This window comes from Mucilaginibacter sp. 3215, from assembly GCF_050433785.1.
Taxonomy (GTDB): domain Bacteria; phylum Bacteroidota; class Bacteroidia; order Sphingobacteriales; family Sphingobacteriaceae; genus Mucilaginibacter.
This window is the reverse complement of record NZ_JBNPWO010000005.1, coordinates 345,453-403,123: the sequence shown is the minus strand read 5'-3', so window position 1 is coordinate 403,123 and position 57,671 is coordinate 345,453. Positions and strand designations below refer to the sequence as shown.

Annotated in this window: 54 protein-coding genes (2 of these 54 cut by a window edge); 28 read left to right on the top strand and 26 right to left on the bottom strand. The window is 42.1% G+C overall.

All coding sequences use genetic code 11. The features are described 5' to 3' along the window. The 11 genes from ABIC84_RS12545 to ABIC84_RS12495 all read left to right on the top strand — a co-directional run. On the top strand, nt 1-46 hold the end of the coding sequence (locus ABIC84_RS12545) for an Lrp/AsnC ligand binding domain-containing protein (RefSeq protein ID WP_090532141.1). The gene continues 431 nt to the left of window position 1, outside the view; only the last 46 of its 477 coding nucleotides appear in the window; its start codon lies beyond the left edge, outside the window; it ends in the stop codon at nt 44-46. A gap of 508 nt (nt 47-554) precedes the next feature. After that, a complete protein-coding gene (locus tag ABIC84_RS12540; protein WP_429263756.1) occupies nt 555-1,493 on the top strand; it encodes an FAD:protein FMN transferase in 939 nt (312 codons plus the stop codon). 186 nt (nt 1,494-1,679) lie between these two features. Further along, nucleotides 1,680-2,021, top strand: coding sequence for a hypothetical protein (locus tag ABIC84_RS12535; protein ID WP_090532147.1), 342 nt, complete (start codon nt 1,680-1,682; stop codon nt 2,019-2,021). After that, complete coding sequence (locus ABIC84_RS12530) at nt 2,011-2,919, top strand: hypothetical protein (protein ID WP_139160022.1); 909 nt, start codon at nt 2,011-2,013, stop codon at nt 2,917-2,919. Before ABIC84_RS12535 ends, ABIC84_RS12530 begins: the two co-directional genes overlap by 11 nt. Nucleotides 2,920-2,928: 9 nt before the next feature. Then, nucleotides 2,929-3,612 (top strand): response regulator transcription factor, encoded by a 684-nt coding sequence (locus ABIC84_RS12525; protein ID WP_090532151.1) that lies wholly within the window; start codon nt 2,929-2,931, stop codon nt 3,610-3,612. 4 nt (nt 3,613-3,616) lie between these two features. After that, a complete protein-coding gene (locus ABIC84_RS12520; protein ID WP_429263755.1) occupies nt 3,617-4,951 on the top strand; it encodes a sensor histidine kinase in 1,335 nt (444 codons plus the stop codon). A 257-nt stretch (nt 4,952-5,208) separates the two neighbouring features. Next, nucleotides 5,209-5,889 carry an OmpA family protein gene (locus ABIC84_RS12515; protein ID WP_090532155.1) on the top strand — a complete coding sequence of 227 codons (681 nt, stop codon included), beginning with the start codon at nt 5,209-5,211 and terminating at the stop codon, nt 5,887-5,889. Between the two features lie 173 nt (nt 5,890-6,062). Next, the gene (locus ABIC84_RS12510; RefSeq protein WP_091167255.1) at nt 6,063-6,452 is read left to right on the top strand and encodes an HYC_CC_PP family protein; all 390 of its coding nucleotides are present in this window, start codon (nt 6,063-6,065) and stop codon (nt 6,450-6,452) included. A gap of 69 nt (nt 6,453-6,521) precedes the next feature. Further along, nucleotides 6,522-7,022, top strand: coding sequence for a heavy-metal-associated domain-containing protein (locus ABIC84_RS12505; RefSeq protein WP_090532159.1), 501 nt, complete (start codon nt 6,522-6,524; stop codon nt 7,020-7,022). Between the two features lie 24 nt (nt 7,023-7,046). Continuing rightward, complete coding sequence (locus ABIC84_RS12500) at nt 7,047-7,847, top strand: hypothetical protein (RefSeq protein WP_426583735.1); 801 nt, start codon at nt 7,047-7,049, stop codon at nt 7,845-7,847. A gap of 11 nt (nt 7,848-7,858) precedes the next feature. Further along, nucleotides 7,859-9,241, top strand: a complete 1,383-nt coding sequence (locus tag ABIC84_RS12495) for a hypothetical protein (protein WP_429263754.1) — start codon at nt 7,859-7,861, stop codon at nt 9,239-9,241. 182 nt (nt 9,242-9,423) lie between these two features. On the opposite strand, the gene ABIC84_RS12490 is transcribed toward ABIC84_RS12495, so the two are convergent. Beyond that, on the bottom strand, nt 9,424-10,341 hold the full coding sequence (locus tag ABIC84_RS12490; protein ID WP_091167247.1) for a hypothetical protein: 918 nt from the start codon (nt 10,339-10,341) through the stop codon (nt 9,424-9,426). Nucleotides 10,342-10,678: 337 nt separating this feature from the next. On the opposite strand from ABIC84_RS12490, the gene ABIC84_RS12485 reads away from it, so the two are divergent. Beyond that, a complete protein-coding gene (locus ABIC84_RS12485; protein ID WP_426583729.1) occupies nt 10,679-12,241 on the top strand; it encodes a glycoside hydrolase family 10 protein in 1,563 nt (520 codons plus the stop codon). A gap of 158 nt (nt 12,242-12,399) precedes the next feature. On the opposite strand, the gene ABIC84_RS12480 is transcribed toward ABIC84_RS12485, so the two are convergent. The 3 genes from ABIC84_RS12480 to ABIC84_RS12470 all read right to left on the bottom strand — a co-directional run bounded on the left by ABIC84_RS12480 (nt 12,400) and on the right by ABIC84_RS12470 (nt 15,235). After that, nucleotides 12,400-13,188, bottom strand: coding sequence for a hypothetical protein (locus ABIC84_RS12480; RefSeq protein ID WP_426583727.1), 789 nt, complete (start codon nt 13,186-13,188; stop codon nt 12,400-12,402). A gap of 111 nt (nt 13,189-13,299) precedes the next feature. Beyond that, nucleotides 13,300-13,806, bottom strand: a complete 507-nt coding sequence (locus ABIC84_RS12475; protein ID WP_426583725.1) for a hypothetical protein — start codon at nt 13,804-13,806, stop codon at nt 13,300-13,302. A gap of 124 nt (nt 13,807-13,930) precedes the next feature. Continuing rightward, a complete protein-coding gene (locus tag ABIC84_RS12470; RefSeq protein WP_429263753.1) occupies nt 13,931-15,235 on the bottom strand; it encodes an amidohydrolase in 1,305 nt (434 codons plus the stop codon). A gap of 627 nt (nt 15,236-15,862) precedes the next feature. On the opposite strand from ABIC84_RS12470, the gene ABIC84_RS12465 reads away from it, so the two are divergent. The 3 genes from ABIC84_RS12465 to ABIC84_RS12455 all read left to right on the top strand — a co-directional run bounded on the left by ABIC84_RS12465 (nt 15,863) and on the right by ABIC84_RS12455 (nt 18,163). Beyond that, entirely contained in the window at nt 15,863-16,270 is a 408-nt protein-coding gene (locus ABIC84_RS12465; RefSeq protein ID WP_429263752.1) for a DoxX family protein, read from the top strand. 130 nt (nt 16,271-16,400) lie between these two features. Then, the gene (locus tag ABIC84_RS12460) at nt 16,401-17,231 is read left to right on the top strand and encodes a hypothetical protein (protein ID WP_429263751.1); all 831 of its coding nucleotides are present in this window, start codon (nt 16,401-16,403) and stop codon (nt 17,229-17,231) included. Between the two features lie 59 nt (nt 17,232-17,290). Beyond that, nucleotides 17,291-18,163 carry a hypothetical protein gene (locus ABIC84_RS12455; RefSeq protein WP_429263750.1) on the top strand — a complete coding sequence of 291 codons (873 nt, stop codon included), beginning with the start codon at nt 17,291-17,293 and terminating at the stop codon, nt 18,161-18,163. A gap of 111 nt (nt 18,164-18,274) precedes the next feature. On the opposite strand, the gene ABIC84_RS12450 is transcribed toward ABIC84_RS12455, so the two are convergent. The 5 genes from ABIC84_RS12450 to ABIC84_RS12430 all read right to left on the bottom strand — a co-directional run bounded on the left by ABIC84_RS12450 (nt 18,275) and on the right by ABIC84_RS12430 (nt 25,296). Further along, on the bottom strand, nt 18,275-18,538 hold the full coding sequence (locus ABIC84_RS12450; protein ID WP_429263749.1) for a hypothetical protein: 264 nt from the start codon (nt 18,536-18,538) through the stop codon (nt 18,275-18,277). A 57-nt stretch (nt 18,539-18,595) separates the two neighbouring features. Further along, a complete protein-coding gene (locus ABIC84_RS12445) occupies nt 18,596-19,546 on the bottom strand; it encodes a hypothetical protein (RefSeq protein WP_429263748.1) in 951 nt (316 codons plus the stop codon). 195 nt (nt 19,547-19,741) lie between these two features. Beyond that, nucleotides 19,742-20,590, bottom strand: a complete 849-nt coding sequence (locus ABIC84_RS12440; RefSeq protein WP_429263747.1) for a BT_3987 domain-containing protein — start codon at nt 20,588-20,590, stop codon at nt 19,742-19,744. Nucleotides 20,591-20,608: 18 nt separating this feature from the next. After that, complete coding sequence (locus ABIC84_RS12435; RefSeq protein ID WP_429263746.1) at nt 20,609-22,102, bottom strand: SusD/RagB family nutrient-binding outer membrane lipoprotein; 1,494 nt, start codon at nt 22,100-22,102, stop codon at nt 20,609-20,611. Between the two features lie 11 nt (nt 22,103-22,113). After that, entirely contained in the window at nt 22,114-25,296 is a 3,183-nt protein-coding gene (locus ABIC84_RS12430; protein ID WP_429263745.1) for a SusC/RagA family TonB-linked outer membrane protein, read from the bottom strand. Nucleotides 25,297-25,524: 228 nt separating this feature from the next. On the opposite strand from ABIC84_RS12430, the gene ABIC84_RS12425 reads away from it, so the two are divergent. The 3 genes from ABIC84_RS12425 to ABIC84_RS12415 all read left to right on the top strand — a co-directional run bounded on the left by ABIC84_RS12425 (nt 25,525) and on the right by ABIC84_RS12415 (nt 30,541). Beyond that, the gene (locus ABIC84_RS12425) at nt 25,525-25,857 is read left to right on the top strand and encodes a PadR family transcriptional regulator (protein ID WP_090532189.1); all 333 of its coding nucleotides are present in this window, start codon (nt 25,525-25,527) and stop codon (nt 25,855-25,857) included. A gap of 25 nt (nt 25,858-25,882) precedes the next feature. Beyond that, nucleotides 25,883-27,562, top strand: a complete 1,680-nt coding sequence (locus ABIC84_RS12420) for a PspC domain-containing protein (RefSeq protein WP_429263744.1) — start codon at nt 25,883-25,885, stop codon at nt 27,560-27,562. Between the two features lie 531 nt (nt 27,563-28,093). Continuing rightward, a complete protein-coding gene (locus ABIC84_RS12415) occupies nt 28,094-30,541 on the top strand; it encodes an outer membrane beta-barrel protein (RefSeq protein WP_429263743.1) in 2,448 nt (815 codons plus the stop codon). Between the two features lie 215 nt (nt 30,542-30,756). Here ABIC84_RS12415 and ABIC84_RS12410 read toward each other — a convergent pair whose 3' ends face one another. Then, on the bottom strand, nt 30,757-33,264 hold the full coding sequence (locus ABIC84_RS12410) for a M14 metallopeptidase family protein (RefSeq protein WP_429263742.1): 2,508 nt from the start codon (nt 33,262-33,264) through the stop codon (nt 30,757-30,759). A 236-nt stretch (nt 33,265-33,500) separates the two neighbouring features. Between ABIC84_RS12410 and recQ the strand changes: the two genes are divergently transcribed. The 3 genes from recQ to ABIC84_RS12395 all read left to right on the top strand — a co-directional run bounded on the left by recQ (nt 33,501) and on the right by ABIC84_RS12395 (nt 37,401). Continuing rightward, a complete protein-coding gene (gene recQ, locus ABIC84_RS12405) occupies nt 33,501-35,678 on the top strand; it encodes a DNA helicase RecQ (RefSeq protein ID WP_429263741.1) in 2,178 nt (725 codons plus the stop codon). Between the two features lie 167 nt (nt 35,679-35,845). Continuing rightward, the gene (locus ABIC84_RS12400) at nt 35,846-37,207 is read left to right on the top strand and encodes a UDP-N-acetylmuramoyl-tripeptide--D-alanyl-D-alanine ligase (protein WP_429263740.1); all 1,362 of its coding nucleotides are present in this window, start codon (nt 35,846-35,848) and stop codon (nt 37,205-37,207) included. Between the two features lie 71 nt (nt 37,208-37,278). Beyond that, nucleotides 37,279-37,401 (top strand): YSIRK-type signal peptide-containing protein, encoded by a 123-nt coding sequence (locus ABIC84_RS12395; RefSeq protein WP_429263758.1) that lies wholly within the window; start codon nt 37,279-37,281, stop codon nt 37,399-37,401. Here the strand turns inward: ABIC84_RS12395 and ABIC84_RS12390 are convergent. The 5 genes from ABIC84_RS12390 to ABIC84_RS12370 form a co-directional block, all read right to left on the bottom strand. After that, the gene (locus tag ABIC84_RS12390) at nt 37,347-39,707 is read right to left on the bottom strand and encodes an ABC transporter permease (RefSeq protein ID WP_429263739.1); all 2,361 of its coding nucleotides are present in this window, start codon (nt 39,705-39,707) and stop codon (nt 37,347-37,349) included. The genes ABIC84_RS12395 and ABIC84_RS12390 overlap by 55 nt on opposite strands. Nucleotides 39,708-39,846: 139 nt before the next feature. Beyond that, a complete protein-coding gene (locus tag ABIC84_RS12385; protein ID WP_429263738.1) occupies nt 39,847-42,213 on the bottom strand; it encodes an ABC transporter permease in 2,367 nt (788 codons plus the stop codon). A gap of 337 nt (nt 42,214-42,550) precedes the next feature. After that, nucleotides 42,551-42,826, bottom strand: coding sequence for a hypothetical protein (locus ABIC84_RS12380; protein WP_429263737.1), 276 nt, complete (start codon nt 42,824-42,826; stop codon nt 42,551-42,553). A 4-nt stretch (nt 42,827-42,830) separates the two neighbouring features. Then, nucleotides 42,831-43,622: an SDR family NAD(P)-dependent oxidoreductase gene (locus tag ABIC84_RS12375; protein WP_429263736.1), complete on the bottom strand. Its 792-nt coding sequence runs from the start codon at nt 43,620-43,622 to the stop codon at nt 42,831-42,833. A gap of 3 nt (nt 43,623-43,625) precedes the next feature. Then, the gene (locus tag ABIC84_RS12370) at nt 43,626-44,606 is read right to left on the bottom strand and encodes an NAD-dependent epimerase/dehydratase family protein (RefSeq protein ID WP_429263735.1); all 981 of its coding nucleotides are present in this window, start codon (nt 44,604-44,606) and stop codon (nt 43,626-43,628) included. Between the two features lie 133 nt (nt 44,607-44,739). On the opposite strand from ABIC84_RS12370, the gene ABIC84_RS12365 reads away from it, so the two are divergent. Continuing rightward, entirely contained in the window at nt 44,740-45,102 is a 363-nt protein-coding gene (locus ABIC84_RS12365) for a TM2 domain-containing protein (RefSeq protein ID WP_429263734.1), read from the top strand. 10 nt (nt 45,103-45,112) lie between these two features. On the opposite strand, the gene ABIC84_RS12360 is transcribed toward ABIC84_RS12365, so the two are convergent. Then, complete coding sequence (locus tag ABIC84_RS12360) at nt 45,113-45,376, bottom strand: Txe/YoeB family addiction module toxin (protein WP_429263733.1); 264 nt, start codon at nt 45,374-45,376, stop codon at nt 45,113-45,115. Next, a complete protein-coding gene (locus ABIC84_RS12355; RefSeq protein WP_429263732.1) occupies nt 45,367-45,564 on the bottom strand; it encodes a DUF2683 family protein in 198 nt (65 codons plus the stop codon). The genes ABIC84_RS12360 and ABIC84_RS12355 overlap by 10 nt, the downstream gene beginning before the upstream one ends. Before the next feature lie 76 nt (nt 45,565-45,640). On the opposite strand from ABIC84_RS12355, the gene ABIC84_RS12350 reads away from it, so the two are divergent. From ABIC84_RS12350 to ABIC84_RS12340, 3 genes are all read left to right on the top strand, one after another. Beyond that, nucleotides 45,641-46,738 (top strand): Nif3-like dinuclear metal center hexameric protein, encoded by a 1,098-nt coding sequence (locus ABIC84_RS12350; protein ID WP_429263731.1) that lies wholly within the window; start codon nt 45,641-45,643, stop codon nt 46,736-46,738. Next, complete coding sequence (locus tag ABIC84_RS12345) at nt 46,738-47,481, top strand: zinc ribbon domain-containing protein (protein ID WP_090532210.1); 744 nt, start codon at nt 46,738-46,740, stop codon at nt 47,479-47,481. Before ABIC84_RS12350 ends, ABIC84_RS12345 begins: the two co-directional genes overlap by 1 nt. Nucleotides 47,482-47,564: 83 nt before the next feature. Beyond that, on the top strand, nt 47,565-47,954 hold the full coding sequence (locus tag ABIC84_RS12340; protein ID WP_429263730.1) for a DUF2809 domain-containing protein: 390 nt from the start codon (nt 47,565-47,567) through the stop codon (nt 47,952-47,954). Here ABIC84_RS12340 and ABIC84_RS12335 read toward each other — a convergent pair. From ABIC84_RS12335 to ABIC84_RS12310, 6 genes are all read right to left on the bottom strand, one after another. Next, nucleotides 47,928-48,299, bottom strand: a complete 372-nt coding sequence (locus ABIC84_RS12335) for a PIN domain-containing protein (RefSeq protein WP_429263729.1) — start codon at nt 48,297-48,299, stop codon at nt 47,928-47,930. The genes ABIC84_RS12340 and ABIC84_RS12335 overlap by 27 nt on opposite strands. Further along, entirely contained in the window at nt 48,274-48,459 is a 186-nt protein-coding gene (locus tag ABIC84_RS12330) for a hypothetical protein (RefSeq protein ID WP_373615437.1), read from the bottom strand. Before ABIC84_RS12330 ends, ABIC84_RS12335 begins: the two co-directional genes overlap by 26 nt. 48 nt (nt 48,460-48,507) lie before the next feature. After that, nucleotides 48,508-49,578 (bottom strand): PA0069 family radical SAM protein, encoded by a 1,071-nt coding sequence (locus tag ABIC84_RS12325; protein WP_429263728.1) that lies wholly within the window; start codon nt 49,576-49,578, stop codon nt 48,508-48,510. Nucleotides 49,579-49,607: 29 nt separating this feature from the next. Continuing rightward, nucleotides 49,608-50,189 (bottom strand): response regulator, encoded by a 582-nt coding sequence (locus ABIC84_RS12320; protein ID WP_429263727.1) that lies wholly within the window; start codon nt 50,187-50,189, stop codon nt 49,608-49,610. A 25-nt stretch (nt 50,190-50,214) separates the two neighbouring features. Further along, complete coding sequence (locus tag ABIC84_RS12315; RefSeq protein ID WP_429263726.1) at nt 50,215-51,045, bottom strand: sensor histidine kinase; 831 nt, start codon at nt 51,043-51,045, stop codon at nt 50,215-50,217. A gap of 673 nt (nt 51,046-51,718) precedes the next feature. Then, the gene (locus tag ABIC84_RS12310; protein ID WP_090532224.1) at nt 51,719-52,090 is read right to left on the bottom strand and encodes a hypothetical protein; all 372 of its coding nucleotides are present in this window, start codon (nt 52,088-52,090) and stop codon (nt 51,719-51,721) included. A gap of 148 nt (nt 52,091-52,238) precedes the next feature. On the opposite strand from ABIC84_RS12310, the gene ABIC84_RS12305 reads away from it, so the two are divergent. Continuing rightward, a complete protein-coding gene (locus ABIC84_RS12305) occupies nt 52,239-53,324 on the top strand; it encodes a metallophosphoesterase (protein ID WP_429263725.1) in 1,086 nt (361 codons plus the stop codon). Between the two features lie 126 nt (nt 53,325-53,450). Here the strand turns inward: ABIC84_RS12305 and ABIC84_RS12300 are convergent, their stop codons facing one another. The 3 genes from ABIC84_RS12300 to rsfS all read right to left on the bottom strand — a co-directional run bounded on the left by ABIC84_RS12300 (nt 53,451) and on the right by rsfS (nt 56,722). Further along, nucleotides 53,451-54,089: a LutC/YkgG family protein gene (locus ABIC84_RS12300; protein WP_091167171.1), complete on the bottom strand. Its 639-nt coding sequence runs from the start codon at nt 54,087-54,089 to the stop codon at nt 53,451-53,453. Nucleotides 54,090-54,145: 56 nt separating this feature from the next. Beyond that, nucleotides 54,146-56,257: an ATP-dependent zinc metalloprotease FtsH gene (gene ftsH / locus ABIC84_RS12295; protein ID WP_429263724.1), complete on the bottom strand. Its 2,112-nt coding sequence runs from the start codon at nt 56,255-56,257 to the stop codon at nt 54,146-54,148. A 90-nt stretch (nt 56,258-56,347) separates the two neighbouring features. After that, the gene (gene rsfS / locus ABIC84_RS12290; RefSeq protein ID WP_429263723.1) at nt 56,348-56,722 is read right to left on the bottom strand and encodes a ribosome silencing factor; all 375 of its coding nucleotides are present in this window, start codon (nt 56,720-56,722) and stop codon (nt 56,348-56,350) included. A 47-nt stretch (nt 56,723-56,769) separates the two neighbouring features. Between rsfS and ABIC84_RS12285 the strand changes: the two genes are divergently transcribed. Beyond that, a complete protein-coding gene (locus tag ABIC84_RS12285) occupies nt 56,770-57,543 on the top strand; it encodes a biotin--[acetyl-CoA-carboxylase] ligase (RefSeq protein WP_429263722.1) in 774 nt (257 codons plus the stop codon). Nucleotides 57,544-57,558: 15 nt separating this feature from the next. Next, nucleotides 57,559-57,671, top strand: partial view of a protein-disulfide reductase DsbD domain-containing protein gene (locus tag ABIC84_RS12280; RefSeq protein WP_429263721.1) — the start only. Its footprint extends 340 nt past the window's final position; only the first 113 of its 453 coding nucleotides appear in the window; its start codon is at nt 57,559-57,561; its stop codon lies beyond the right edge, outside the window.

The following is a 57,671-nucleotide window of genomic DNA, read 5'->3' as shown; positions in this document are numbered from 1 at the left end:
CATTTCGCTTGAAGAAAGTATCAGGAGGCAAATAACGCTGGAATAAATTTTTACTCAAATTATTGAAACGCCTACAGCCTGGTTTTTACCGGGCTATAGGCGTTTGTTTTATGAAAACCTTAAATTGAATTACCAAAAAAACGGGCCATTAAACGTTAAAAGGAAAATCATTGATAATTGGTCCGTAATTTTCGATAATAAAACAAGCTGATAAAACGGACATCATCAGGTTTTATATGGATTATATTACTTTCAAGATGTTCAACACAACGCCCAGGCTGAAAATTTATTAAATTCCAAGTTCCATCTTTCTGCAGTTTTGCCCTCTTCGGTTAGCGTTTTTTTTCGGCTTTAACTCTTTTTATCATTTAAGTGTTAAAAAATGTCAAAATCAGTTAATTATATTAATTAAAAAGCCTTTTTCATCTCAATTTCATAAAGCGCCGCTACTTTAGTTTTTGTAAAGGAGTGATGTAGCGTAATTGATCAAACTCGCGTAAGGTAATTTACGGTGCATTGTGTGTTCATTTTTAGATACTTAAAAGATTATTATTATGCTGGCTATAAAAACTTTAACCGATAATTTAACAGTCTACAAACGCAACATACGTTTAATGGGCGATAAATTTGAGATTAGTGTAGTGGGCAATAACCCCCTGCTGGCAGATGAGCAAATTGACATTGCCATTGATGAAATTAACAGGGTTGAAAAACTGCTTTCGGCTTTTAGCGATGACAGCAGCATCAACCACATAAACCGTAATGCCGGTGTTGTCCCGGTTAAAGCCGATGGTGAAACATTCAGGCTCATTAACAGGGCACTGCAAATATCAGAACTTACTTACGGCGCTTTTGATATTACCTACCTGGCTGATAACGCGTTTAACGAAACCACAGCCGAAAACGCTTCGGTAAAAACCGCCAAACGTACGCTTCCACTGGCCAGCTACAAAAACATAGTGCTTGATACTGTTAAACAAACTGTTTTTTTGAAAGAAAAAGGGATGCGCATAGGTTTTGGCGCAAACGGCAAAGGTTACGCTGCCGACAGGGCTAAATATGTATTGCAAATGAACGGTGTAAGTAGCGGCGTGATCAATTTTGGCGGTGACCTGCTTGCTTGGGGCCTACAACCAAACCTGCAGCCCTGGACTGTTGCTGATGCCGACATTACTCAGCTAAACCAACCCTTTGCTGATTTGGAGATCAGTAATCTTGCTTTTGCTACATCGGTTAACGCCGAAAAATATGCAAGTATCAGCAATAAAAAATTCACCAACGTATTTAACCCTAAAAAAGGTTTTCCGGTTAGCGGTATTACAAGCGTAAGCATCCTTAGCCCTACTGCCGAATTTGCCGACGCCTTGGCCACACCGATACTCACCATAGGTGTTAACGCCGGCTTATACATGATCAATCAGCTTAACCAGGTTGCCTGCGTTATTATTGATGATCAAAACCGGGTTTATCCGTCAAAAGATATCGCTCTCTGACTTTCAAACATTCAAGTACACTCATAAACCTTTCATCATAATTGTGATCTGTTATAATTCATTTGCATCGGCATTTTTACAAGTGCTCCTGTAAATGAATTGTTATTTGTTGTACCTTTCTCATTTTGGCGTAAACATTTAAATTGACCGTTATTTGAGCCTTATTTTTACCTTTTCTTCTCCTCAATGATAAAGTGGTTTGCGTATATTGTCCTGTTATTGATATTTGCAACACGTATATCATTTGCCAATGCCCTTACAAAAAACATTGATGCACTTGCTCATGCCGGTAACAAAAAACCGGGTGCATTGTCGTATACTTTATTAGCGGCTGATACTACTACCAAAACCAAAAAGCAACTGGAGGATGAAAAGAAAAAAATAAAAGAAATAGCCAAAGCAAAGCGGCAGGCTAAGCCGGCTACCGTTGACGACGATGCCGTACCGCCTAAGCCCAAACCAAAAAGGCAGCGCCGGCCCGAAGGCATGGAGCGCCCGCCCGAAATACCGAGGAGAAATGGCAGTTAAACCGGTTAAACAATTTACCATATTGATGAAATACCTTTGCTTACTTTTTTTTATGGCTGCAAGCGGCACCGTATTTGGTGCGGATACTGATTTGCGCCTTTTTGCCGGTAAGCATCCCTTAGTAGCCGATTCTGACACCATTATTCGTAAACGGTCAATTTCGGCCGGGGTAAGTTATGGCAGCGACGTGCTGTTTTTTGGCCGTACCGGCCCGGTAAAATATCCTTTTGTTACTGCCGATCTGATTTATAATACCAAGTCGGGTATCTTTTTATATGGGTCGGCTTTTAAGGTTTTGGGTTATGCCCCTGTTGACGAGGTTGATTTGGGTGGAGGTTATTTTTACAAATTTTCGAAGGCTTTTTCAGGCTCAGTAAGTTATACGCGGTTCTTTTTTGCCAGGGATGCCGCGCAGGTTATTAAATCGGCCTCCTCAAATGATATCAATTTTAAAAACTCATACGATTGGCATTACCTGAAAACAAGTGCCGTGCTTGATTATCTTTTCGGCAAATCGAACGACATTTTTTTAACCATAAGCAATTCAAAATACTGGGAAAGCAGCTGGAGCATTTTTGACGACCAGGATTTTCTTTCCTTTAACCCTTCCTTTAATTTCATCCTGGGCACGCAGAATTTTGTTCAGCGCTATTCACTTGATCATCATTTCAGGGACGAGGCCGCCAATATTTCTATACAATATGACCCGCGTTATGCGAGCCGTAACCGCCGGTTCAACATGCTTAATTACAGCTTCAAAATCCCGGTGGCTTATAACCGGCCGCATTATACGTTTGAATTTTCGTACAAATATTCTATCCCTGTTAACGTAGAAGGAGTATTGCTTAACCGGCGCGAGTCATTTTATAATTTAACTTTTTACTACGTTTTTTATTAGTCATAATACATGAATGTTTTAATAATAGAAGACGAAACAGCACTTGCCCACGAACTTGAAATTTTTCTTTCAAACTATAACTATATCTGCGAGGTTTGTTTTGACGGCACTTCGGCATCCGAAAAAATTGCCACAAACCTTTATGATTTTATATTGATAGACCTGGGCCTGCCCGATTATGACGGCCTTGACCTGCTCAGGGAATCAAAAAAGACTAATTCGGAGGCGGCATGTATTATACTCACCGCCCGCGCAGAGATCAACGACCGGATTAAAGGCCTCGACCTTGGCGCCGACGATTATCTGCCTAAGCCTTTTTCGTTGCTTGAGCTGCAAAGCCGTATGCAGGCCATCATCAGGCGTAAGTTTGGTGTTAAAAATAACATTGTTGAACTGGGTGGTTTCCTGATCGACCTTACCGCACGTACTATATCCTATTATAACAGCGTTGTTAATACCATTACCAAAAAAGAATTTGACCTCATAGCCTATTTAATTTTACATAAAAACCGTACGCTTACCCGCATGCAGCTGAGCGAGCATATCTGGGGCAGCGTGGTGAATAATGACTATGACAGCAATTATATTGACGCGCATATTAAAAATATCCGTAAAAAATTAAATGCCTATGCCCCGCCCGACTGGCTGGAAACGGTACGTGGTTTGGGTTATAAAATAAAGATCAACGCCTGAGTATTTGAAATTAGGAACAAAACTTACCCTTTTCAACGCCATCTCCAAGCTGGTTATCGTGATACTGTTTGTATTGCTTGTTCCTGTATTGATCAAAAATATCAGCCGTAATTATGTCGACAGCAAGCTTATCAAACAAAAAAACAAGCTGCTGCAAATTGTAAAAAGCAAGGGCATTGAAACCTATATCGAAAACGGCGAAGGCTACGGCAGCTACCTGCCGCTTAAGGAAGAATATATCAGCCTGGACGAAGTTGATCCCGATTATTTCCTGGATACTATAAAAAGAGGTAAGCGCCTTTTTAGTGAGGGGGATACTTTAGAGTATCGCATATTAAGCCATACCTTTAAGGTTAAGAACAAAAATTACCTGCTGGAAATTGGCAAAAGTGTAGATACTTTGGATGAAACCAGCGTCCCGCTGCAAAATATAGCTTTCCAGGTATTGCTGGGAATGATTTTGCTTACCGTACTGGCCGACCAGGTATATTCAACCTACGTACTTAAGCCTTTACGGCTTATTATTAAAACCAAGCTTGTAGGGCAAAAATTCCCTAATTTTCATACCTACCGGCAGGTACGTACTACCACATCAGATTTTCAGCACCTGGATATCAGTATCCATAACATGATTGAAACCATTGCGGATAAATTTCATAAAGAGCGGGAGTTTATTTCCAACGCATCGCATGAGCTTATGACACCTATCTCTATTCTTCAATCAAAAATCGAAAATATGTTTGAGGAGGAGGATATCAACGATGAGCTTAAAGGCAGGTTATTGGAGATGCAAAAGATCCTGAACCGGTTGAAGAGCATTACGAAAACGCTGCTGCTCATTTCGCAGATAGAGAACGAACAGTTTTTAAAAGAAGACAAGGTATCGGTATCCGAACTATTACAGGAGGTTTACGACGAGATCTCCATTCGTCTGCAGGATAAAAACATCAGCTACGAAATGTTGATGCCAGACAACTGGCATTTTGTCAACATCAATAAATTTTTACTCTTTAACCTGTTCTTTAATCTTATTAACAATGCTATTAAATACAATCATGAAGGCGGCAGCATTAAGGTAACAGGCATTACTGTAAATGATAAATATATGATCAGTATAGCTGATACTGGCATTGGTATTGATGAAGACGCCATCCCGCTGATCTTTAACCGCTTTAAAAAATTCAGACAGTCATTACAACAAGACAGCTTTGGATTGGGCCTGCCTATTGTAAAATCAATAGCGGCCTTTCATGATATTGAAATCAATGTAATTTCTGAAAAAGATAAAGGAAGTACCTTTAAACTTATTTTCCCGGCTACACTGATAGTAATTTCCTAAAACTGCAAAAAGGCATGCCAAATTGTACTGTAGCAAAAATTTTACTGCTGCTTTGTACTAAAAATCGGGCAGTGTTGCAAAAATCAATATTACTGTATTCTTTACTTCATTGAAATTAACTTTACTTATCATTAAAAAAATGTTGCTATGATTGATGGGGGATATTCTTTTAATAGAAGCGGTGCATAATACTGCCATCCGCTTTTTTTGGCATCTGCTTTGTAAAAAGTACGGTATAACATAATTATACAAGTACGATGAGAACGCTTAAATTAAAAGTAGCCACCCTTGGTATAGCATTAGCTACAGCAGGCATATTAGGCTCAGGATGTAATTCACTTACAAAAACACAAAAAGGTGCTGCTATTGGCGCAGGTGCCGGTGGTACAGTAGGTGCGTTTATTGGTAAAGCTGCCGGTAATACCGCTTTAGGTGCTATTATAGGTGGTGCTGTAGGTGGTACCGCAGGTGCTTTTATCGGCCGTAACATGGACAGGCAAGCTGCCGAAATTAAACAAACCGTGCCGGGCGCCACAGTAACCCGCGAAGGCGAAGGCATCTTGGTTAAATTTGATTCAGGTATTTTATTCGATACCGATAAATCAGATTTGAAATCTGCCGCTCAAACTAACCTGCAAAACCTTGCAGCGTCGTTACAAAAAAACCCTGAAACTAACATTACCATCATCGGCCATACCGATAATACCGGATCTGACAGTTATAATCAAACACTTTCAGTAAAGAGGGCGGATGCTGTAAAATCATATTTAGTTGCGGGTAATGTAGCTTCATCACGTATGACAGTGACCGGTAAAGGCGAAAGCGAACCAATTGCCGATAATACCACTGCCGATGGCCGCGCACAAAACCGCAGGGTTGAGATCACCATTGTGGCAAACGAAAAAATGAAGGAGCAGGCTAAACAAGCTGCCCAGTAACACAGTGAATAAATAATAAGATCAGTTAATAGTTTAAAGAGGAAGTCCCCGGCACAAAGCCGGGGCTTTTTTGTATATGCCAAAATCACTATTTGCACATTTGTTAAACAATGCGTTGTTCCAGCTGATAAAAACATTTTGTAATCAACAAGTTAATCACCTACTTTTGCAGTATGGTAAAAAGATCAGGAGCGATATTACTCACTATGCTGTATACAGTTACAGTATTGGGCTTTGCTCTTAATTTCCATATTTGCGGCGACTATGTAGCATCTGTAAAAATTGATGCCCCAGCGGTTAACTGCAAAATGGACCAAAAAGGCGGCAAAATGAAATGCTGCAAGGATAAACAGGTTGAAGTAAAAGTAAAAGACGCTCACCAGGGCGAATCAACTTCGTTTTTAGCAAAGATGTTTGGCTTTGAATTGCCAAGCTGGTCGTTCGATAGCCTGTTTCCGGCCTTGCCATCTTCTTCTTCCGACAAATTTTATGACCGCAGCCCTCCCGACCCATCGGTTCAGGGCATCGCCACATTTATCCGCAACTGTATCTTCCGCATTTGATCTGTTAATTGTTAAACCCGGTAAACCTTATCAATAGTTTATTCTCTAACAATTAATTACACGATCAACATGAAAACTTTAAAAATATTCATCATCATATTTGCGCTTTCAGTAACAGCAGCTAAAGCCCAATTTACCAAAGCCGAACTCCAGGTTAGCGGTCTTACCTGCGCCCTGTGCGCCAAATCAACCGAAAAAGCATTACGCACACTGCCGTTTATTGGCGAGATCAAAACTGATCTGATCCGTAACACTTACCTCATTACCTTTAAAAATGACGTGCCGGTAAATTTCGAGCAGATCAGCAAAAAGGTTCAGGGCTCGGGATTTTCGGTTAACAGTTTAAAAGCCACTTATAATTTTGCCAATACCAAAGTTGCCGAGAATACATTTAACTACGGGGGCGATACTTACCGCCTGCTTAACGCTGCCGATAAATCATTTACCGGCGATGTGAGCTTTACCGTGGTTGACAATGGTTTCGCACCCAAATCGGTATCAAAAAAATACCTTGGCCAGGTTACCGATACTGCCCCTGCAAGTGGCCGCGTTTATCATTTAGCTATCTAAATTCTTCATTTAACATCATTTTTTATGAAGAGGATATTATTGGCTGCTTGCCTTATGGCAATGGCACGCCCTGTATTGGCGCAGGAACTGTATGTAAATACGGAACCGGCCAGCAATATGGCAACCGGCTCATTGGGCATCCGCGTGGAAAACCAGGGATACTTTAAGCCTTCGTACAAAAACCGCAGTACTATTGAGGCCATGTATGGTGTTAGCCGGCATTTGATGGTGCATGGCTCGGTTTACATGTCTGATTATTATAATTCGAGCCAGCACTTTGAAGGTGGCAGCGTGTACGCCAAGTACCGGTTCCTATCTATCGATACCGTTCAGCGACATTTCAGGGGGGCATTTTTTGCTAAACTATCAAGCATCAACAACCCCGTAGTCAACCGTGAAATCACTTTGGAAGGGGATAACAGCGGAGCACAAGGCGGGGTGGTTTTCACCCAGTTGCTGCATAAGCTGGCACTTTCAGGTTCGGCAAGCTATTTGCGGGCGTTTAATAACAGCGGGAACTATGAAATTTCAACCAATAGAGTACGTAATGCCGCGGCTTATACCTTATCTGGCGGCTATTTGCTTTTGCCGCGTAATTATCGCGACTACAAGCAGGTAAATTTAAACTTGTATTGTGAACTGCTGGGCAAAACCAACCCAGGGCATAACGAAAGTTATCTGGACGTTGCACCCGCTTTGCAACTGATATTTAACAGTACCTGCCGGCTTGATTTCTCGTACCGTACGCCTATCTATAATGATATGCAACGGAATACTAAAAACATGTACCTCATCAGGCTGGAGTACAACTTTTTTAATCTTTAACTTACACTACTATGAAAGCATATATTGTGTTCATTGCGCTAAGCCTGGCTGCCGTGGGCGCATCCGCTCAGCACCATCACGATATGAAGATGAGCGATACCACAAAAAAGAATATGCGCATGAACAGCACCAAACCTATGGTTATGGATATGGGCAATATGAAAAAGGATACGCTCATGCACCATATGATGATGACGAGCCAGTTCTCGCGCGATCTCCCCATGAACCGCGATGGTTCAGGTACTTCGTGGGTGCCTGATGAAACTCCGATGTATGCCTACATGATCCATGGTAAAAAATGGATGAGCATGGTACATGGTAGCTTTTTTGCGCGCTATAACAACCAGGACCTGTTTAATTCGGGCAAGAGAGGTGGCAGTAACAGAATTGATGTACCCAACTGGCTTATGTTCATGACCCAGCGAAAGGTAGGCAATAATGGGCTGTTCTCCATTAATACCATGTTCTCGTTCGATCCCTTTTTAGTGGGCAACGGCGGCTATCCGCTCCTGTATCAAACCGGCGAATCCTACAAAGGACAAAAATTGGTCGACAAACAGCACCCACACGATCTTTTTGCCGAGTTGAGTATAGCTTATACCCAGCGCGTGGCTAAGGATGCTGACCTGTATCTCTCGTTCGGTTACCCGGGAGAGCCGGCTTTAGGTCCGCCGGTATTTATGCACCGCCTTTCGGCCATCAATGACCCCGATGCGCCGCTTGGTCATCATTACCAGGATGCTACACATATCACCTTTGGTGTTGCAACATTGGGCTTCCGCTTAAAAAATGTAAAGCTGGAGGGGTCCATATTTACCGGCCGCGAGCCGGATGAGCACCGCTATGATTTTGATAAAATGCGGTTTGACTCATACTCGGCCCGTTTATCCTATAATCCATCCAAAGAGTGGGCGCTGCAAGTATCAGACGGATGGATCCACAGCGCGGAAGAAGCCGAGCCGGGGCAAAACGTAAACAGGTTCACTGCATCGGCCATCCATACCAAAATGCTGAACAAAAACAGCTACGTAGCAACTACACTGGTTTACGGGCAAAACCATTATTCGGACAATCATAAAACGCAGCCGTCTGTTTTATTAGAGAATACTTTACAGCTCAACAAAACCGCTGTTTATGGCAGATATGAATTTGTGCAAAAAGATGCCGAAGAACTGGACATGCACGATGCCTATCCGCTTAACCCCAACTTTAATATCAATGCTTTAACCCTGGGCGTAAACCGGATTTTGAGCAGCTTCAAAAACACCAATGTTACTGGCGGTGTACAGGCTACGCTCAATGTTTCACCATCGGCGTTAAAGCCGCTTTATGGTAACACGCCTGTTGGCTTTGAAGTTTATTTAAGGATAAGCCCGGCATTAATGAAGATGTAATGATCACTAATTTTTCGAATTAAGTCGAATTACACGAATTGGAATAATCCATAATTCCATCGTTATTGCAATAACGTGCTTTTAGAATATCAAACACAAAGAGGCCAGGTTTGCTATGCAAACCTGGCCTCTCCTTTTTATTCGTGAAATTCGACTTAATTCGAAAAAATTAGTGCCGATAATTATTTAAGCGTTACACCTGTTTTACCCATGGTGCCGCCATCAGCATAAAGCATAATGGTATAAGTACCTTTCTGGAATGGCAGGGTTGGGTTTATCCAGTCGATGGTGTATTGTGTGCCATCATCCTTAAAATCAATGGATGTTTTGTAGGTGTATTGCAGGTCCTGGCCATCGGCGCTGAAAGTTCCTGAATCAGGTGCTGTAATCAGGTTTCCGGTTGGATCAATGACGCGTACATAAATATCATGCATAGCTTTTGTAGCCAAAGTATTGCTGGCCACAGTGAAGTTAATCTTCAGTTTTTTGGCTGGGTTTGCACGGGTTACATCAACCTCTTTTCCGCTGCCTTTTATTTTATAGGCCACCACATCTGATGTTGCCAGCTTAAGCGCCTGGGCTACTTTCACTTTAGCGCCAAGGTCTTCATTTTGTTTGGATAGCGTATCCACCTTTTTGGCAACCGTTGCCAAATTGGTTTTTAAAGTATCCCTTTCGGTGGTGAGCGATGTGTTCTGTTTTTTGAGCTCATCAATGTCGGCAGTATACTTGGTTACAAAATAACGGAGTTGTTTTACATCCTCCTGTACTTTGGCAAGTTCTTGTGCGGTAAGTTTACCTTTGGCCAGTTTGGCCCTCAAAACTTTAATGGTAGATTTTAACGAATCGTTTTTGGCGGTTAGTGCCGCGGTCATCTTGGCTTTGCCTGCAGTGACCTGTTCAACCTGCGATTCAAGACTGTCGAGCTCGGTTTGCAGCCTTGTTTGCTCATCATGCTGATAAACTATTTTTTTATCGGAGTTGTTTTTTTGCAGGTACAGATACACATCGGTACCCAATAAAGCAAGCACTACTACAATAAGAAAATAAATGACGTTTGAGTTTTTCTTAGGTTGTTGTTGCCCAGATTGGTTTTCCATAGCAATTAAATGTTAAGTTTTAGCATAGTTAAGCAAGTGGTATAACAAAAGCTTAGCTATAGTGTTTAGTTTTTAACGAAATATCAACTGTTAATTGATGTAAAGCGCTTTCCTGCAAGTATATACAGATGCGTTTATCCTTAATGGTTAACATATTGAACGTTAAAACACTAAAAATATGATTTTTTAAAAAATTATTACATCAATTGTTTTAGGCGTTGAGCTAAAATAACTACAAAATGTTTAAAACACAATAAGGCTTCAATTTTTATACTTCATAATAAACCTGCTACGTTATGAGTTTATATCTTTGCAACTTTCAATTTAATTCTATTTGATGCATATATACCAACGGTTCATACTTCTGATTATAATCCTGTTTGCAAGTTTAACAGTTAATGCGCAGCCGGCCGATCTTGTACCGGCACCGGTTGATGTAAAAATGCAGCCCAAACGCGAATTCAGGGGAGTATGGATAGCCACAGTGGTTAACATCGACTGGCCAACCAACTCCAAATCTCCTTCAGAAAAGCAGAAACAAGAGCTTATCGATATATTAAATTCGCACCAGGAAACCGGGATCAATGCAGTTATGCTGCAGGTGCGGCCCGCTGCCGATGCATTTTATGCCAAAAGCCGTGAGCCTTGGTCGAAATATTTAACCGGTAAACAGGGTCAGGCCCCCAGCCCTAATTATGACCCGCTTGAATTTGCCATCACCGAAGCACATAAACGCGGCATGGAGCTGCACGCCTGGTTTAACCCTTACCGCGCTACTTTTGACGGCAACTTTGCAGCGCTTAGTCCGCAGCATATTACCAAAATAAAGCCTGAATGGTTCTTTACCTACGGCGGCATTAAAACTTTTAACCCCGGCCTGCCCGAAGTGCGCGACTATATTGTACAGGTAATACTGGATGTTGTGGATAATTACGACATAGACGGCGTACACATGGACGATTATTTTTATCCATATCCCATTGCCGGTCAAAAAATAAACGACGAGGAAACATTTAGAAAGTACGGTGAGGGTTACGATAATATTAAAGACTGGCGCCGTCACAATGTGGACCTGCTGATACATATGATTGCCGATAGCGTTCATGCGCATGATCCTAACATGAAATTTGGTGTGAGCCCTTTTGGCATCTGGGCTAATAAAGCGCAAAATGAGGAAGGGTCTGAAACTAATGGCGGCTCATCATATTATGAAAATTATGCCGATACCCGCAAATGGGTAAAAGAAGGCTGGATAGATTATATTAATCCGCAGCTTTACTGGCAGATAGGCAACCGTGCCGCCGATTTTCAAAAGCTGCTCGACTGGTGGGGCGACAATACTTATGGCAGGCATTTGTATGTAGGCCAGGCGGCTTACCGCATCAACGAGCGCAAGGTTCAGGCTTTCAGAAACCCGGCTCAGCTACCTCAGCAAATAGAACTTATTCGTAACAACCCAAGGGTGCAGGGCAGTGTTTACTTTAGTTCCAACTCACTCACCAGCAACCCGCTTGGCTTTACCGACTCGTTGCGTGACAATTATTACCAATATCCTGCGTTGCCGCCGGTAATGCTATGGCGCGATTCGATACCGCCTAATGCCCCTCAGCAGGTTACGGCTAAAGCCGTGGGTAAAAGTGTAGTGGTAAGGTGGCTTACTCCAACTTTAGCTAAAGACGAAGAGCCGGTTTATGGGTACGTGATCTACCGCTTTAACGATGGTGAAAAGATAGACATCGACAACCCTAAAAACATTCTCAAAATCAAATATGATCCCACACTGGGGTATGATGATAATACTGTTATTAAGGGTAAAACTTATTTTTATGTAGTCACAGCATTAGATAGGATGAAGAATGAGAGTGAAAGGTCGCCAACGATAGCGGTCACGGTGCCGTAATGCTTTAATATCCCGTTGTCATTTCGAAACGAGGACCGGGTGAGAGATCTTATGTACTATAAGCAGGCGGGTACGCAATGCGTTTAAGCCGGGCGTATAAGATCTCGCTTTCGCCCCAATGTTCAGCCCCTCTCTGCTCAGTCAGGAAATTACACAACTTATAACTCAATCAACCCTTTTTCCTTCAGTTTATTGAGATAGATATCGATCTCGCTATCGCCCAGGCCAAAAATACTTTCATTTTTCCAAAAGGCGTGGTAAATGGCCGTTTTGGTTTTAGCGCCGTTATTATAAATATCCAGTAGTTTTTGTTCGATATAGCTCAACCCATCCGCATTGGTTTGCATCCGTTTAAGGTGTGCCTGTAGTGCAGGCTTAAGCAGCGGGAGGCCGCCCCAAAAGGTATTTTCGTTGAGCCATTTTTCTAACCCGGCGAGGTCATTATTAACATATAGCCTCCAGGCATCGGCGGCCAGGCCGAGCTCCCATTCGTTCAGGCGCTCGCGGGCATCATACAATTCTTCAAATTGTTCGCCGGTTAATTCACCCAGGCCTTTCTTATTATCAAACTGAACACAATCGGCCAGGCAAATGAGGTAAATGGCCGGGGCCGACATATCGGTTTTTAGCGAAAGCATTTCCAATACACCCAGCAGGTTTACCTGGCAATGCAAATCAAATTCAAACCACAGGTTAATCTCGGTATACCGGCTGTTTAGTTTGCCAAGCTCATCTATCACTTTATGCTGATATTCATCTGCCGGGGCATCGAATGTTCTCCCAATCCAATCGCGCCGCGCGCTCCAGAAACTTCCTGAAAGGATATTTTCCTGTAAAGGACCTTCAGAAAACACCTCGCGCCAAACCATAACATCCCCGTCGAGCCCGGTTTGATCAAAACCATCTAACGCGGCATCGCCATTTAATATATGCAGGATAGCGTTCATGAAAGCTAAGTTATAAATAAAACCCGCGTCTTTGCTGAAGCGGAAATTTTGTCAACCTTAATTTTAAATTCAGATTGCAAAAGTAGCAGTGTTTATAATACAGGAGGCATTTTACATGCCGTTGCGCGGCACCCAGGCCTGGCTTTTAATGAGCCATTTACCGCTCACGATCCGCAATACGAACGAAAAAGCCCCTTGTTCTTCAAAATGCTCGCCGTTCACAAGGCCGGTATATTCCACGGGGGCTACGAGGTAAACTATTTCCTCCGTTTGCTGAAAAGTTTTAATGCGCTGCAGATCAACTTTAAAATCTCTAATCTTAAAATCCTTAACCGCTTTTTGTACGGAATTTATCCATTGTACACCAGCTAGTTGCCCGTTCCACGAAAAAGGAGGCTGTTCATCGGCCACTACTGCATTAGGAGCGTAAAGATCAGATACCGCTTCGATGCTGAAAGTGCCGGAAGCTTTTATTACTGTTTCAACAACCTGGCGCACCTCGGGCTTTAATTTAGCTACCGTATCGGCAGGCAGCATCATTTTTGCCGAAACTGCAATACCAGGCAAACTGCTCATAAACACGCACAGGCATAAAAGGGGTAGTAAATGCTTTTTCATGATCTTAACAATTTCACACTATGCTATTAAGGCCGTTCAATATACGAATAAGCCGTTGTAAAAATACTTTTTGATCACTATTGTTTCAGCAGCAATAAAAAAGAGTCATCGGGTGACATTTAACTTATCTTTTGCTGTTCATGTAATCAATAGTCATATTGCACAAAGCTTTTACACCTAAACTAAAGCCGCTTTCATCAATATAAAAATCGGGTGTATGGTGCGATGGTGCTTTCAACGGATCGCCTCCCTTTGGCATACCGCCCAAAAATATGAACAAGCCCGGTACCTTTTCCTGGTAAAAGCTAAAATCTTCGGCACCGGTTACAGGCGGGCGCAACAGCACATTAGCGGCACCGGCAGTTTGCTGCAGGCTCGGCAGCATTTTCTGGGTAAGCGCGGGATCGTTATAAGTTACAGGATAGTGGTTGCTGTAGGGTATTTTTACCGTAGCTGTTGCTCCCTGCGCTTCGGCAGTCTTAGTGGCTATTTCTGTTACCCGCGCAATCAGTAATTTTTCGTCGGCAGGGGTAAAGGAGCGGAGGGTACCCAGCATTTCAACCGATTCGGGGATAATGTTTGAGCGGTTACCGCCTTTTATAGCACCTATAGTTACCACTGCCGGGTTTTCGGTTATATTGATATTGCGGCTCACTATGATTTGCAGGTTATTGATGATCTGGGCAGAGGTTATGATAGGGTCAACGCTCGACCATGGATAGGCCCCGTGGGCCGATCTACCTTTTACGATGATCTGCATATCATTAACCCCTGCCATGGTGCCGCCCGGCCGATAGGTTATTTTGCCAACCTCCGTTTGAGAATTAATGTGCAGGCCAAAAACCACATCCACTTTGGGGTTTTCCAGCACACCCTCCTTTACCATTTGCTCGGCCCCGCCTTTTTGTCCGGGTTCAACACCCTCTTCGGCGGGTTGAAAAATGAATTTTACGGTTCCGTGCAAGTCTGCTTTCATTGACGATAGCACCCGCGCAACCGCCATGAGTATGGCCATGTGCGAATCGTGTCCACAGGCATGCATCACGCCAACCTCCTGTCCGTTATAAGTAGTTTTTACTTTAGATGCAAACGGCACAGGCGTACGCTCAATAACCGGCAACCCGTCCATATCCGCCCTCAGAGCCACAACCGGGCCCGGATGCCCGCCTTTCAACACCCCAACCACACCGGTAGTAGCTATACCGGTTGTTACCTCAATACCTAATGATTGTAAATGCTTTGCGATAATGGCTGAGGTGCGCACCTCATGGTTACCCAATTCAGGATGTTCATGAAAATCACGCCGCCAGGTTGTTACCTGCTCCTGCAAGGCATCGGCTTTAGCATTTACATGCTGGCGCAGCGGGTTTTTTTGCGCCAATGCTTGTAACGAAAAAACACATAAGGATAAAGTAAGGCTTGCTTTCATACGGGCTGTTTGGAGATAGTAATATAAGCACAATAGTTTGAATATGGTAGATTGAGAAGCACCGGCTATGAGCCACAATCAAAAAAGCAGGCAAGCACGATTCTTTTTATGCGAGTACATAGCCGTTAACTCGGGGGCTAAAAGGGGGTTAACAGGGTTAACACAATTTCGATTTTTAATATACAAATTACTAACAATCAACAATTTAACAAGAACTCAGGGTTACCTAATTCGTTGATAAGCCGGAGCTGGGTAGCCGTTAACTTAAGGAAGAAAAAGCGCAGAACTGCGTAGCTCCCATTAAGAAGCTTATGTCCGTTCAAAAACGGAATTAAGTCAAGAAAATCGCTTTTAACCACATGTGGATTGAAAAACAATAACTGAGAAATTTTGACACTAATTTTTACGTATTAATCAAATTACACGAATTGAATTAAGTTAAGATTCGTGTAATTCGATTAATTGTAGAGAACTTGCAATGCATTAGTGTAAAAATTTCTCAGTATGAGATTAGTAAAACAGATCGAATTATTTTAAACGCGATTTCCCTGGGAATTAAGTCCCATATTTTACTACCCTCCAACATTTTTATTACCTTAAGCCCTCATATCAACAAAATATCTTTAAATGGCACTTTTAGGCAATTTAAGCAATTACAAAAATCTTGGACTTCTGGTCATCCGCATCGGGTTGGGTATTATGTTTATCTATCATGGCTATCCCAAACTGATGGGTGGTACCCAAAACTGGAAAGATATTGGCGAATCAATGAAATATGTAGGAATCCATTTCTGGCCGGTAGTTTGGGGATTACTTGCAGCAGTTACAGAATGCTTTGGAGGCTTTCTGCTGATCATCGGGCTGGCATTCAGGCCGGTTTGTATCCTGATGCTTATCAACCTTATAGTTGCGGCCTTAATGCACCTGGGTACCGGCGACGGGCTGGGCGGTGCCGCTCATGCCATTGAAGACGCCATTATGTTTGCCGGTTTGATATTTATTGGGCCAGGGAAATATAGCGTGGATAAAAAATAATTACATTAATTTAATATTAAAGCAATCACTTTTAATACTATCAATTAAATATTTATTAAATACCGTTAAAACACCTATTGGCGCGAAATATATTGATTTATATATTTATAGAAAAATATCACAAATCAATATGAAAAAACAACTATTATGGGGCGCCGCCCTATTATTAAGTGGAATTACAGCTTGCAAGAAAAGCGATTTTGGAAGTAACCAAGCCAACGCTTCTAAAACAATCAAAACCGATGTGGCAGCACCCAACTATGTCGAGTTACAACCTTACCCCAACACCCCTGGTACTTATTTTGCAACTTTTGGGGAAGCACAGTTAGTTGTGTCGGGTTTATATTATGATTCCAGACAATACCCTACCTTTCGCGAAGGTATTCCTGCATTTGGATCTGTAAGTATACCCGGGCCTAATAACATTAGTTCACTTGTGACTGATGAGAGCCCTACGTTAGGTAAAACATTTGTGGTAACAACAATTCATCAAACCTTTACTGACTATTCAGCTGTACATGGCGACCTTCATAGATATGTTATTGATTGGAAAGTCTGGGCGGAATCCGGAATGCCTACAGATTCACAACCTATTATGTCAAATTATATAAAATCTACTTATACGGGTTCTGATGGAAACATAATAACCACCTCCGGTAAACTCATCACAATAACAACCGGATCAAAATGGGCAATCGCCAATGGCGATTACAAAGTACCTAAACCGATTATAGCAGAGCACCTGCTTGGTGCTGTTACTGACCCATCAAACTCTAATACCGTTTATTATTTATACGGTTTAAACAGCAATATAACCAGAATTAGTACCAACGCACAGTCAGCCACTGGTACATATACCGCGACAGCTAATCCTAATGTTAATACCGTTACTGTTACTATTAAACGCGCTAATGGTACTACATTTCAACTTACGCAGCAGAATACTGTTGATTTATCGTAAACACTATCAATTAAAATATTTATAAAATACCGTTAAAACACCTATTGGTACAAATCAATATGAAAAAACAATTATTATGGGGCATGCTGCTGTTAATGGCAGGTTTTAGCTCATGCAAGAAAGATTCGTTTAAACCTGTTAATGACGAAAGCAGCACAGGGAAAAGCACAAAGGTGAATACTACACAGCCAACCTATACCTATGCCGATCTGGCACTACAACCAAGACAGCCGGGAGAAAATTTTGATACCTATAAGGGTGTATGGTCGGGGGCAGAGGTAAAAGTGATAGGAACACCTGTTTGGAACCAGGCGGCGTACCCGGCATTGGTAAACGGAATACCTGGCTTGGATGCCTCATATGGCGTTTATAGTAATGGGAATATGATTTCATCAAGCGTTTCAGCCGGACAGGACTTCTTTATTTTATCAATAGGCACAATAGCTTTGCCTGATCTCCAGGCTTTTCAAAAGGACGTTGATAATTACATGAAGGCCCGTGACAATTACGAAAAACTTGGCGGCCAGGGCCAGGTTCCTTTAGCATCGGATTATATAAAAGACTCGTATACAAGTGGAATGGGAGGCTATGTGACTGTTACAGGCAAACTCATTAGGGTGACAACCGGCTCACATTGGGCTTTAGCTTCTATAAGTTACCCTACTCCAACACCGGCAACGCCCCAGGCACCTAAATTTGTAGGTGCGGTTCCGGATCCGGCTGATAATACTATTGTATATGATGTTTATGGGACTAACGGTAACATTTCTATTACTAAAGTATTTAAAGAAGGCATTGAACAAGGCATGTCTGGTGGTTTTGGCTCAGGGACTTATAGTTTAGTAGGAGGAACTATATATCATGTTTCCGTAACCATTTATAGAGCAAACGGTACATCATTTGTGTTTAATGGCAATTTGGATATCTCATAGTTTATATATCTGATTAATAAACTCAGAATTAAACCATAGAAGAACTTCTTAAAAAAACACAAAGCCCGGTTCACATATATGACCCGGGCTTTATTACAATAGGGAAAATAATTACTTATTCATCGCGTCGCCTAACTGTTTCAAATAATTTTCATCAATATCTCCTGAACCTGCTACTGACATAAACTTGTTCAATTTATCGGCATCAGCGGCAAACACTTCTTTAAGAGCTTTCTTTTTCAATAGCAATTTAACGGGTTGCCCGCCCTCTTTTACAACGTAATAAAAATTCTGATCTATATATTCATCGTAGTTATTTCCTGTTGAGGCAATGCCATTTGTCGAAAAATCGGCTTTATGGAATTTTGGAGCCACATCTTTATATCTTCTTTTGGATTGGCTTTACAGTCATGAGGAAATAATTTATTATTCTCACTGGTTCAAATAATCCCCAAGTGCCTTCAGATAATTTTCATCAACATCTCCTTCATTATCCGAAAAAAACTTTTTCACCTTATCGGCATCTGCAGGAAAAGCAGCTTTTATGGCCCTGCTTTTCAGTTCCACCTTTTGTGGCTGACCACCCACTTTTACAATATAATAAACAGCTTCATCTTTATATTCATCGTAGTTATTGCCACTTGATGTAATGCCATTGGTTGAAAAACTGGCTTTTATAAATGTAGTGCCAAGGTCTTTGTAGATCTTATATTTTTTGCCCGATGATAAAACCTGCACATACTTTTTAGGGTTGATAGCCGGCACACTTTCAAAAACATAGGGCTGCGCGTTTTCATCAAACAGGGTAAAGCCCTTTATTTCTTCTTTTACAACAATCATCGCCGTTTTTTTTGTACGAGTGAATATTAAATTTCCGGCTACTTTGTCGTAATTAAACAGGTACACATCACTTTGCTTGAGCGAATCTTTCGGGGTTATTCCAAAGCCGTGTACCCAATCATTAAACAAAAACCTGCTGCCGTGCAAACCTTCCTGCCCGGTCCCAATCCTGTTGACAGATACGTTATGGTCGACTATATTTTCATCCATCTTAAAAAAGTTAACGTTGCTTGTTTCGGCAGGGGCATTATTGCTTACCGAATCGCCGGTCATCACAACTTTAATATTTGTTGGGTTTTGGAGGTTAACTTTTACCTCGTTATGAAAATTAGCCGTTATAATCAATTTTGAAGCAGGATCGGCCTGTAAATTGAATGTGCCGTTAGGATCTGAATAGGTTGCATATGGGTGTTGGGAATCGCTTACAAAGGCAAAGGGAACCGGTTTGCCTCTTGAATCCGTTATTGTGCCATTAACAGCAACTGTTTGGCCAAAACTTAATTTACTAATTGTGATGAGGGCGAAAAAAAATATCTTTTTCATGTATTTCAATATAAGGTTTATGTATAAGGTCAAAAGTTAAAAAAATTAAAGCGGAATACAACTTAATTCCATTGTAATAAATTTATAACATGGCTACGTTTACCAAGTCTTCTAATATTTTAAAACGAAGTTCATATAAAAGACAAATGCCCGGAAAAATACCGGGCATTTGTCTTTGTAAAGCAGATTATCTCGCTATTTTCTTACTAACTTCTCGGTAATCAAACGAGGAGCAGCGGTATTATAATAATAATTCAACGTAAACGTCTTAGTAGCGGGATCATATTTGTTCACGCCACCAGCTTGTAATGCCACTGATGGCTGCGCGGCGCTTGATAAAGTAACAGTATTGTCAGCATTAACCGTGATCTTTAAATCTGATTTCAAGTCAGCTAGTGCACCTCCAGTAATGGAAGTAGCTCCAGATGTCGCCATAGTAACGTCATAATCAAAATTAAACGGCCCTAAATCTGGATGCACCCTTGTACCAGAGGCTCTGTAAGTTCCATCGTATTGATTTTTTACCTGAACATTAAATAAAACTGTTTTATAATTACTGATTTTCTGTCCACCACCATCGGTAATTGTCAATGGCAAAACCAAATTTGTATTAGATGCTGGTATTGTACTTGATTTAATATTAATTACCACATTTGCTGAGTTCTGTCCTGCCGGAATTACAGCGGTAAGAGAACTTGTATAATCAGCAGCTGGTAGCAATTCATAATTTGTACCATTATCTGTGTTGTACTTGGTCAACGCGGCCTGATCAACTGATAATTTAACTGTCAAATTAGACGAAAGTGTATGAGGGGAGGCAAGGTTAACCATTAAGTTAACAGGTATAGGAGTATCTGAAATATCTAAAGCAAGTGCTTGAAATAGACCACCACTACCACCTACATTTGCTGCAGAAGGTAATTCTACAAGTGGAGTTGCCCCTGCAAAATCCACATAGTGCTTATCATCCTTCAAGCATGAGCTAAAACCCGTCATGGTAACCAACGCGGCTAAAGCTAATTTTATATATAATCTCGTTTTCATTTCTTTTCGTTTTAAATGTTATTTAGCCCAAAATATTTTAGAGGTAAATACCGATATAGTGCCTTCACCGGCTACGTTAGCCGCGTTTGTTTGATATTCAACCGAAGGATAAGGGATGCGTGTTACCTGATTTGGTGGATTAGCGCCAGGATAAACTGAAAGCGGAATATTGTTAGGGTAACCCGTACGGCGAAACTCGTTGAAAGCCTCAAACGCACCGTAAATAGCAAGCGCTTTCCATTTTTCGGTAATAATAGCTTGTTCCTGTTGCGCATCGGTGCCGGCAGCCGGATATGGATTGGCAGCAATATAGGTGTTTGCCTGTGCTGTGGTTAAGCCAAGATCAGCATATGATGCAGAGATCCCTGCATTATATAAATTAGCTGCACTTAACCCGCCGGTTGTGATATAACCGCTTTTAACACCTTCGGCCTGTAAAAATAAACCTTCAGAAGCCGACATGATCACAGCATCCATAGTTGCTGATTTCAATAAGCCGCTACCAACTTTACTTGGGGCTACGGCAGGAGGTTGGGTTACTCCCAATGCTGTTGCGCTGATTGCACCTGAGGTAGTAGTATACACTGCAAAACCACGAACATCGCTGTTTGATGTAAGCACAGTTGCACCGTAGCTATTAGCCTGGTATTGATTTTTGTTGGTTTGTGCACCTCCGTTTTGTGTAGTACCGTAATTTCTCCAAAGCGGGCTTTGCTGACCACCGGTAGCATCGCTGTTCAGATAGCCGGGGTTTACGGTAGCCGGAGAAGTAGCGTCAATATAACCGATACTTTGAGTTGCTGCAACGGCCGCTTTAAGGGCGCTTGTTTTACCGGCTACGTTGCTTTGACGCAACGCCAAACGCAATTTAAGGGTATTGGCAAATTTTAACCATTTGGTCATATCTCCTTTGTACATGATATCTTCAGTACCCGGAGCCGCCGGAGGTACGGCAGCTTTTTGAGCAGCTTGAATAGCTGCTATAGCTGCATCCACACGTTTTAACAGGTCATCATATATGGCCGAACCTTTATCATATTTAGGGTTCAGGTTTTTGGTTCCCTGCAAAGCTTCAGTATATGGCACATTGTTATAGTTATCAACCAGCGCCTGGTAATCAAACGCGATCATAATTTCGGCAATAGACTGATAATAAGGATTGGTAGTTGAGGCCTTCATCGCGTTATAGTTTGCAATGTTCAGATACAGTGGTGTCCAATAATCATAACTGGCTGATGTTATCTGATATGAAAGCAAGGCGATGTTAGGTTGGTAGCTTGTACTCCAGCTCAGGTAACCCATCCAGCAGGCATAATTAACGTAAGAGCCGAGTCCACCCGGGCCAACGTTATTAGTGATATCTGCTGTTATTTTTAAAGCACCGGTTAAAGCCAGCTTCGGGGTTGTTGTTACCGGTTGGTTGGGGTTGGTCGACAACTCCAGGTAGTCCTTTTTGCAACTGCTTCCCGCTAACGTAAGCGTTGCAAATATGATAGATAAATACTTTTTCATTGTTACGTTAATTAAAATGTCAGTGTTAAGTTAGCACCATAGATACGGCTTGCCGGCATTTGCTGGGTGCTGTTAACGCCAATATCGCCGTTAGTAGCGCTGTTAGCAAACTCAGGGTCAACCCAGTTATTGGTTTTAGGCCTCCACATAAACAAGTTACGACCAATTATTGCGAAGTTGGCACGTTTGATAAAGCCTGTCTTTTTGATCCATTTTGAAAGATCGAAAGATAAGTTGGCTTCACGCAGTTTCCAGAATGCACCACTGGTTACATAAGTAGAACCTGACTGGTAGAATGCACCGTTATCCCAGAAACCTAAAGCACCGTCCTGAACACTTACAGTGGTGTTTGGGGTATAAACCGGGTTAGCAGCGGTTCCTGTATTGATAACAGAGTTCGGGAAAATAAAACGCTGACGGTCTGAAGATACAGAGAACTGAGATACACCGGCAGCGGTAGCTGATTGCAAGCTTTGGCTAAAGATCACGTTACCTGAACGATACTCTTCTGTAACCGATAAGGTAATGAATTTGTAGCTTACAGTTTGTGTTAAACCTAATACATATTTAGGAGTAGTTTGACCTGCGTTAACCAGGTTAGGGTTAGCTGATGGATAACCGGTAACCGGGTCAACAATAGCGCGGCCCTGCGGATCGCGATTAACATCGGTTACATATAAAACGCTATATGGCTGGCCTACAACTGCACGGGTGTTTGCAATAGTGTAACCACCTAATGAAAGCTGTTTGGTTTCGCCGAATAACGATAATACTTTTGAATTTTGGATAGCAAAGTTACCGCCTAATGTTACACCAACACCTGTTTGTGTTTTTTGTAATGGGGTTACATCTAACTTAAACTCATAGCCTGTGTTTTGTGTTTCACCTATGTTAAGTACAGTACCGGTATAGCCTGTAGTAGGAGAAACTGAAATTGGCAAAGTTTGATTTTTAGTATGCGTATTGTAATAAGTAACATTCGCGTTAATGCGGCCATCCAGGAAACCTAAATCAGCACCAACCTCAACTTCAGAAGTTAACTCTGGTTTTAGGTTTTTATTGTTCAATACAGTGCTTTGGCTTAATGCACCTGTATTACCGTATGGGAAACCAGATGTAGAAGTGAAGGTATTCAATAAGCTGTATGGACCTACGTTTACGTCACCTACACGGCTGTAACCGCCCCTTAATTTACCGTAGCTGATGATCTTGTTATTTTTCAAGGCATCAAAAGCCGATGTAAATACGAATGAGCCTTTTACTGATGGATACCAGATTGAGCGGTTAGCGCCTGACAGCCTTGAATCGTGGTCATTACGTAAAGTACCTTCGATGAAAGCATAGTCTTTCCAACCTAATGATAAGTCACCAAAATAAGCCACCTGCCTGATTTTGAATGTACCCTGTGTAGCGCTTGGAACACCTAACAAATAGCTTACGTTATAAAAATCCTTTACCAATAAGTTGTTGGTTCCGTTCTGAACGTAATCAGCATATTGCTGCCAGATCGAATTACCAAGCAATAAATTTGCTTTTAACTGGTCATTGAAAAATGATTTGTGAAAGTTGGCCAAAAGGTCTTGTTGTAAACGGTTGTACCCCTGCGGACCTGCAAAGTTGTTATTGGTTGGGATGCTGCCATCGCCAAATACTTTTACATTACTTACAGTACCCGGGTTAATTAACGCACCATAGCTTGAGCCAACGGTACTGCCACCGTGTGTAGGATCGCTGAGTGCATAAGGGGTGTAATCAATTTCGGCACGCCTGTTTTGTTCCTGGTAAGTACCGCCGTTGTAGCTTAAGCGATAAGTACCATCAAACCATTTGGTTGGGGTAATAATACCGTTAAAGCTACCATTAAACACGTCAGTACGTTTGGTAATCCTTGAATTGTTGATACTCCAGTATGGGTTAATACCGTAAGAGTTGAAATATGTGCTTGGATCAGCAAATGGTTTAGTTGGATCTTTATAGTTTTGTAACGGCACCCAACTTGGTGTATTGAAGATAGTACTTAAGATATCACCGTAATTGCCATAAGTATCGGTGTTACCTTGTGAAAAGCTCGCAGTACCGTCAACTTTAAAGATACCTGCGGTTTTGGTACCAGAAATACGGATCTGGGTTTTGTTGTATTTATCTTTCGGAACGATACCTGTCTGATCTAAGCGGAAAGCCGAGAAGTTAAACGAGTTTGCCGCATCACCCGATGAATATGAAATGTTGTTTTGATCGCTGTGACCGGTATTAAAGAAACGACGGGCATAGCTTTGACCTTTAGGTGATTGGTATGGGAATGACTGGATAGTGCCATCCTCCAGCGGAATACCCAGTTGTTGCATACTACCATCATAGGCAGGGCCATATGATTGGTTTTCATAAGGAACGTTAGTAGTGATAAAACCGGTTACCGCATCCTGGTAAGGCTGGCCTTCGCCACCGTACCCACCAAACTTGTTTTGCAAAGCAGGCATGTAGGCAACTGACTCTAACAAGTAAGTGTTTGAATAGCTAATGGTTGGCTGGCCGCTGCCGCTACCGCGTTTGGTTGTAATAACCAATGCACCATTTGATGCCTCAGAACCGTAAAGGGCCGCAGCACCCGCACCGTTCAATACGTTAACACTCTCGATATCATCAGGGTTAATGGTGGAAACCTCGTTTGGAGAAACCGGGGTACCATTTAAAACCACCAATGCATAGTTATTACCGATAATGTGACGGTTACCACGCAGTGTAAAACGGGTATCGGGATTAAGACCGTTGTTCACGGTACTAACAACCAAACCGGCAACCTTAGCTGTTAAACCGTTGGTAAAGTTGGTAGGGCGGGTTTCGGTAAGTTGCTTGTTTGAAATGTTTGTAGCTGCATAACCAAGCTCTTTTGCCTGGCGCTTAACACCTAATGCACCTGTTACCTGTACCTCACCAAGGCTCCTTGCTGAAGATTCCAACACTACGTTTAAAATACTCCTGCTGCCACTGGGAACTTCCTGCGAAGCCATACCAATAAAAGAGAAAACGAGTGTTGAATTTGCCGGAACGCTGAGAGAGTATTTACCGGCTGCGTTGGTTTGGGTACCTTGTGTAGTCCCTTTGATTTTTACTGTTACTCCCGGAATGGGTAGGCCGTCGTCTTTGGCCGTAACCGTACCAGTAACTGTACGGTTTTGCGCGAATACTTGCGTCATAGACAACACAAGTAAGCACAAACTTACGAGTAGAAGTTTTTTCATTTCGTTAATAATAAGATCAGTTAATAGTTAATTAATCATAAAAGTAATGTTACGTTATCAAAAAGTCAAGTAATTTCTTTCAAAACGTCATTTTTTTTTCAAAAAGCCAAGTTTTAGCTAAAAGAATAATAATTATAGTACTATGTATTGCATAATACAATCTAAAACATATATCTTTGTATTATGATCGTCGAAAACACCCAAACCCAAATGAGGAAAGGCATACTGGAGTATTGCATCCTCTCCATCATAGCTAAGGGCGAAACATATGCATCAGACATAATTGCTGAACTTAAGAAAGCCCAACTGCTTGTAGTTGAGGGTACTCTGTATCCTCTTTTAACCCGATTAAAAAATAACGGACTGCTCACCTATAACTGGGTGGAGTCAATTTCCGGGCCGCCCCGAAAGTACTATGTGCTCTCGGACGAAGGCCGGGCGGTACTTGAACAATTAGATAAAACCTGGCAGGAACTGGTATTCGCTGTTCAAACAGCTATCGGCGATAGAAAATAGAAAAACCTACAAACTCACTATAATCATGAACAAAACAATTATCATAAATATAAACGGCATGGTTTTTCACATTGAAGAAGATGCCTACGAAGTGCTGAAGAACTATATGACGGATGTAAAGCGTCATTTTTCTACTTCGGCCGATAGCCTGGAGATCACTACCGACATTGAAAACCGCATTGCCGAAATGTTTAACGAGATCCTTGCCCGCGATGCCAAACAAGTTATCGTGGAAACAGATGTAAAGGAAGTTATCGGGCAAATGGGCAGCGTACAGGATTTTGAAACCGCTGAAACCGATGCCAAATCAGGAGGTAGTCCGTTTGAGTACAATACCGAACGCCGCAGGCTTTTCCGCGATCCGGACGATCACCTCATCAGTGGTGTATGCGCCGGTATTGCCAATTATTTTGACGTTAACCCGGCCTGGGTAAGGCTGGCCTTCGCTATCCTGGTACCTTTTGCCGCCATGGGCCTTGTTATATATACAATACTATGGATGGTTGTCCCTAAAGCCATTACCCGTGCCGACCGTATGGCCATGAAAGGCGAAAAGCAAGACTTAAAAGGCTTTAAAAAGAACTTTGAAGAAGAATTGAGCACCGTGCGTGAAAATCTTCAAAACTTTAAACATGAAGCCAAACCGTTCATTTACCAGGTGCGCGACCTGATCAGCGATATCTTTGAACACCTTGCAGCCTTTTTAAGAGGTACCGGCAGTTTACTTAGTAAACTTTTGGCTACAGCTGTTTTATTGGCCTGCCTCGGCATGATGATAGCGCTCATCGTTTCGCTTATCGCCTTACTTGCGGCGGGTAATATGGGCATATATAACCTGTTTCCGTTCAACATAACTAATCACCAGGCCAACGGCATTTTTATGGCAAGCGGCTTTTTAGTACTATCTATACCTTTATTAGCTATTATTTTATCAACGATAGGCTTCCTGTTTAAAAAAGCGTCATTTAACCGCTCAATTGGTACCACCTTGTTATGTATCTGGTTAGCTTCATTAGGTGCGGTTTCATATTATGGCGTAAAAACGGCGGCCGGCTTTCGTGAGGGCGGTAAATTTACCCAAACAGTTAAGCTTAAGCCAACTGCGAATAACACCTATTACCTGCAGCTGAACGATACCAAGTATTTAAGCAATGAAGACAGTACCCGCCTCAAAATAAACGAGCGCTTTAAAGGCATGATCATTTTAGATGATGATTTTAATGGCGATGATATGCCAAACCGCAATGTTACCATCGATATTGAAAAAAGTGATGTGCCACAACCAGTGCTCATCGAAACCTTCAGCGCCCGTGGTAGTAATCTTGAGGAGGCCCTGATCAACGCCCGCAGCGCGGCCTATCGCTTTGAACAAAAAGATTCAGTTTTAAATTTTGACCGCCACCTGGAAATGCCTAAAGGCTTTTTATGGCGCGGGCAGGAACTGCACCTTACCTTAAAGGTGCCGCTTAATGCTAAGATCATTATCGATCAAAAACTCGACCGTAACATCAACTTTAATATATATGAGTGCAAAAGCGATGGTGATGGCATTACCACAGCCACCTATATCATGACCGCCAGTGGGCTGGAATGCAAAGTTGACCCGATAAAGGCAGCTAAATTCAAAGCCGATAGCTTAAAGGCGCTCAAACAGGAACAGGATACCTTACCGGCAAGCCCCGCAGATACAGCAAAAGCCCAATAAACCATTTCCCTGTGAAAACACTTTTTAAATATATAAGCCTGCTAATTTTTAGCGGGCTTATTATACCCTTCTACTTCCTGCTTCAACCAAGCGGTAACCCGCTTTTAAACAGCAGAGTAACCAACCTCAAATCAAACATTCCCCGCCAAAATGAAATGCCAATTACCTTCCGGATTATTAAGGATATAGCAAAAAATTTAATGCCCGCATTAAAAAGTGAAAATAATCTGTAACCAACACCCCTGTTTTTGCATCTTACTATAAAAAGCAACACAGTTACCATTTCCGGGTGATCCGGCAACATAAATTTAATAATGTTAAAAAAAGGCTTAAAAGCCACGTGGGATTGTTTTGCCAAAAATTTAAATCAAAAGCATGAATACTATGAAAACAATCGCCTATATCTCATAACTACTAAACCCTAAAACCGGAAAACACGCCGGGAACTAAAGAAAACTTATTTACAAATTTTAAAAAAGGAGCAATCCTCTAACGGCATTGTATTGCCCTTACTTTCTAAACCGAACTAAAATGAAAACTATCATACATAACATATTTTATACACTGCTGCTTGTTGCTATCAGCTACAGTGTATCCTTTGCCCAGCAGGCCGCGCCTGCCACCAAGGTATCCGGGGCCTTGCTTAACGAACAGGGTAAGCCTCTTGATTATGCAACGGTAAGCCTGTTGCGCGCATCTGATTCAACCGTGGTTAAAGGCGCGTTAAGTAACGATGCCGGGGTTTATGTTTTCACCAATATAAAAGCAGGTAATTATATCATTAAAGCCTCTGTTGTTGGTTATCAAAAAGCGGTAAGTAAAACCTTTACTGTGCCCGCTAATTCTTCGCAGGTTACAGCTCCGGCTTTAAACCTGCGCACAGGCAGCACCGAATTAAAAGCCGTTACCATTACCGCTACCAAACCCCTTATCGAGCGTAAAATTGATCGTACCGTAATGAACGTTGAAAACAGCGTACTTGCAGCCGGCAATACCGCTATGGAAATTTTAGAACGTGCCCCTGGTGTTACCGTTGATAAAGACGACAACATCAGCCTGAAAGGTAAGCAGGGCGTAACTGTCATGATCAATGACAAGCTAACCTATCTTACCGCAGCGCAACTGGCTACTTTATTACGTTCAACTGATGGCAATACCATTAAATCTATTGAGATCATTACCAACCCGTCTGCAAAATATGATGCGGCCGGCAATTCGGGCATCATCAATATTAAATTGAAAAAGAATACACAATCGGGCACAAACGGCAGTATTACTGTGGGCGGTGCCAAAAGCAAATACTGGCGCGATAACAGCAGCCTTAACCTTAACCACAAACAAGGCGGTCTTAATGTATTTACTTCATTAAGCAGGGGCGATAATAAACGCGGGCATGATATTGGCATTGACCGTATCATTACTGATTCGCTTGGCAATAAAACTTATTTCAACCAGAAATCAAGCCTGCCAAGCATCAACCATTACAACAACTATCGTTTAGGTGCCGACTATGACCTAACCCCGAAACATACCATAGGTTTTGTGGTAAGCGGCTATTCAAACAGCGAAAAAGACTTGAATGATAACCGCACAATTATCGGCAAACAATTTGGCGTGCCCGATTCTTCGTTGCGCACTACATCAGATATCAGGCAAACCTATAAAAACTTCGCCCTTAACCTTAACGACAGGCTTAAGCTTGATACCAGCGGCCAGGAGCTGAGCATTGATTTGGATTACTCTAAATTCAAAAACAACTCCAATGCCATGTACAATACCGATTATTTTTTACCTGATGGAAGTATACAGCATGAACCACAAATGCTGCGTAACCAAACACCTTCAACCATAAGCATCTACACCGGTAAGGCTGACTACACCAAACCGCTTACCAAAACCATCAAACTGGAAGCCGGGGTAAAATTCAGCAGTGTTAAAACCGATAATGACCTGCAAGCGCAGATCTTCAGCAACGGTGCTTATATTAATGATACTACACGTACCAACCGGTTTATTTATACCGAAAAAATCAACGCCGGATATTTGAACCTGAACAAACAGTTCAAAAAATTCTCGGTACAATTAGGCTTACGTGCCGAGCAAACCCGGTCTACAGGTAACCTGATTGGCAGTACACCTGTTAAGAGGAGTTATTTAAACCTGTTCCCAAGCGTGTTCATTAACCAAACCATTAATGATAAAAACGAGATAAGCTTTTCATACAGCCGCCGTATCGACCGTCCGGGCTATGACGATCTGAACCCTTTTGTTTATTACCTTGACCCTTACACTTATTCGCAAGGTAATGCGTTCCTGAACCCGCAATACACTCAAAATTTTGAGCTTAATTATACTTATAATAAAACTATCAATGTAAGCCTTGGTTACAGTCACACAACCGATGCTATTACAGAGCTGATTTTAACAGAAGGCAAGCGTTCATTTGAAACACATCAAAACCTGCAAACACAAACCGGTTACAATGTCAACATCAACACACCATTCACCATTACCAAATGGTGGGAGGGCAATGTTAACGCAACCGCGTTTTACCTGGGCTTTAAGTCGGATACCCTTGCTGGTCAAAAGTTCAATGATGGGCAATGGGCTTTCCAGGGCCGTACAACACAAACATTCAAGTTTGCAGGCTACCGCTTTGAAGTAACCGGCGATTATCAATCATCATTAACCTACGGCATTTACAAGATCAGACCACGTTACTCGGTAGATATGGGTGTCAGTAAATCATTCATGGAAAAGAAATTCAACATCAAAGCTTCATGCGATGACATCTTCAACATCCGCCGCAATGACTTGAGCAGCCAGGTGGTGAACAATAACTTTGTTATCAAACAAAAAAATGATACCCGGGTAATGCGCCTTACTTTTACTTATAACTTTGGTAACAGTTCTATCAAAATGCGTCAGCACCGCAGCGGCGCCGATGATGAAAAAGGAAGGGTAAAGGGAGCTAATTAGTTGCCAGTGGGCAGTTTGCAGTTATTACCGGGTAGTTTACAGTTGCCCATTCACCAAAAGAAAAGCGCCGGGCTTATCATCCGGCGCTTTTCTTTTTAACAAATCATCGTAACTTAATCAGCTAATTCAAAAACTGCAAACTGCAAACTGCAAACTGCAAACTGCAAACTGCAAACTGCAAACTGCAAACTGCAAACTGCAAACTGCAAACTGAACTACTGCCCCACCATAAATACTGCATTACTGAACAACAGCTTACCGTTTTCCCAGAAGCTACGGAACAACGGATCATCAACCATATAAACTACCGAACCGCGGCCCATAGGCTGTACGCCAAGCAACAATCCGTTGTTGATCTTCTTTTTTGATTCTGCACCAACGAAGCCCGATACATAGCCATCCTTTTTTATGGTTCCCACGTTCCAGCCATCATCGCCCGAAAAAAGGTCGTAGATATCGTCGTTCAGCTTTAACGAATAGTAATAATCAGGCAAACCGAAACCAAGCGGGTGGGTGTTATCAAGGTTCAATTTATAAATGGCGCCGGGGATAGATTCACTAAGGGCCAGGCGGTCACGATCCCCGTACAGCTTAACTGCTTTATCTTTTTCCTTTTCTTTATCCTTGTCTTCCTTTTTTTCTTCTTTCCTTTTAATAAGGAACCCTTTTTTATCAACCAGTAATGATACGGCATTATCCACCGCTATCAGCTTACCACCCTCGCGGACCCAGTTTTGTAATTTCTCTGAAGGGAAATCTTCATAACGGCCATCGGGACAAATCACCACATCAAATTCGCCCAGTTTGGTCCGCCCTAAATCCTGGTACCTTATTAAAGTAACCGGATATCCAATTTGTGCCTCAAACAAATGCCAAACCTCGCCCATAGCTTCCGAATTAACGCCATCGCCTGCAATTAAAGCAATTTTAGGCTGATGAATGTATCTTACCGCGTCCGAACCGATATCCGATCCTTTATCAACAAAGCCTGTTGAAATAGGGGTGATCTCCTGATTAAGTGATGCAGCGGTTTGAGTAACCACCTGGTCAAAATCGGCCAGGTCGTTGCCTGCACGGGTAACAATTAATGACCCTGCTGTAAATTGCTTGCCCCCTGCTTCAAAAGGCTTTTCGGCATAACGCACTTTAATCTTCTTTTTAAGCAAAGCAGCCAAAAATTTCACATCATTAACCGATTGCCATGCCGATACATAAGCATAAGCATGTGTATTTACCAGCGGCTTAGGTTCAGCCACGCTCCATTCGGTACTGGCAGGTTTAAATGATTCCTTCAATCCGTAAGCTTTCAATCCATAAGCATACGGAAGCGACCATGCCGTGATATCATATGTATTCGAGTCCGGGATAAAAGTTTTGGGCTCCAAAAGCACATGCAGTAATACTGCTTTAGGCTGATAGGCATTAACTACCAGGTCGTTTGCGCCAACATTATATTGTTCCGTTTTTTGGTTAACGTAGTTAAAGCCGGTAACGGTTTTATTAGCTAAGCCAAAACCATACTGGATGCCGTTGCGGCCCAGCATTTTTGCCAACGCGTTAATTTTATTATTGTTATCGTTTTTAATAACATAGGTTTTGTAATCGCCCGGCGGGTTGGCCCGGCTGTTGTCAAAAAACTTTTTATACTCATCCAAAAGCTTTTGAGTATTTAACGCGGCTATTTCAAGCGTGCTTAAACTTGTTGAGTGGTGATGGGCCACGCGCTGCACCAAAGTAAGGGTATCACCGCTGCGGGTAACCACAGCCAAACCGGCACTGATTCCCCCCTGCTCATAGGTCATGCCGATAGAGCCATTATATAAAGGATAAGTATCTCCGTATGATGGGTACAGCAGGTCGAACTCGTATTTGGTGAAATACATCCAGCCGTTCTGATCAAAATATTTGGCATTGTTTTTACCAATAGTGATCTGGAACTGGCGTTGCCATGCGGTAATATCTTTGTGGTATGGCTCGGCAGCAGGTGCAAAGTAATAAGGGGCATTGTAACCTTGTTCGTGATAATCAACATGAACCTGTGGCAGCCATTGGTTATACAAGCCAACACGTGCCTGCGTTTCTTTTTGTTGTTGCCATGCCCAATCGCGATTAAGATCAAAGTAAAAATGGTTTACCCGGCCACCCGGCCATGGTTCAACATGCTCACGCGATGTTGGGTTGGCATCCGGCATGGTGCCCACTACCGAATTATAAAAATTAACATAGCGGTCGCGCCCATCGGGGTTTAAACAAGGATCGATAACAACAACCATGTTTTTGAGCCAGGCCTTGGTAGCTGTATTTGCGGGATCAACCATATCAAACAAAGTCCACATGGCGGCCTCGCTTGACGCGGGCTCGTTACCATGTACATTATAGCTTAACCAGGTAACAACAGGCATGGCAGTACTGCCGCCACCGCTTTCAATCCCGGCCAGTTTAAGGTTATTATGACGGACCTCTTCAAGCCTGCCAATATTTTCATCAGAAGCGATGAACATCGCCAGTAAAGGCCGGCCCTCGTTGGTAGTACCAAACTGCTGTAGTTTTACATTCTTTGAGACCGAAGCTATGTATTTAAAATATTCAACAATACGATAATGAGGAGTAAAATGCTCACCCAGTTTATAACCCAGGAACTCCTGCGGCGATTGGATCTTTTGCGCAAAGGCCGGGCAAAAAAAACTTACAAATACAAAAAGGAGTAAATGTTTTTTTATCATAAATAAATAATAGATATATAGGAGAAAAGAGATAAGCTAATATGCAGAAAAATATTGGCAAATTGTTAGATGTGCAAATTTCAGATGTGCAGATATGCAAATGATTAGAAAATACACTGAATTTATTTATAAAAACACAAAATAAATAGGATGCGCATTATCTAAAATTTGCACATCTGAAATCCGCATATTTATAATCTGAAATCTGCACATTTGCATATCTGCAATCAACAAACATGACACCTATCCAGGCCCTGCAAAAATACTTTGGTTATAGTGCCTTCAGGCATGAGCAGGAGGCTATCATTCAAAATATACTTAAGGGGCAGGATGTAATGGCGCTGATGCCTACCGGCGGCGGCAAATCATTGTGCTACCAACTGCCCGCTGTTTTGCTTGATGGCTTGACCATTGTAATATCACCGCTTATTGCGCTGATGAAAGATCAGGTAGATAGCCTGAACGTTAACGGCATCCCTGCGGCTTTCCTCAATTCGTCGTTAAATCCCGAGGAAACGAGGGTGCTGGTAAACCGGCTCCGAAACAATGAGATCAAACTGCTTTACCTTGCCCCCGAACGTTTGTTCAGTGCCGAAAGCAAAGAGAATAAAGAAAGTAAGCTTATTCCTTTTTTAAAAACGCTGAAAGTTGCACAGATAGCTATTGACGAGGCACATTGTATCTCCTCGTGGGGACATGATTTCAGGCCTGAGTATTTAATGCTTGCCGGGCTTAAGGAAGAGTTTCCGTCGGTGCCGGTTATAGCACTTACGGCTACAGCCGATAAGCTTACGCAAAAAGATATTCTTGAAAAGCTCAACCTTCATAAGCCGGCAATATTTGTATCCTCATTTAACAGGGCAAATATTACTTACCGGGTATCACCCAAAAAGAACAGCTTTAAACAGCTCATCGCCTTTTTAAATGAGCACAAGGATGAATCGGGTATTATTTATTGCCTGTCCCGCAAATCAACCGAAGCTTTGGCCGAAGATTTAAAAGATGAAGGGTTTGCTGCCGAGGCTTATCACGCCGGTCTTAGTAATGAAGTTAAAGCCCGTAACCAGGAAGCCTTTTTACGCGATGACCTGAAGATCATTGTGGCAACCATCGCTTTCGGCATGGGTATCAACAAATCAAACGTACGCTATGTGTTGCATGTCGATCTGCCAAAAAACATTGAAGGTTACTACCAGGAAACCGGTAGGGCAGGACGCGATGGACTTCCGTCGGAAGCATTGTTGCTTTATTCGCCCGGCGATGCAATGAAATTGCAGGCTTTTGCCAAAGTAGAAGGCAATGAGCAGCAAAGCCGCATCATGCTTAATAAGCTTAATGATATGGTTAAATATTGCCAGCTGCTATCGTGCCGCAGGCAATACCTGATGAAATACTTCGACGAAGAATTCCCGGCCAAATGCGGCTCATGCGATGTTTGCTTAACCGAATATAAACGTTTTGATGGCACACTGATCGCTCAAAAAGCGCTCTCGGCGGTAGCCCGGTTAAATGAACGTTTCGGGGCTAACTATGTAATAGATTTTTTGCGGGGATCAAAAAGCGATAAGATCCGTGAAGAACATAAGCAGTTAAAAACCTACGGTATCGGTGCAGATATTAGCAAGGCCGACTGGCAGCACCACATCCGCGAGTTGATTAGTATGGGCTATCTGCAAACCGCCGGCGATGAATATCCGGTATTAAAACTTACCGCGCAGAGCACCGACGTATTAAAGGGCGGGCAAAAGGTTGAGTTTATTGAGATAGAAAAAGTTGAAGAGGTTCACCATGAAGAAAACCTGCCTTATGAGATTCCGTTATTCAACCGGTTAAGGGAAGTTAGGCGGGGCATTGCCGAGGGTGAAAATGTACCGGCTTATGTTATTGTATCCGATGCTACACTGCAGGAAATGGCTACCTACCTACCGCAAAGTTTGGATGAACTGCGAATGATTTCTGGTTTTGGCGATATTAAACTGGCCCGTTATGGTCGCGAACTGCTTGAACCGGTTAAGATTTATTGTGCTGAAAAAGGCCTCGGCTCAAAAATAAAACAGAAATCGCCTAAACGGGAGCGGAAGGCGAAATCACCGGGGCAAACCAAATCTTCTTCGCGAAGCAATGATACTAAAGCCGAAACGTTTAACCTATATCGCTCCGGAAAAACCGTTGCCGAAATAGCGGCCGAGCGTGGGTTCACTACAGCTACCATAGAAACACACCTGAGTTATTATGTACAAAACGGCGATTTGGATATCACCGAAATAGTTCCGCAGAAAAAGATCGCTGTTATTGCCGACGCCGTTGAAAGTTATGGAGCTGAAAGACTATCGCCCTTAAAAGAAGTTTTAGGCGATGATTACAGCTACGGTGAAATCAAAGCTGTAATTGGCTGGATGAACAAGGGGGAATAATTTTTGTTAAGTTTGAAACCTTGCGCTCGTTTGCAACGAGCGCTTAAAATGGGCTTGCGTTTTAAACGCAAGCCCGGCGATACAATCGCCGAGCCACGTTAAGCACTCGTTGCAAACGTACGCAAGCTAATGATGACATATTTTTGAATTGTATTTGTTCAACACACATGACTACCACAACCCAACTGTACGATATATACCTCAAACACCCCGTAATTAGCACCGACACCCGGAAGATCGTGCCTGGCAGTCTGTTCTTCGCCCTCAAAGGCGATAAGTTTGACGCCAACACTTTTGCACAAAAAGCAGTTGAGGCCGGTGCAGCTTACGCAGTAATTGATAACGCCGAATATCAACTGGGCGAACAGTATTTATTGGTTGAGGATGTTTTAACTACCTTGCAGGATTTAGCGCGCCATCATCGCCGCCAGCTTGACATCCCGGTTATCGGACTTACAGGTACCAACGGAAAAACCACCACCAAAGAACTGATCAACGCCGTATTATCGCAGCATTTTAAAACCCAGGCTACCCAAGGCAATTTAAATAACCATATTGGTGTACCACTTACCATTTTAACCATTGATGCCAGCCATGATGTGGCCGTTATTGAAATGGGGGCCAATCACCAAAAAGAGATCGAGCTGCTTTGCAGTATTGCTCAACCATCGCTTGGCTTAATTACCAATGTTGGTAAAGCGCATTTGGAAGGTTTTGGCGGAGTTGAAGGGGTGAAGAAAGGAAAGGGGGAATTATATGACTTTATGGCGACGCCCCCCCCACCCCCTAAAGGGGGTGCCTATCGACATAATGGCATTACCTTTGTCAATAGCGATGATACTGTTTTAATGGAGATGGCTGCGGCCCGGCATTTATCTCATGTGGAGTATTATGGTACCGATGCTATTGATAACCTGATCAGCGGTGAACTACTGGAGAACTCGCCTTTACTTACCTTGGAGTGGACCAACAATAAAACCGGCGATAGCTATAAAGTTAAAACCCAGCTAACGGGGACTTACAACCTCCCTAATATTTTAGTGGCCATATGTATCGGCACTTATCTCGGCTTATCCGCGAATGAAATCAACGCCGGTATCGAGGGTTATCAGCCAAAAAACAACCGCTCGCAAATTGTACAAACGGCTACCAATACCCTCATTTGCGATTATTACAATGCCAACCCAAGCAGCATGTTTGTCGCCATTGAAAACGTGGGCAAAATTGAAGCAAAAAGGAAGGTACTTATTTTGGGCGATATGTTTGAAATGGGGCCGGAAGCGGCTGTTGAACATGCATCTGTTATCAGCAAAGCGATGGACACCCCTGTTGATGAACGCATCTTTATCGGAAAAGATTTTTTGGGTGCTTCACAGTCCATGGACCATGGACCATGGACCATGGGCAAGTTTTATGAAACTGCCGAAGATGCCATTGCTGCTTTGAAAGCACAGCCGATACGCAATTCAACCATACTTATTAAAGGGTCACGGGGGATGGCTTTGGAGCGGTTGGTGGAGTTGTTTTAAATAAATATGAATACAATTTATAAAAGCGTCATTGCGAGGTACGAAGCAATCCCAAACTATACAGAGCGGATCTGCTTATAGGGGATTGCTTCGTACCTCGCAATGACGCGGGTTTTATTCTTTCTAAAAATATACTTTATTACTCCCTCCGCAAACTATCAACCGGGTTAGCCAGCGCGGCCTTAACCGATTGAAAACTGATAGTGATAAAGGCAATCAATAGGGCAATCACAGCAGCTAATACAAAGGCTGTCCAGCTTATGCCAACTCGGTAAGCAAATGCATCAAGCCAGTGGTTCATGGCCAGCCAGGCAATCGGGAAAGCCACAACGATAGCAATAAGCACCAGCTTAATAAAATCTTTAGCTAACAGAGCAACAACATTGGTAACAGTAGCACCCAAAACTTTCCGCACACCAATTTCGCGGGTACGTACTTGGGCAGTATAGGCCGCCAAACCAAGCAGGCCAAGGCAGGAGATTAAAATAGCTATCCCCGCAAAATAGTTAAACAATGTACCTTCCCGCTGTTCGCCCTGGTAAAGCTTATTAAATACATCATCTAAAAAAACATAACTGAAAGGGAATTCACCATTGTATTGCTTAAACTGATTGCCGGCGGCAGCAATTGCTTTTGGCGCATCATTGCCTGTGGTTTTGATATAAATAGAAGTGTAACTGTCGGGCGCATAATAAAACACCGCCGGTGCTATTTTTTCGCGCATACTGGCAAAGTGAAAATTTTTAACAACACCTATAATAGTACCCTCTGTTTTGCACAGCCTGAAACGTTTGCCAATTGGGTTTTGCAAGCCAATTTCTTTAACTGCCGCTTCGTTCAATATAAAATGAGCACTATCGCTCACGGAGCCGTCAAAACTATGCCCTTGCTGCATCTTTAACTTAAAGAAAGAAATAAAATCTTTGTCAATCCCCTGCGGATGCACGATAAATGTTTGCCCGGTGGCTTTGCCATCCCAATCATTATCGCCAGAAATGCCGCCATTGTTAACAATATTTCCGCTTGATCGGGTTACCGCCTCAACACCCGGCTGTTTTAAAAGCTCGGCTTTAACAGCGTCATAATGCCCTTTCATATCGCGCATCCAAAAAGCTAACACGTGGCTTTTATCATAACCTAAATTTTTCGCCCGGATGTAATTAAGCTGGCTGGTGATCACAATGGTACCGATGATCAATACCACCGAAAAGGTAAACTGCACCACTACCAGGATCTTACGGAAAACCACATCGCCAATGCCATTGGATATTTTACCCTTAAGTGCTTTTAAGGGTTCAAAAGATGATAACAGCAACGCGGGATAAATACTGGACAATAAAAGTGTAGCAGTGATGGTACCCGCAATAACTAACCAGATATGGTAATTGGAAAGATTAAATACCAGTTGCTTACCCGCAATTTCATTAAATACAGGAATTACGTTATAAATTACCAACACTGCTAAAACCGACGAAAGGATAAACAGCAAAGCTGTTTCCACCACAAACTGCATAAACAGTTGCGTTTTTGCCGCGCCAATGATCTTTCGCATGCTTATTTCCTTGGCGCGCAGCATGGCCCGTGCGGTTGAAAGGTTAACATAGTTGATACAGGCAATCACTAATATTACTAAGGCGATAATAATAAAGATATGTACAGTGCTGATCCCCCGGTCGGTACCATCAGCATTATAAAGATGCATTTTAGTTGCGGGCAGCAAAAGGTAATCGGCATCGGTATCTTCAGGCTTCCGTTTCAGGTGGACTTTATTCAAATCGGCCGATAGCTTTTTTAAAGAAGTACCCGGTTTCAACAACAAATAGGTTTCATAAGCGTAATTGCTAAAATCATGGTTCAGATCAACCTTATTGTTGGTAAACATATATTTGATATGATAGCTCATGGGCATGATCATATCATAATTAATGCTTGAGTTAAGTGGAAAATCATCAATAACGCCCGATACAGTAAAATTCTCTTTATTATCGGCCACAATAACTTTTCCTAAAGCATCTTCATTACCGAAATATTTTTTTGCCGTTCTTTTTGTGATCACTACGGAATTATCGTTCGTGAAAGGTTTTGCCTTGTTCCCTTCTATCAACGGAAAATCAAAAACAGTAAACAGGGAGGGATCAGCAAAGCCTACCGCCTGCTCGTTAAAAATTTTATCCTGGTATTTAAATAATGAGAAAAACCAGTTATTGGTTATGCGCACCTGGTCTTGCACAACGGGCAGTTCCTGTTTGGCCAGCGGCCCCATCGGTGCTACCGTTGCTTGCCAGACCTGCTTGCTGGCCCCTGTACCGCCAAAAAGCTCTACACGGTAAATGTTTGATGTGTTTTTATGAAAGCTATCAAAGCTAAATTCGTCCTGCACCCAAAGCAAGATCAGGATCCCAATGGCGAGGCCCACAGTTAACCCGGCAATATTGATCACCGAATAAAACTTATTGCGGACAAGGTTCCGCCAGGCGGTTTTGATATAGTTTTTCAGCATAATAATAACGGCTTTATCAGGCAACACCTAATTAAAATGATGCCAATATTATAAACAGCTAACTATCAGAAAATTACAAAAAACAACTATACACTATCGTTCGGATACGGACAGCCGGGTGTTCATTTATGTAACGATCTCATTCGGCCCTCAGACTTTTAATAGGATTAACACTTGCCGCTTTAATAGATTCATAACTAACCGTAAGCCAGGCAATCCCCAAAGCTCCGGCCGACGCCACAAAAAATATCAGCCAGCTAATATTGATATGATAAGCAAAGCCCGACAACCAAACATTTGCTGCATACCAGGAAACCGGAAGCGCTATACATATGGCTATCAGGATGAGCCTGGTGATTCCGGATGACAACAGATATACAAGATTAAATACCGATGCACCCAACACTTTGCGCACACCTATTTCTTTGGTACGCTGTTCGGCAATAAAGGCTGATAAACCATATAAGCCGATGCAGGATATAAAAATTCCCATCGCGGCAAACAGCTTAAAAATATCGCCCATTTGCTGCTCGCCGCGGTAAAGGGCTGCCATTTGCTGGTCAACAAAATTGAAACTAAAAGGATAGGCAGGACTAATTTCTTTGCTTATTTTTTCCAAAGCTTTAATAGTTGCCGCGGTTGCTCCGGGTTTGGTTCGCATAACAACTGTGCCACCGCCACCTGTTAAAGCAATGATCAACGGCTCAATAGCCGACTGGGCCGGTTTAAAATTAAAATCTTTAACCACACCAATAATGACGCTTGGTTTGTTGTGCAATGTCATCGGCTTTCCGATAGCTGCCGCCGCATTGGCAAACCCCATCAGGCCCAACAGCTTTTGGTTGATGACACAGTTATTGGAGTCGGTTTTGATCGATTCAGAGAAGAAGCGGCCTGCCAATAATTTCAATCCGAATAAATGGGCAAAATTTTCGCTCACGTAAATTCCCGGCGTTGGGTTTCCGAGCGTTTTGGGGTCTTTGCCGGGCCACGACGCGTTTGCGCCGGCTCCCACATCTATAGGAAGTTCGTTGGTAATAGCAAAATCACTGGTGAGCGGATTTTGCCGTAGCTCATTTCTCAGCAAAGCTTCTTTATCTACCATGTCACCGTTCATGTCCATATATAAAAGACTGGATTTGTTAAAGCCGGGATTTCTTTCTCGTACAAACTTAAGTTGCTGGTAAATAACTATCGTACCTATCAGTAAAACCACCGAAACAACAAACTGGGTCACCACCAAAGCATGGCGGAAAATTAAATTACCGCCCATTGATTTCACATTCCCCTTAAGCACTTTAACGGGATTAAAACCCGATAAAAACAGTGCCGGGTAACTTCCCGATATCACCCCTGTTAATAACGCGATACATAACAGACCAAGCCAAAGCTTCGTATTGGCGAAATCAATGGTAAGCTGTTTACCAATCAGCTGATTAAACATCGGCAGGACTAAAACTACTATCCAAAGTGCAAGTAGCAGCGATAAAAAAACAGTGAATAGGGCTTCGCTTAAAAACTGAAATATCAGTTGAAACCTTTGCGCCCCAGCTACTTTGCGCAAGCCAATTTCCTTTGCCCGTCGGGCCGAACGCGCAGTAGCCAGGTTCATGAAATTGATGCAGGCAACGGCAAGTATTAAAATAGCTACAACAAAAAACATTTTTAGGTATAGCGCATTACCGTGCCCGGGTAAATCCATCTCTATCGCCGGGGCCATGTGAATTTGGGTAATGGGTTGAAGATGGAACGCACTTTTCATTTGCGGTTCGTATTTATGATAGATCTGAAAAATCTGACTTTCCAATTTTTTTAAATTGGCAGGGCTTGGGTCAAAATTTTTATCTAACTGAACATAAGTATGAAAATATGGCGCCTCCCATTGGTATTTTTCCACCTTAGGGTTAGCTTTGTATAACGCTGCCGTTGGCATTACAAAATCAAATTGCATGTGAGAATTGGCGGGAATGTTGGCTAAAACGCCGGTCACTACCACGTTTTCACTATTGTCTTTTTTTAGAAACTTGCCAACGGGATTTTCATTACCAAAATATTTCACGGCTGTAGCTTCCGTTATTAAAACACCATCTATTTGCTTTAGAGCTTCTGCGCGATCACCTTTTACAAGCGGGAATGAAAATACATCCAGAAAATTGGGATCGGCATAAATTACCCTGTCTTCTATAAACCTTTTGTCGTTGGCTTCAAACAAGTAACTCTTCGGGCTTATGCGTACTGCATTTTTCACAGCCGGTAATTGCGCTTTTACCGAGGCAGCCATTGCAGTGGGCGTGCCGGCCATGGTTAAGCCATCAACATCCCAGTTTATACGATATAGTTGTGCCGCATTTTTATGAAACATATCGTAACTCAGTTCGTTTTGTACCCAAAGCAATATCAGGATACTTGCTGCGAGGCCAATTGCCAAACCAGATATATTAATAACGGAATAGGTTTTGTCTTTAATTAAATTGCGGTAAGCGAGTTTAAAGTACGTTCTGATCATGGTTATGTAGGTTTAAGTTTTACTAACGAAAAGAACAATTTTATTCATCAATATACAGTCCCCAACAGCGTTATGCTATTATCTTCACAGATATGTCCCAATAATCTTTTTCAGCAGATATCTAAACTAATCAGGCATCGCATTTGTAATATCGGTACAGGTACCATAACATGGTGTTAAATTTCATGCCACAATATAAATAACTTATAATGAACATATTGAAAGGCAATAAAGGACAATATTGTTCAGAAACGTTACAGCCAGTGTGCGACTTTAAACGGTTAGTTTTGTTTTTTAAACAATTACTTAATTGATTTGACGGGATAGCGGGAAAGTTTCAGCCTTCCAAAACCGGAGTTATGATATTATGGTTCACCAGGATCCGCATCAGCATCTCGACTGAGAAATCGCGGGTAATATCAATGCTGATATAATCCCTGTCGCCGGTCTTAACCTCGCATGCATCGCGGTCAAAATATAGTACCAATCCGCGCATGCTGCCCGAAATAATAACGATCCGCTCATTATTAATAAGTTTAAAGCTATTGCGCGTACGCTTAAAAAAGCTGCACAGGTTTTTGATATGCCGGTAGGTAAGTATTGAGATGATCATGCTGTCAGCTTTTAATAATGGTGGCCAGTCGCTGCCTTATAATGATGTCTTTAACAGCGGCGGGCAGCAAACTGTTTAATAAAACAAGCATCCTGTTTATCATACCGGGAATGATCTCCTTTTTCCCTTTCAGCAAGCCATCCACCGCTATACGTGCTACGTGCCCGGGCTCCATAATGGTTGCCTTTGATATGCCTTTGAGCTTATTATTCATTACCAGCAGCTCGGGCTTGGTGTTAATGCCTCCGGGGCTAAGCAGGCTGATTTTCACATTTGAGCCCTGAAGTTCCAGCTGCAAACATTTGGTGAAATACCTGATAAATGATTTGGTAGCACCGTAAACCTGCTTTTTAGGCACTACAAACAAGCCGCCCAAACTGCCTACATTTAATATGTATGAAGTAACGGCAGCATCCGCCTGGGCCAGGAATAGGCGTGTAAGCAGTACAGGTGTGATCACGTTCAGTTCAATTTGCTTTTTATAAAACCCAATGTTCAGATCTTCAAACCACGACCAGTTACCTAAACCCGCGTTATTGATGAGCAGGTGGGCTGTAATTTGCTCATCACTAAGGTAATTAAAAATTGCCGGGTAACTTTCGGCAAGAGTTAAATCAATTTCAAGATAATTTACTTTAACCTCAAAATTTTTGCGGATAAAGGATGCCAGTTCGGACAATCCGGATGCAGGCAATGATACCAATACCAGGTTTATGCGGCGTGATGCCAGTTCAATAGCAAATGACTTGCCCAGTCCTTCGCTGGCGCCGGTGATGATAGCGGTTTGGTTTATCATGGTTTAGGCTTGTTGAAGATAATTAATTGTTTTGTGCATCCCCTCGGCAAAGGGAGTTATCCGGTAACCTAACTGGGTTATGGCCTTGTTGCTGCTATATTTTTGATCATACTTTAAGCGTTCAGCAAACTCAGGCAGGAAAAACGGACGCAAGCCCGTAAGTTGTGTTTTAAGCTTTTCGATATGACTATAAAATTCAATCGCTTTTAAAGGCAGATGGATAAGCCGATGCCGTTTGCCGGATACCTTGTGTACTGTATTAAAAAACTCGTTAAAGCTGATATCCTCTCCGCCTAAGATGTAGCGTTCACTGCTGATTCCATGATTCATAGCAGCTATATGCCCGTCAATAACGTCATTTAAAAAAGCATAGTTAGCAACCTGCTCGCCGCTACCGGGAATAAAACGCCATTTGCCGCGCAAATAGGCCGAAACCATTTTGCCAACAGTATTGCTTTCGGTAACAGGCCCTTCGCCATATACGCGTGATGGGTTTACTGTAACTATGTGCATCCCCTGTTTTGCGAAGTTTTGTACCTCAAGCTCTGCCAGGTATTTGGTGCGTTCATAGGCAATTGGAAAACCGGCTATCCGGGGATCGTTCTCGCTCATGGGATGTTTAACCGTTGGGCCCCATACGCCGCAGGTTGATGTATAAACTATTTTTTGTACACCGCCGTTACCCGCTACTTCCAGTACATTGCGGGTGCCTGTAACATTGGTTTCATGGTAATCATCCGGGTTTCGGCACCACATTTTAGCCATGGCAGCTGTATGATAAACTTGCTGGCAACCCTGCATGGCCCTACCCAAACTTTGCCGGTACAGGATATTGCCTGTAACCGGTTCAATGTTTTTATGCTTTATTAAATATGGATGATCGGTATTGCGGCATAAGGCCTTAACATCATAACCCTGCATAGCCAGCGACAACGTGAGCTGCCTGCCAATAAAACCTGTTGCCCCGGTTACTAAAACTTTCATACAGATATTACAACCTCATTATTGTTTACCCCTATGTATGGAAAAGAATTTTTAAATCATTTTTTAACCTATAGTTTTAATGCAGTAAATATTTAAATTTGGCTTATCGCAATAACAAACGCCTTTACCAAACATGAGCTCACTACAAGACCCATATAGTACTTTTGCCGGTTTTTCGCCCGAGGAGTTGGGCTTTTTACAACATGCAACACCCGATTTAACCGAAAGTCAAAAGAAATATTTCTACATGGTTTACAGCAATAAGCGCAAAAACTCGCAAGATATATTGTTATTTACCTTGCTTGGGTTTGTTGGCTTTGCAGGTATCCAGCGTTTTGTATTGGGACAGATTGGCATGGGGATCCTGTATTTTTTTACAGGCGGGCTTTGTGTAATAGGCACTATTGTGGATTTGATCAACAATAAGTCGATAACTTTGGAGTATAATAAGAATATGGCTTATGAAAGCTACCAAATGGCTAAAATGAGCAGCTAAGGTTATCGTATTAATAATGCCCTTTCAAGGAATGGATTTTTATACGGCCCTCCTCTTCTAACACTTCATAAATTATCCGATGTTCCTGGTTTATGCGCCGTGACCATAATCCTGTAAGATTATGTTTAAGCATTTCCGGTTTACCAATACCATTAAACGGGTCCTGGCTAATGGCGTTTAGGAGTTGTTGAATTTTATTTTGGATGATTTTATTACCTGATTTCTTCCAGAATTGAATATCCTTCTGAGATTCTTCAGAATAAATTATTTCCATAGATCATCGGTCTTAATCGCCTTGAATTTCCCAGCCTCAAAATCTTCCTTGCTCCGCTTTATTTTCTTTTCAAACTCCGGGTCATAGGCCGATTTTTCTTCTTCAAACTGAATCTTTAACGCTTTCATGAACGCTTTTAAAGCGTCTGACTTTTCTTTATTTTCAGGATGTGCAATTAAAATTCCCATAAATCAAATTTACTGTTTTATTTTTTTCTTTTATTTTAAGAACGATTTATTTAATAGATTAGCTTTAATTGTATATATGAAACTATCTGCCCTAACCGCTTACCTTGAAAGCCTCGCGCCACTTAATTACCAGGAAGATTACGACAATTCTGGCCTGATCGTTGGCAACCAGGAGCAGGAGGTAAGCCAGGCCCTGGTTTCGCTTGATTGCACCGAAGCTGTGGTTGATGAAGCCATTGCTACCGGCTGCCAGGTGATCATATCTCACCACCCGATAGTTTTTAAAGGGCTTAAGAAATTCAACGGTAAAACTTATGTAGAACGCGTGGTTGAAAAAGCTATCCGTAAAGGAATTGCTATTTATGCCATTCATACCAACCTGGATAGCATCATGACCGGTGTTAATGCCCGCATTTGCGAAACCTTAGGTTTGAAAAACACCCGCATATTGCTGCCTAAACATAACCTGATCAAAAAACTGGTTACCTATGTCCCTGTAAACCAGGCCGACGCTGTGCGTGATGCTTTATTTGCTGCCGGTGCAGGCAATATTGGCAATTACAGCGAAGTGAGCTTTAATGCCGAAGGTACAGGAACATTTAAAGCGAATGAAGCTGCTAACCCCTATGTTGGTGAAACGGGCAAACGCCACAAGGAAAATGAAGTAAGGATAGAAACCGTATACCCGGCCAATCTGGAAAGCAAAATATTGATGGCGCTGATCCTGGCCCATCCCTATGAAGAAGTTGCTTATGATCTTTACAATTTAACCAACCAGCACCAGCAGGTGGGCTCGGGTATGATAGGCGAGTTGGAAATGCCGCTTAATGAAGAAAGTTTCCTGTTTCATGTAAAGGATAAGATGCGTACGCATGTGATACGGCATACTAAATTATTGGGCAAACACGTTAAAAAAGTAGCTGTTTGCGGCGGTTCGGGAGGCTTTTTGCTGAAGCACGCCATAGCTGCCGGAGCCGATGTTTTTATCACGGCCGATTACAAGTATCATGAGTTTTTTGATGCCGAAGGAAAGATAGTTATTGCAGATATCGGACACTTTGAGAGTGAACAATTTACGCAGCAATTATTGTATGAAATAATTAGAAAAAAATTCCCTATCTTTGCCGTCCGTTTAACAGAAGTAAATACAAACCCCGTCAAATATTTTATTTAATGGAACAAACCGTAGAACAAAAGCTTAAAGCTTTATACGAACTACAAACTATCCACACCAAGATTGACAGGATCCGCCAGGTAAGGGGCGAATTGCCAATGGAAGTTGCCGACCTTGAGGACGACGTTGCAGGCCTTGAAACCCGCATCCAAAAGATCAAAGGTGAACTTGACGATGTGGAAGATGACATAGTTACCCGTAAAAACCTGATCAAAGAAGCTCAGGCGAACATCAAAAAATACGAAGGCCAGCTTAACGAGGTTAAAAACAACCGCGAATATGATGCTATCTCAAAAGAAATTGAGATCCAGGGCTTAGATATACAGGTGAGTGAAAAGAAGATCCGTGAATACGGTTTCGAAATCACCAACAAAACCCAGGTTTACGAAAAAGCATTGGCGGATCTGGAAGCCCGTCAGGCCGACCTTGACGCCAAGAAAGAAGAATTAGGCACCATTACTGCCGAAACTGAAAAAGAAGAGACCGAATTGAATGCCCAGGCTGCAAAAGCTATGGACAACATCGAAGAGCGTTTATTAACCGCTTACACCCGTTTACGTCAAAACGCTAAAAACGGTCTTGCAGTTGTAACTATCCAACGTGATTCATGCTCTGGTTGCTTTAACCAGATCCCACCTCAGCGCCAGTCAGACATCCGTCAGCGTAAAAAGATCATCGTTTGCGAGCATTGCGGACGTATCCTTGTTGACGAGCAAATGGCTTTGGAAGCTGAAGAAGCATAAGCAACCATTTATAAAGTTAAATATATCAAAGGCGCCCAATGGGTGCCTTTTTTTGTTGTATTTATTTAGCCGATATTTATTTTATGCCTAAAACCAGGATAACCTATTTGATATTAACAATAGCAACCATTATCTTCGGCTTGCTATCCCGTCACTTTAAATTTATCCCTTTATTTATTGGCGATATTTTATGGGCTGCCACGGTTTACTTTATTATGCGGTTCCTGTTTATTAGCAAGCCCCGTATGTTTACTGTTGTAGCTGCGTTGGCGTTTTGCTTCGTGATAGAGTTTAGCCAGCTTTATAAAGCGCCCTGGATAAATGACCTGAGGCATACCCTGTTTGGCAGGCTCGTTTTAGGCGAGGGCTTTTTATGGAGCGATTTGTTGTGTTATGTTATTGGGGTGGGGATAGGTGTTGGGGTTGACGGCTTAGGGTTAAACAATTCAAATCTCATAAGAAACAAGCTTTAGCTTATTTATAGTTTTGAATTGTTTATCAGATGTTATAAACGGCAGATTGAATGCAATGGCTGTTGCCGCTATGATAGCATCTGGTAGTTTTAAACTATATTTTTTTCTTATTGTTACATATTGTTCTTTCAATTTATTATTCATCTGAATAATTGAACAATCACTTAATAAGCCGTGTATTTGTTTTTCATCGCGTTCTGAAAGGTTTTTAAATCCTATTAGTTCCAGTTCGGTTATAAATGAAATATAGATCTGCTTACCCTGCAATAACTTTTCTATCGTATCGTTCCCATCCAACAGATACAATATAATATTCGTATCAACTAATATCTCTTTCCCACTCATCTCTTAACTTAATTTGAATGGTCAATGGATTTTCTTTTAAAGGCACTTTTCCATTGTATTTTTTTGCGTCGAAACCCATAGACGGCGCTTCCTTATAAAGTGCCTTTTCAATAGCCTCTATATCCTTTTTGGATGCTCCTTTTTTTAATACTAATACCATATCAATCCTTTCATAACAAATTTAATGTTTTTTATATAAATATCCCCCTCAAAACATACTCGTCTGTTTCCCTTTCCTTGGTACAAATAAACTATAATCATATTCTGGCATCTGCCTATCGCTCATAAAGCGTTTGCAAGCCATTTTAAACATCTGGTGAATGGATTCGGCTACCTTGCCCTCGCCACTCATCCGGCGACCGTAATCGCTATCATTCAACTTGCCGTCATGCGTCGAGCGGATCATATTCAGTACCTTTTCGGCGCGATCTGGAAAAGCCTTATAGATCCAGTCGCTAAAGATTTCGGCTATACTGCCGTTAAGCCTCACCATGGTAAAACCGGCAGCCAAAGCCCCACGGTCGGCAGCGGCTTTGATGATGTTGGGCACTTCATTACTGTTTAAACCCGGGATAATAGGAGCAGCCATTACCCGTACCGGAATGCCCCTTTCTGATAGCTTCTGCACCACCGCCAAACGGCCTGTTGCTGTCACAGTACGCGGCTCCAGCTTTTGCCTCAGTTGCTCATTAAGGGAGGTGATGGATATGTTTACATGTACCAGGCTCAGCCTGGCCATATCTGTAAGCAAATCGAGATCCCGCAGTATAACGTTGTTTTTGGTGATGATGCTTACCGGATTTTTATACTTCCAGAAAACCTCGAGCAGGGCCTGGGTTATTTTAAGCTTCCGTTCAACGGGCTGATAGCAATCGGTATTACCGGAGAGCATGATACAAACCGGCTTATAATTTTTTTTGTTGAAATATTGCTCAAGCAGCTCGGGCGCATTAGGTTTAATGATGATCTTGCGTTCAAAGTCAAGCCCGGCGCTAAAGCCGTAATATTCATGGCTGTTACGGGCATAACAGTAAATACAACCATGCTCGCAACCCTGGTACGGGTTGATCGAGTACATATGGCTCAGATCGGGACTATTGGATTCGCTTACTATTTTTTTTGGAGTTTCTTCAAAAAGCTGCGTGTTGCTATTTTCAAGCAAAGGCTCGTCAATACCCTCGATATGATCAAGTACATACTTGTTTTTCAGAAACTTATTGTGCGTATTTACCTGCGCCCCTCGTCCTTTAAAAAAATCCGGATTTTCCTCATGTGACATCGAACAAATTTGCTAAATTTATTAGCAAATTACAATTCAATCAGTTTATTTTTTATGCTATACAAAACCAGCCCTACGCGGCTTTTAATCTGGAGTTTTTCAAAAAGCTGGTCGCGATAGCTATCAACGGTGCGCACGCTGATGTTCATGGTTTCGGCAATTTCTTTATAAGTAAGTTCGGTACCGGTAAGACGAAGGAACTCGATCTCGCGGGGATTAAGCTTTATGTTTTCTAACTTACTGTTAAAGTTAGTGATCAGATGACGGGTTACAAACTCGGGGTAATAAAGCTCTCCCTGCGCAACTTTCAAAAGGGCGTCTTCAACTTCATGCGGTTCCGAATCTTTAAGCAGGTAGCCTTTAACACCCATTTTTACCATGACCAATACCTTTTCGGCATCCTCGAACATCGATAATATGATGATTTTTACACCGGGATGTTTGGCCCGCAGCACCTGTGCAGCTTCAACCCCATCCATAACCGGCATGCTGATATCCAGCAATACAATATCCGGAACAGTGCCGTTGTTTATGGTATTTATCAGTTCCTGCCCGTTTGCGGCCTCAAATAGTATGTTGTATCTTTTAAAATTGGTGACAAGAGCAGCCATACCGCTCCTGAAGAGTTTATGATCATCAACTAAGGCTATTTGAATGGGTTCCGTTAGCATAAATTTGTTGTACCAGGGGATTGAACGACAATTTTATCTGGCAACCCTTACCAGGCGAGCTGGCAATAATTACATCCGCGCCTACTAAAGCTGCCCTGTTTTCAATGTTCCGCAATCCCGAACCGCCCTTATTATCAACCTTTTCGGTATTGAAACCAGCACCATCATCTTCGATGAGCAAATTAAACATTTGTGCAGTATAATACAAACCGATTTTAAGGTTAGCTGCCTTAGCGTATTTCAAAGTATTATTTACCGCTTCCTGGAAGATCCGGAATATCACCAGTTCGCGCTGCTCGCCTAAACTATATACATCACCTTCAACGGCAAAAATAACATTGATGATACCGCTGCGGGTTAAACGTTCGGTTTCGGTTTCGAGGGTTTTTATAAGCCCCTGTGAGCTGATATGCTCAAAGCTCATGCTTTTTGAAAGGTGCCTCAAATCATTAATGGTTTGCGAAACCAGTTCGCGGTTCTCATTTACACGGGCTTTTTTTTCATCATCAAGGCTATTGTTAAGCAGGCCCAGGTTCAATTTCACAAATGATAACACCTGGGTAATATTATCATGGATCTCGCGGCTTATATCGTTTAGTGTTTGCTCCTGGATCTCTATCTGCGTTTTAAGCATCTCCTGCTTAAATGAGGCTTTAAGATGTTCTTTTTCAAGCTGGTTCTTATTTTGCTTTTTTTGATACATCAGCATAAAGCCAATGATAAATACGCCAAGCAACAGCATTAGCGCAGAACCCGCTATTATAACGAGGATAACCTGTTCTTCCTGAAAGAGCATATAAAGGCTATTGAAAATAAAAAATTCAATGCAAAAGTTGTTAGGTTAAGCAGCGTTGCCGCTATCAGATAAAAATGATAATTATTTCGATAAACCATATAACTGAAACATGAATAAAAAAACGTTGTAGATAAGTAATAAAAAAATATGCCTGTTAATGCCAGAAACGGGGGATGAGTTATCAGCTCAATATATTCGTCAGTATCATTGTTCAGAAGGCGGTAATAATAATTACAGATCATCCATATCAAAAACAAATCTTGAATAACTGTGGCTGCGGTTGCTCTTTTAAATACCCCCTGTATAAACAAAATATCAGCAATTGAGAGTAATATAACAATACCGGCAGCAATAAAAACCTTTTTACGCCTTTTGGGCCGTTCATCAAATGCCTGTATAAACCTTGTAAAAAAAGCAAACAACAGGATATCTTCAATATTATTACACCATGCGTTTGAATGATGAAGATTTAGCCAGTTAAAAAGGTTTACAAAATCGTAAACAAGGATAAAACTTAACAGCGGCAACAAGGTTCTAAAATTCTTGTCGAGCAACCGGTATGTAAAAAGGCAGCAAAAAAAAGCCACCACATCCGTTACAAAATAAAAACTCTCTAACATGAATGCTAAAATAACGCATCTATTTCAGCATTCATGCAAATGGTTAATTTATTCTATGCCTTGCACATTGGCGGACATTCTTTTCCTGAACTCAAAGCCTGAAGCCCACTGCCTGCCAATGCCTCAACAGCATCCGATTGTATAGCATCAATATGTTCATCCTCCCCTGTTCCGGCCACTGTACCAACAATAGCAACTGATGTTTGGTGCGGCGCATAGCCATGGTCGGCGGCGTGAACACCAAAGTGTAACCTTACCCCGGTAGCATGCGCCGGTAAATTGTCAATAAACGCTTTTAATTTATCAATCGGGATCCATGTAGACTCCGTGTCACGAACGCTATGTTCCTTATCAATAAGGGTTTTACGGGTATTTTTATACCTTTCCACCATTTCGCGGGCTGCTTTTAAGTCAATAATTTCCATATAATTGGGGGATTAAATTTAGCCTCCAATCTATATAATTATTGCTAAATATCACATCCGTCATTTCACCGTTTTTTATCCCGTTTAAACACGGTAAAAGTAACTGTCAACTTACAACACAATACACTATATCATACGTTAAAAAGTCATGCGCAAGTTTTTACAAAAACTGTTAACTAAGCCGGTTGCCCGGTTGGCCGACAGGCTCTCATCACGACCGGATAAGAAGCGGGTTAACAGATCATTGAACCGGTTATACAAAAGCCTGCTAACCGGGTCGGGTAAAAAAGGCCTTTTAATACCTTTCGATGCAGAAAAAGGTAAATTCATTATCCTGTCCGATCAACATAAAGGCGCTCGTGATGATATGGACATTTTCGCCCTTGTCGAGAAGAACTACCTTACAGCACTTGATTATTACTACAGCCAACAATTTTTCTACATCAATCTTGGCGACAGCGAGGAGCTTTGGGAAAACTTATTCATCACCATAAAAAAGCACAACAAAGCCACATTTGAAAGCGAAAAACGGTTCATACAACGTAAAGAATTCATGAAAATATTTGGCAATCATGATCTGTTTTGGGACAATGACCCTTTAGCGTCAGTTGGATTAAAGCAAATTTATGATGAAGTAATTAAGATCTATGAAGGAGTTGTACTACAAACAACAGTTAATAGTAAACCACTAAATATATTCATGACGCATGGCCACCAGGGCGATTTGCAAAGCGATGGCAACTGGTTCAGTAAATGGTTTGTATCCAATGTATGGGCACCTTTCCAGGCATATCTGAAGGTTAATATTAATACCCCGGCAAATAATGACCTGCTTAAAACAGATCATAACCGCATTATGTATGAATGGAGCCAGAGGCAAAAAAACACGCTGCTTATAACCGGGCACACACATCAGCCGGTATTCCGGTCGTTAACCCATCTCGAAAAACTGTATAACGATATCGCGAAAGCAAGGAAAGCGGGAAACGATAAACTGGCCGATGAACTAAATAAACAGATCGTTAACCGGCAAGTGAAAGGTGATGTGGCCCCCGATTTCAGCGCATGCGACCCAAGCTATTTCAATAGCGGCTGCTGTTGCTACGACGATGGCGATATAACAGGTATCGAAATCTCAGACGGCCACATCCGCCTCGTAAAATGGGAATACAACAAGCTAAATCAAAGTGAACGAATAGTATTGGAGGAATGTGGTTTGGAGGAACTATTTTGAGGTGAAGGTTAAAGGCGAAAGGTAAAAGGCGAAAGGTAAAAAATCAGACAGCAGAAAAATCCGACCAATCTCCCAATCCTAAAAATCATGGTTCAGAAAAATCAGCGGAATCAAAAAAATCAGCGGTCAGCCTTCCAGCATAAAAACAAAAAGCTCTTTAGGGCCGTGGGCGCCTAATACCAGTGTTTTTTCAATGTCAGCGGTACGGCTTGGGCCGGTTACCGTGCTGATCATGGATGGCAGTTGGTTGCCATATTTGGTTTTGATGAGTTTAAAACCATCTTTCAAGTCCATAACCATTTGCGAAGTATAAGCCAGCACAATATGTACCGATGGATAAATGCTTAACCTGCGACCGGCCATATTACCGTTTGAAAGCAGGATACTTCCGTTACGGGCAATCAAAGCCTCGCAAAGGGTAAACCCAACTTCGGCTTGTTCAAAATCTTTATCAGTTTCGTAGTGCGGATATTCAAACTGGTTTAGGATCTCCTGCAACTTAGGTTCCCAGCAGTAAATTTTGTGCCATTTACGTTCTTCGGCAAGGGTAAGCAGGTTTTCAATAAATTGCAGCTCATCCTCACAAAAAACAAACTGGCCTGCTACGTTGGTAAACTGTTCGGCGAAGACCACCTCGGGCATTTCATCCGTTGCAGGATAAAGGGGCTGATCTTCCAGCTGAGGGTATGGGTTATCCCTTTTCTCCAAAAGCGCTTTCCTGATTTTTTTAAGCAGTTTTTCTTTTGATGTAGTGATATCCCTCATAACTAAAAAAGCAAAGCCACCAGCTTTGCCGGTGGCTTTGTGTTATAATTTAAAAATTAAAGTTTCGGATCTTCGCTCTCTATTCTTGAAAGTTCAGGATTAGTCAGCGAGTCTGGAATAGCATTGTTATCCACATCCGGATTTAATGCAGCTTCACCGTTTACAAACTTATCATAAGTTGTGCGCTCATCAAACGGACGCTTACCCAGGATTTCTTCCAAATCACTTTGGAACAACACTTCTTTTTCCAGTAACTTCTGAGCTATCTTTTCAAGGCCGTCACGTTTAGCATTCAGCAAGTCTTTGGTTTTTTGATAAACCACATCAACCAGCTTTCGTACTTCAGCGTCAATCATTTCGGCTGTAGTATCTGAGTATGGCTTATTAAATTGGTATTCGCCCTGCGGATCATAGAACGATACATTACCAACGCTATCGTTCATACCATAAATTTTGGTCATGGCATAAGCAAGCTTAGTAATACGCTCCAAATCGCTCAGTGCACCGGTAGAGATTTTACCGAAAACGATGTCTTCAGCAACACGCCCCCCCATAGATACGCTCATTTCGTCAAGCAATTGCTCGGTAGTGTACAAAAACTGCTCTTTTGGCAGATATTGGGCATAACCTAAGGCAGCGACACCACGAGGAACGATAGATACCTTAACCAACGGATCGGCATGTTCCAGGAACCAGCCAGCAATAGCATGACCTGCTTCGTGGTAAGCAACAATGCGCTTTTCTTCGGGAGAGATGATTTTATTCTTCTTCTCCAAACCACCGATAACGCGATCAATAGCATCCTGGAAATCGGTCATATCAACCGCCTCTTTGTTTTTACGGGCAGCAATCAGCGCAGCTTCGTTACAAACGTTAGCAATTTCAGCGCCCGCGAAACCCGGGGTTTGTGCCGATAACTTTTTGGCATCTACACCATCAGATAGTTTGATAGGTTTCAGGTGAACTTTGAAAATTTGCTCACGACCAATCAAATCTGGTTTATCGATAGATACCTGCCTGTCGAAACGTCCCGGACGCAATAAAGCTGAATCCAGTACATCAGGGCGGTTGGTAGCAGCCAAGATGATGATACCTGAATCGGTACCGAAACCATCCATCTCAACTAGTAACTGGTTCAGGGTGTTTTCTCGTTCATCATTACCGCCTACAATATTGTTTTTGCCACGTGCACGGCCAATAGCGTCGATCTCATCAATAAAAATGATACATGGCGCTTTATCTTTAGCCTGGCGGAACAAATCACGTACGCGTGATGCACCCACACCTACAAACATCTCTACAAAGTCTGATCCTGAAAGGGAGAAGAAAGGCACCTGAGCTTCGCCTGCAACAGCTTTGGCCAATAAGGTTTTACCGGTACCGGGCGAACCTACCAATAGCGCGCCTTTAGGGATTTTACCACCCAGGTTAGTATATTTTTTTGGATTTTTAAGGAAATCGACAATTTCCATTACCTCTTGCTTGGCTTCTTCCAAACCGGCAACATCGTTAAATGTAACGGTTACCTGGGCTTCTTTATCAAACAGGGTAGCTTTTGACTTACCGATGTTAAAGATTTGGCCGCCCGGACCACCGCCCGAACCACCGCTCATGCGGCGCATGATAAAGATCCATACACCGGCAAATAATATCACCATGATAACGCCCTGTACCAGCCAGTTTGATAACAGGCTTTCATGTCCCTGTTCAAATTGTAAAGATACTTTTTGGTCATCAGGTACATCTTTTTGAGCATCGGCAATAGACTTTTTCAGGCTTTCATAAGAAGCATCTGTAAAAGTAAACTGTGGACCGCTATTGGTACTGGTATTAAAAAAGTTTTTGTCTTTAGATACGTTATTGGCAAAATATGGCTTTGACAAGCTTTGTTGTTTGATGTAAACATCTGCCATTACCAGATCGCCGCTTTTATAAGCTACAATTTTTTGAACATCATTTGTACGAAGCATGTTTGCCTCAAATTCCTGGAAAGTAACCGGTTTGCCCGATCCGCCGTTTAACAAGGCCGGGATCAGTAAAAAAGCCAAAATAACAATACCATATAGCCACATGATATTGAATTTGGGCGGTTTTGGTGAGGGCTTCTTGTTCACAATTTTACGGATAGGTCTTGGATTTTCTGATTTAGAATCTTTAATATCTTTCATTTCTTTTTACGAGCTCAAACTTACAATCTATAATTTAAATTTTACGCGGTAACAGTAAGACTATGCGTTGAGCCTTTTTGTGACGGATGTTTATGCACTTTTATAATATTTAATATCTGCATCGCCCCACAAATCTTCCACTCCATAAAACTCACGTTTATCGGTCCTGAACACGTGGATCACAACATCCACATAATCAAGCAGTATCCACTCGCCATACTCAAAACCCTCTTTGCGCCAGGGCTCGGTTTGGGTGGCTTTGAAAATTTCATCCTCAACGCTATTTGCTATAGCTTTTACCTGTGTCGACGAATCAGCATGACAGATCACGAAATAATCTGATACCGAACTGAATATATTACGAAGGTCTAACCTAATAATATCATTGCCTTTTTTTTCCTGGATACCATGTATTGCCAACTCTGAAATATAGGCAGATTCACTTAACACTTTGTTTTTTACCATCAAAAAGAATTAGTTTTGAACGTTTTTGAGTATAAAATTATTACACTTTGCAAAATAACATATTTTCAGGATTATTTGTTGGTCAAAATTTAGTAACAATTAAACAAGTTGACTCAACAAATAGTTTTCTTAAAAATCTACTGTCAAATTCCAAGCCAGTACCCGAAGGTACGGTCATTATGGCAGAAGAGCAATACGCCGGCCGGGGCCAGCAACAAAATACCTGGCATAGCGAACCCGGAAAAAACCTTACTTTTAGTATTTTATTAAAGCCCCATTTTTTACCCGTTGATGCCCAGTTTGATTTGAACCGTGCGGTAAGTTTAGGGGTGTATGATGCCCTGCATCTATTATTAGGTGATGAGCTAAAAATTAAATGGCCTAATGACATTTACTATGCCGACAGGAAACTGGGTGGCATGCTCATCGAAAATACTATACAGGGCGGGCAGCTCAAAGACTCGGTTATTGGCATTGGTTTAAATATAAACCAGGAAAATTTTCCGCCCGGCGCCTCAAACGCCACCTCTGTAAAGCAAATCTTACAAAAGGATTATGATTTAACACTGTTATTATCGGAAATTTGCAACAAGCTTGAAGTATACTACCTGAAACTGAAGGCCGGACAAATTGATTTTGTAAGGAATAGTTACTTAAGCCGACTGTACTGGTTAAACGAGGTTAAAAGTTTTGAGTCAAACAGCGGGCAGTTCAATGGCATTGTAAAAAATGTACTGCCTAATGGCTTGCTGGTTATTGAAGATACTAACGGACAGCAATTAGAGTTTAACCTTAAAGAATTGAAATTTTTAAATAAATAATAAAGTAAAGCACAAATGAAGAAACTATTGGTATTGGTAACCGCGCTTATCATCAGCGTTGGCGCTTACGCTCAGATCGAATCGCCGGTGAGGTGGTCATACGCGGCAAAAAAGGTAAATGACAAAGA

What these genes read in the sequence shown, in the direction of transcription:
- ABIC84_RS12540 (WP_429263756.1), top strand. Translation starts at nt 555, where the DNA reads ATGCTGGCTATAAAAACTTTAACCGATAATTTAACAGTCTACAAACGC.
- ABIC84_RS12535 (WP_090532147.1), top strand. Translation starts at nt 1,680, where the DNA reads ATGATAAAGTGGTTTGCGTATATTGTCCTGTTATTGATATTTGCAACA.
- ABIC84_RS12530 (WP_139160022.1), top strand. Translation starts at nt 2,011, where the DNA reads ATGGCAGTTAAACCGGTTAAACAATTTACCATATTGATGAAATACCTT.
- ABIC84_RS12525 (WP_090532151.1), top strand. Translation starts at nt 2,929, where the DNA reads ATGAATGTTTTAATAATAGAAGACGAAACAGCACTTGCCCACGAACTT.
- ABIC84_RS12515 (WP_090532155.1), top strand. Translation starts at nt 5,209, where the DNA reads ATGAGAACGCTTAAATTAAAAGTAGCCACCCTTGGTATAGCATTAGCT.
- ABIC84_RS12510 (WP_091167255.1), top strand. Translation starts at nt 6,063, where the DNA reads ATGGTAAAAAGATCAGGAGCGATATTACTCACTATGCTGTATACAGTT.
- ABIC84_RS12505 (WP_090532159.1), top strand. Translation starts at nt 6,522, where the DNA reads ATGAAAACTTTAAAAATATTCATCATCATATTTGCGCTTTCAGTAACA.
- ABIC84_RS12500 (WP_426583735.1), top strand. Translation starts at nt 7,047, where the DNA reads ATGAAGAGGATATTATTGGCTGCTTGCCTTATGGCAATGGCACGCCCT.
- ABIC84_RS12495 (WP_429263754.1), top strand. Translation starts at nt 7,859, where the DNA reads ATGAAAGCATATATTGTGTTCATTGCGCTAAGCCTGGCTGCCGTGGGC.
- ABIC84_RS12490 (WP_091167247.1), bottom strand. Translation starts at nt 10,341, where the DNA reads ATGGAAAACCAATCTGGGCAACAACAACCTAAGAAAAACTCAAACGTC.
- ABIC84_RS12485 (WP_426583729.1), top strand. Translation starts at nt 10,679, where the DNA reads ATGCATATATACCAACGGTTCATACTTCTGATTATAATCCTGTTTGCA.
- ABIC84_RS12480 (WP_426583727.1), bottom strand. Translation starts at nt 13,188, where the DNA reads ATGAACGCTATCCTGCATATATTAAATGGCGATGCCGCGTTAGATGGT.
- ABIC84_RS12475 (WP_426583725.1), bottom strand. Translation starts at nt 13,806, where the DNA reads ATGAAAAAGCATTTACTACCCCTTTTATGCCTGTGCGTGTTTATGAGC.
- ABIC84_RS12470 (WP_429263753.1), bottom strand. Translation starts at nt 15,235, where the DNA reads ATGAAAGCAAGCCTTACTTTATCCTTATGTGTTTTTTCGTTACAAGCA.
- ABIC84_RS12465 (WP_429263752.1), top strand. Translation starts at nt 15,863, where the DNA reads ATGGCACTTTTAGGCAATTTAAGCAATTACAAAAATCTTGGACTTCTG.
- ABIC84_RS12460 (WP_429263751.1), top strand. Translation starts at nt 16,401, where the DNA reads ATGAAAAAACAACTATTATGGGGCGCCGCCCTATTATTAAGTGGAATT.
- ABIC84_RS12455 (WP_429263750.1), top strand. Translation starts at nt 17,291, where the DNA reads ATGAAAAAACAATTATTATGGGGCATGCTGCTGTTAATGGCAGGTTTT.
- ABIC84_RS12445 (WP_429263748.1), bottom strand. Translation starts at nt 19,546, where the DNA reads ATGAAAAAGATATTTTTTTTCGCCCTCATCACAATTAGTAAATTAAGT.
- ABIC84_RS12440 (WP_429263747.1), bottom strand. Translation starts at nt 20,590, where the DNA reads ATGAAAACGAGATTATATATAAAATTAGCTTTAGCCGCGTTGGTTACC.
- ABIC84_RS12435 (WP_429263746.1), bottom strand. Translation starts at nt 22,102, where the DNA reads ATGAAAAAGTATTTATCTATCATATTTGCAACGCTTACGTTAGCGGGA.
- ABIC84_RS12430 (WP_429263745.1), bottom strand. Translation starts at nt 25,296, where the DNA reads ATGACGCAAGTATTCGCGCAAAACCGTACAGTTACTGGTACGGTTACG.
- ABIC84_RS12425 (WP_090532189.1), top strand. Translation starts at nt 25,525, where the DNA reads ATGATCGTCGAAAACACCCAAACCCAAATGAGGAAAGGCATACTGGAG.
- ABIC84_RS12420 (WP_429263744.1), top strand. Translation starts at nt 25,883, where the DNA reads ATGAACAAAACAATTATCATAAATATAAACGGCATGGTTTTTCACATT.
- ABIC84_RS12415 (WP_429263743.1), top strand. Translation starts at nt 28,094, where the DNA reads ATGAAAACTATCATACATAACATATTTTATACACTGCTGCTTGTTGCT.
- ABIC84_RS12410 (WP_429263742.1), bottom strand. Translation starts at nt 33,264, where the DNA reads ATGATAAAAAAACATTTACTCCTTTTTGTATTTGTAAGTTTTTTTTGC.
- recQ (WP_429263741.1), top strand. Translation starts at nt 33,501, where the DNA reads ATGACACCTATCCAGGCCCTGCAAAAATACTTTGGTTATAGTGCCTTC.
- ABIC84_RS12400 (WP_429263740.1), top strand. Translation starts at nt 35,846, where the DNA reads ATGACTACCACAACCCAACTGTACGATATATACCTCAAACACCCCGTA.
- ABIC84_RS12390 (WP_429263739.1), bottom strand. Translation starts at nt 39,707, where the DNA reads ATGCTGAAAAACTATATCAAAACCGCCTGGCGGAACCTTGTCCGCAAT.
- ABIC84_RS12385 (WP_429263738.1), bottom strand. Translation starts at nt 42,213, where the DNA reads ATGATCAGAACGTACTTTAAACTCGCTTACCGCAATTTAATTAAAGAC.
- ABIC84_RS12380 (WP_429263737.1), bottom strand. Translation starts at nt 42,826, where the DNA reads ATGATCATCTCAATACTTACCTACCGGCATATCAAAAACCTGTGCAGC.
- ABIC84_RS12375 (WP_429263736.1), bottom strand. Translation starts at nt 43,622, where the DNA reads ATGATAAACCAAACCGCTATCATCACCGGCGCCAGCGAAGGACTGGGC.
- ABIC84_RS12370 (WP_429263735.1), bottom strand. Translation starts at nt 44,606, where the DNA reads ATGAAAGTTTTAGTAACCGGGGCAACAGGTTTTATTGGCAGGCAGCTC.
- ABIC84_RS12365 (WP_429263734.1), top strand. Translation starts at nt 44,740, where the DNA reads ATGAGCTCACTACAAGACCCATATAGTACTTTTGCCGGTTTTTCGCCC.
- ABIC84_RS12360 (WP_429263733.1), bottom strand. Translation starts at nt 45,376, where the DNA reads ATGGAAATAATTTATTCTGAAGAATCTCAGAAGGATATTCAATTCTGG.
- ABIC84_RS12355 (WP_429263732.1), bottom strand. Translation starts at nt 45,564, where the DNA reads ATGGGAATTTTAATTGCACATCCTGAAAATAAAGAAAAGTCAGACGCT.
- ABIC84_RS12350 (WP_429263731.1), top strand. Translation starts at nt 45,641, where the DNA reads ATGAAACTATCTGCCCTAACCGCTTACCTTGAAAGCCTCGCGCCACTT.
- ABIC84_RS12345 (WP_090532210.1), top strand. Translation starts at nt 46,738, where the DNA reads ATGGAACAAACCGTAGAACAAAAGCTTAAAGCTTTATACGAACTACAA.
- ABIC84_RS12340 (WP_429263730.1), top strand. Translation starts at nt 47,565, where the DNA reads ATGCCTAAAACCAGGATAACCTATTTGATATTAACAATAGCAACCATT.
- ABIC84_RS12335 (WP_429263729.1), bottom strand. Translation starts at nt 48,299, where the DNA reads ATGAGTGGGAAAGAGATATTAGTTGATACGAATATTATATTGTATCTG.
- ABIC84_RS12330 (WP_373615437.1), bottom strand. Translation starts at nt 48,459, where the DNA reads ATGGTATTAGTATTAAAAAAAGGAGCATCCAAAAAGGATATAGAGGCT.
- ABIC84_RS12325 (WP_429263728.1), bottom strand. Translation starts at nt 49,578, where the DNA reads ATGTCACATGAGGAAAATCCGGATTTTTTTAAAGGACGAGGGGCGCAG.
- ABIC84_RS12320 (WP_429263727.1), bottom strand. Translation starts at nt 50,189, where the DNA reads ATGGCTGCTCTTGTCACCAATTTTAAAAGATACAACATACTATTTGAG.
- ABIC84_RS12315 (WP_429263726.1), bottom strand. Translation starts at nt 51,045, where the DNA reads ATGCTCTTTCAGGAAGAACAGGTTATCCTCGTTATAATAGCGGGTTCT.
- ABIC84_RS12310 (WP_090532224.1), bottom strand. Translation starts at nt 52,090, where the DNA reads ATGGAAATTATTGACTTAAAAGCAGCCCGCGAAATGGTGGAAAGGTAT.
- ABIC84_RS12305 (WP_429263725.1), top strand. Translation starts at nt 52,239, where the DNA reads ATGCGCAAGTTTTTACAAAAACTGTTAACTAAGCCGGTTGCCCGGTTG.
- ABIC84_RS12300 (WP_091167171.1), bottom strand. Translation starts at nt 54,089, where the DNA reads ATGAGGGATATCACTACATCAAAAGAAAAACTGCTTAAAAAAATCAGG.
- ftsH (WP_429263724.1), bottom strand. Translation starts at nt 56,257, where the DNA reads ATGAAAGATATTAAAGATTCTAAATCAGAAAATCCAAGACCTATCCGT.
- rsfS (WP_429263723.1), bottom strand. Translation starts at nt 56,722, where the DNA reads ATGGTAAAAAACAAAGTGTTAAGTGAATCTGCCTATATTTCAGAGTTG.